This window comes from Armatimonas sp. (assembly GCF_043757465.1).
Lineage (GTDB): Bacteria > Armatimonadota > Armatimonadia > Armatimonadales > Armatimonadaceae > Armatimonas.
In genome coordinates this window covers 1-54,570 of the sequence record NZ_JAYVPL010000111.1, presented here as the reverse complement: position 1 = coordinate 54,570, position 54,570 = coordinate 1, and the positions used below count along the sequence as shown (strand labels likewise).

General features: G+C 57.8%; 48 protein-coding genes. 28 read left to right on the top strand and 20 right to left on the bottom strand.

Annotated elements, in window-relative coordinates; translation table 11 throughout:
• Nucleotides 1-71: 71 nt before the first annotated feature.
• Both ACH2ED_RS15105 and mtaB read right to left on the bottom strand, forming a co-directional pair.
• On the bottom strand, nt 72-2,060 hold the full coding sequence (locus ACH2ED_RS15105) for a prolyl oligopeptidase family serine peptidase (protein WP_395092726.1): 1,989 nt from the start codon (nt 2,058-2,060) through the stop codon (nt 72-74).
• A gap of 18 nt (nt 2,061-2,078) precedes the next feature.
• Complete coding sequence (gene mtaB / locus ACH2ED_RS15100; RefSeq protein WP_395092723.1) at nt 2,079-3,437, bottom strand: tRNA (N(6)-L-threonylcarbamoyladenosine(37)-C(2))-methylthiotransferase MtaB; 1,359 nt, start codon at nt 3,435-3,437, stop codon at nt 2,079-2,081.
• A 51-nt stretch (nt 3,438-3,488) separates the two neighbouring features.
• Here mtaB and ACH2ED_RS15095 point away from each other — a divergent pair, with 51 nt between their 5' ends.
• The 4 genes from ACH2ED_RS15095 to ACH2ED_RS15080 are packed head-to-tail and all read left to right on the top strand — an operon-like array spanning nt 3,489 to nt 6,517.
• On the top strand, nt 3,489-4,406 hold the full coding sequence (locus ACH2ED_RS15095; protein ID WP_395092720.1) for an aldo/keto reductase: 918 nt from the start codon (nt 3,489-3,491) through the stop codon (nt 4,404-4,406).
• Between the two features lie 4 nt (nt 4,407-4,410).
• Entirely contained in the window at nt 4,411-5,118 is a 708-nt protein-coding gene (locus ACH2ED_RS15090; protein WP_395092717.1) for a copper transporter, read from the top strand.
• Nucleotides 5,115-5,771: a glycosyltransferase family 2 protein gene (locus tag ACH2ED_RS15085; RefSeq protein ID WP_395092715.1), complete on the top strand. Its 657-nt coding sequence runs from the start codon at nt 5,115-5,117 to the stop codon at nt 5,769-5,771. Before ACH2ED_RS15090 ends, ACH2ED_RS15085 begins: the two co-directional genes overlap by 4 nt.
• Nucleotides 5,768-6,517 (top strand): hypothetical protein, encoded by a 750-nt coding sequence (locus tag ACH2ED_RS15080; protein ID WP_395092713.1) that lies wholly within the window; start codon nt 5,768-5,770, stop codon nt 6,515-6,517. The genes ACH2ED_RS15085 and ACH2ED_RS15080 overlap by 4 nt, the downstream gene beginning before the upstream one ends.
• Before the next feature lie 10 nt (nt 6,518-6,527).
• Here the strand turns inward: ACH2ED_RS15080 and ACH2ED_RS15075 are convergent, their stop codons facing one another.
• Nucleotides 6,528-9,818: a UTP--glucose-1-phosphate uridylyltransferase gene (locus ACH2ED_RS15075; protein ID WP_395092710.1), complete on the bottom strand. Its 3,291-nt coding sequence runs from the start codon at nt 9,816-9,818 to the stop codon at nt 6,528-6,530.
• A gap of 83 nt (nt 9,819-9,901) precedes the next feature.
• Between ACH2ED_RS15075 and ACH2ED_RS15070 the strand changes: the two genes are divergently transcribed.
• The gene (locus tag ACH2ED_RS15070; protein ID WP_395092707.1) at nt 9,902-10,144 is read left to right on the top strand and encodes a type II toxin-antitoxin system Phd/YefM family antitoxin; all 243 of its coding nucleotides are present in this window, start codon (nt 9,902-9,904) and stop codon (nt 10,142-10,144) included.
• Nucleotides 10,141-10,533: a type II toxin-antitoxin system VapC family toxin gene (locus ACH2ED_RS15065; RefSeq protein ID WP_395092704.1), complete on the top strand. Its 393-nt coding sequence runs from the start codon at nt 10,141-10,143 to the stop codon at nt 10,531-10,533. The genes ACH2ED_RS15070 and ACH2ED_RS15065 overlap by 4 nt, the downstream gene beginning before the upstream one ends.
• Here ACH2ED_RS15065 and ACH2ED_RS15060 read toward each other — a convergent pair.
• The 11 genes from ACH2ED_RS15060 to ACH2ED_RS15010 all read right to left on the bottom strand — a co-directional run bounded on the left by ACH2ED_RS15060 (nt 10,485) and on the right by ACH2ED_RS15010 (nt 26,501).
• The gene (locus ACH2ED_RS15060) at nt 10,485-11,870 is read right to left on the bottom strand and encodes an apolipoprotein N-acyltransferase (protein ID WP_395092701.1); all 1,386 of its coding nucleotides are present in this window, start codon (nt 11,868-11,870) and stop codon (nt 10,485-10,487) included. The two genes, ACH2ED_RS15065 and ACH2ED_RS15060, sit on opposite strands and share 49 nt — an antisense overlap.
• Nucleotides 11,867-12,244, bottom strand: a complete 378-nt coding sequence (locus ACH2ED_RS15055; RefSeq protein WP_395092698.1) for a DUF6398 domain-containing protein — start codon at nt 12,242-12,244, stop codon at nt 11,867-11,869. The genes ACH2ED_RS15060 and ACH2ED_RS15055 overlap by 4 nt, the downstream gene beginning before the upstream one ends.
• Before the next feature lie 15 nt (nt 12,245-12,259).
• A complete protein-coding gene (locus ACH2ED_RS15050) occupies nt 12,260-12,619 on the bottom strand; it encodes a hypothetical protein (RefSeq protein WP_395092696.1) in 360 nt (119 codons plus the stop codon).
• A gap of 75 nt (nt 12,620-12,694) precedes the next feature.
• The gene (locus ACH2ED_RS15045; protein WP_395092694.1) at nt 12,695-13,288 is read right to left on the bottom strand and encodes a DUF4276 family protein; all 594 of its coding nucleotides are present in this window, start codon (nt 13,286-13,288) and stop codon (nt 12,695-12,697) included.
• Nucleotides 13,285-14,499: an AAA family ATPase gene (locus ACH2ED_RS15040; RefSeq protein ID WP_395092691.1), complete on the bottom strand. Its 1,215-nt coding sequence runs from the start codon at nt 14,497-14,499 to the stop codon at nt 13,285-13,287. Before ACH2ED_RS15040 ends, ACH2ED_RS15045 begins: the two co-directional genes overlap by 4 nt.
• Before the next feature lie 286 nt (nt 14,500-14,785).
• A complete protein-coding gene (locus ACH2ED_RS15035; RefSeq protein WP_395092689.1) occupies nt 14,786-18,316 on the bottom strand; it encodes an Eco57I restriction-modification methylase domain-containing protein in 3,531 nt (1,176 codons plus the stop codon).
• Nucleotides 18,317-21,673 (bottom strand): helicase-related protein, encoded by a 3,357-nt coding sequence (locus ACH2ED_RS15030; RefSeq protein WP_395092686.1) that lies wholly within the window; start codon nt 21,671-21,673, stop codon nt 18,317-18,319. It abuts the gene before it with no gap.
• An 11-nt stretch (nt 21,674-21,684) separates the two neighbouring features.
• On the bottom strand, nt 21,685-23,397 hold the full coding sequence (locus ACH2ED_RS15025) for a M14 family metallopeptidase (protein WP_395092683.1): 1,713 nt from the start codon (nt 23,395-23,397) through the stop codon (nt 21,685-21,687).
• Between the two features lie 38 nt (nt 23,398-23,435).
• The gene (locus ACH2ED_RS15020; RefSeq protein ID WP_395092680.1) at nt 23,436-24,269 is read right to left on the bottom strand and encodes a sugar phosphate isomerase/epimerase family protein; all 834 of its coding nucleotides are present in this window, start codon (nt 24,267-24,269) and stop codon (nt 23,436-23,438) included.
• Nucleotides 24,270-24,297: 28 nt separating this feature from the next.
• Nucleotides 24,298-25,836 (bottom strand): hypothetical protein, encoded by a 1,539-nt coding sequence (locus tag ACH2ED_RS15015; RefSeq protein ID WP_395092679.1) that lies wholly within the window; start codon nt 25,834-25,836, stop codon nt 24,298-24,300.
• 11 nt (nt 25,837-25,847) lie between these two features.
• Nucleotides 25,848-26,501, bottom strand: coding sequence for a Uma2 family endonuclease (locus ACH2ED_RS15010; RefSeq protein WP_395092676.1), 654 nt, complete (start codon nt 26,499-26,501; stop codon nt 25,848-25,850).
• Between the two features lie 17 nt (nt 26,502-26,518).
• Here ACH2ED_RS15010 and ACH2ED_RS15005 point away from each other — a divergent pair, with 17 nt between their 5' ends.
• From ACH2ED_RS15005 to ACH2ED_RS14990, 4 genes are all read left to right on the top strand, one after another.
• Nucleotides 26,519-28,402 (top strand): DUF3857 domain-containing transglutaminase family protein, encoded by a 1,884-nt coding sequence (locus ACH2ED_RS15005; protein WP_395092674.1) that lies wholly within the window; start codon nt 26,519-26,521, stop codon nt 28,400-28,402.
• Nucleotides 28,403-28,481: 79 nt separating this feature from the next.
• Nucleotides 28,482-29,168, top strand: coding sequence for a serine O-acetyltransferase EpsC (gene epsC / locus ACH2ED_RS15000; protein WP_395092671.1), 687 nt, complete (start codon nt 28,482-28,484; stop codon nt 29,166-29,168).
• Nucleotides 29,169-29,277: 109 nt separating this feature from the next.
• Nucleotides 29,278-30,528, top strand: a complete 1,251-nt coding sequence (locus ACH2ED_RS14995; RefSeq protein ID WP_395092668.1) for a VanW family protein — start codon at nt 29,278-29,280, stop codon at nt 30,526-30,528.
• A 34-nt stretch (nt 30,529-30,562) separates the two neighbouring features.
• A complete protein-coding gene (locus ACH2ED_RS14990; RefSeq protein ID WP_395092666.1) occupies nt 30,563-31,003 on the top strand; it encodes a hypothetical protein in 441 nt (146 codons plus the stop codon).
• A gap of 4 nt (nt 31,004-31,007) precedes the next feature.
• On the opposite strand, the gene ACH2ED_RS14985 is transcribed toward ACH2ED_RS14990, so the two are convergent.
• Entirely contained in the window at nt 31,008-31,406 is a 399-nt protein-coding gene (locus tag ACH2ED_RS14985; RefSeq protein ID WP_395092663.1) for an endonuclease domain-containing protein, read from the bottom strand.
• 100 nt (nt 31,407-31,506) lie between these two features.
• Here ACH2ED_RS14985 and ACH2ED_RS14980 point away from each other — a divergent pair, with 100 nt between their 5' ends.
• Nucleotides 31,507-33,399, top strand: coding sequence for an amylo-alpha-1,6-glucosidase (locus ACH2ED_RS14980; RefSeq protein WP_395092661.1), 1,893 nt, complete (start codon nt 31,507-31,509; stop codon nt 33,397-33,399).
• Nucleotides 33,400-33,434: 35 nt separating this feature from the next.
• Here the strand turns inward: ACH2ED_RS14980 and ACH2ED_RS14975 are convergent, their stop codons facing one another.
• On the bottom strand, nt 33,435-34,058 hold the full coding sequence (locus ACH2ED_RS14975) for a superoxide dismutase (protein ID WP_395092659.1): 624 nt from the start codon (nt 34,056-34,058) through the stop codon (nt 33,435-33,437).
• Between the two features lie 124 nt (nt 34,059-34,182).
• Here ACH2ED_RS14975 and ACH2ED_RS14970 point away from each other — a divergent pair, with 124 nt between their 5' ends.
• From ACH2ED_RS14970 to ACH2ED_RS14950, 5 genes are read left to right on the top strand one after another with little or no spacing between them, the layout of a single operon-like run.
• On the top strand, nt 34,183-34,761 hold the full coding sequence (locus ACH2ED_RS14970; protein ID WP_395092732.1) for an RNA polymerase sigma factor: 579 nt from the start codon (nt 34,183-34,185) through the stop codon (nt 34,759-34,761).
• A gap of 11 nt (nt 34,762-34,772) precedes the next feature.
• Entirely contained in the window at nt 34,773-35,378 is a 606-nt protein-coding gene (locus tag ACH2ED_RS14965; protein ID WP_395092657.1) for a hypothetical protein, read from the top strand.
• Nucleotides 35,379-35,381: 3 nt separating this feature from the next.
• Nucleotides 35,382-36,608, top strand: a complete 1,227-nt coding sequence (locus tag ACH2ED_RS14960; RefSeq protein ID WP_395092654.1) for a hypothetical protein — start codon at nt 35,382-35,384, stop codon at nt 36,606-36,608.
• A 3-nt stretch (nt 36,609-36,611) separates the two neighbouring features.
• Nucleotides 36,612-37,205 (top strand): uracil-DNA glycosylase family protein, encoded by a 594-nt coding sequence (locus ACH2ED_RS14955; protein WP_395092652.1) that lies wholly within the window; start codon nt 36,612-36,614, stop codon nt 37,203-37,205.
• Nucleotides 37,195-38,214: a glycoside hydrolase family 76 protein gene (locus ACH2ED_RS14950; RefSeq protein ID WP_395092651.1), complete on the top strand. Its 1,020-nt coding sequence runs from the start codon at nt 37,195-37,197 to the stop codon at nt 38,212-38,214. Before ACH2ED_RS14955 ends, ACH2ED_RS14950 begins: the two co-directional genes overlap by 11 nt.
• Here ACH2ED_RS14950 and ACH2ED_RS14945 read toward each other — a convergent pair.
• Nucleotides 38,165-39,082, bottom strand: a complete 918-nt coding sequence (locus ACH2ED_RS14945; RefSeq protein WP_395092648.1) for a LysR substrate-binding domain-containing protein — start codon at nt 39,080-39,082, stop codon at nt 38,165-38,167. The two genes, ACH2ED_RS14950 and ACH2ED_RS14945, sit on opposite strands and share 50 nt — an antisense overlap.
• Nucleotides 39,083-39,199: 117 nt before the next feature.
• On the opposite strand from ACH2ED_RS14945, the gene acnA reads away from it, so the two are divergent.
• Both acnA and ACH2ED_RS14935 read left to right on the top strand, forming a co-directional pair.
• Nucleotides 39,200-41,887, top strand: a complete 2,688-nt coding sequence (gene acnA, locus ACH2ED_RS14940; RefSeq protein ID WP_395092646.1) for an aconitate hydratase AcnA — start codon at nt 39,200-39,202, stop codon at nt 41,885-41,887.
• Nucleotides 41,888-42,285: 398 nt separating this feature from the next.
• Nucleotides 42,286-42,513 (top strand): hypothetical protein, encoded by a 228-nt coding sequence (locus tag ACH2ED_RS14935; RefSeq protein ID WP_395092644.1) that lies wholly within the window; start codon nt 42,286-42,288, stop codon nt 42,511-42,513.
• A gap of 537 nt (nt 42,514-43,050) precedes the next feature.
• Here ACH2ED_RS14935 and ACH2ED_RS14930 read toward each other — a convergent pair.
• From ACH2ED_RS14930 to ACH2ED_RS14920, 3 genes are all read right to left on the bottom strand, one after another.
• The gene (locus tag ACH2ED_RS14930) at nt 43,051-44,595 is read right to left on the bottom strand and encodes a hypothetical protein (RefSeq protein ID WP_395092641.1); all 1,545 of its coding nucleotides are present in this window, start codon (nt 44,593-44,595) and stop codon (nt 43,051-43,053) included.
• On the bottom strand, nt 44,592-45,791 hold the full coding sequence (locus ACH2ED_RS14925; RefSeq protein WP_395092638.1) for a FixH family protein: 1,200 nt from the start codon (nt 45,789-45,791) through the stop codon (nt 44,592-44,594). Before ACH2ED_RS14925 ends, ACH2ED_RS14930 begins: the two co-directional genes overlap by 4 nt.
• A gap of 78 nt (nt 45,792-45,869) precedes the next feature.
• A complete protein-coding gene (locus ACH2ED_RS14920) occupies nt 45,870-46,301 on the bottom strand; it encodes a hypothetical protein (RefSeq protein WP_395092635.1) in 432 nt (143 codons plus the stop codon).
• A 251-nt stretch (nt 46,302-46,552) separates the two neighbouring features.
• On the opposite strand from ACH2ED_RS14920, the gene ACH2ED_RS14915 reads away from it, so the two are divergent.
• The 10 genes from ACH2ED_RS14915 to ACH2ED_RS14870 all read left to right on the top strand — a co-directional run bounded on the left by ACH2ED_RS14915 (nt 46,553) and on the right by ACH2ED_RS14870 (nt 54,485).
• Nucleotides 46,553-48,052 carry a multicopper oxidase family protein gene (locus ACH2ED_RS14915; protein WP_395092633.1) on the top strand — a complete coding sequence of 500 codons (1,500 nt, stop codon included), beginning with the start codon at nt 46,553-46,555 and terminating at the stop codon, nt 48,050-48,052.
• Nucleotides 48,053-48,170: 118 nt separating this feature from the next.
• Nucleotides 48,171-48,467, top strand: a complete 297-nt coding sequence (locus tag ACH2ED_RS14910) for a metal-sensitive transcriptional regulator (protein WP_395092630.1) — start codon at nt 48,171-48,173, stop codon at nt 48,465-48,467.
• 12 nt (nt 48,468-48,479) lie between these two features.
• The gene (locus ACH2ED_RS14905; protein ID WP_395092627.1) at nt 48,480-48,686 is read left to right on the top strand and encodes a heavy-metal-associated domain-containing protein; all 207 of its coding nucleotides are present in this window, start codon (nt 48,480-48,482) and stop codon (nt 48,684-48,686) included.
• Nucleotides 48,687-48,715: 29 nt separating this feature from the next.
• Complete coding sequence (locus ACH2ED_RS14900) at nt 48,716-50,995, top strand: heavy metal translocating P-type ATPase (protein ID WP_395092624.1); 2,280 nt, start codon at nt 48,716-48,718, stop codon at nt 50,993-50,995.
• 2 nt (nt 50,996-50,997) lie between these two features.
• The gene (locus ACH2ED_RS14895; protein WP_395092622.1) at nt 50,998-51,369 is read left to right on the top strand and encodes a cupredoxin domain-containing protein; all 372 of its coding nucleotides are present in this window, start codon (nt 50,998-51,000) and stop codon (nt 51,367-51,369) included.
• 66 nt (nt 51,370-51,435) lie between these two features.
• On the top strand, nt 51,436-52,113 hold the full coding sequence (locus ACH2ED_RS14890) for an ArsR/SmtB family transcription factor (protein WP_395092620.1): 678 nt from the start codon (nt 51,436-51,438) through the stop codon (nt 52,111-52,113).
• 18 nt (nt 52,114-52,131) lie between these two features.
• The gene (locus ACH2ED_RS14885; RefSeq protein WP_395092617.1) at nt 52,132-53,334 is read left to right on the top strand and encodes an MFS transporter; all 1,203 of its coding nucleotides are present in this window, start codon (nt 52,132-52,134) and stop codon (nt 53,332-53,334) included.
• Between the two features lie 224 nt (nt 53,335-53,558).
• Nucleotides 53,559-53,774 (top strand): hypothetical protein, encoded by a 216-nt coding sequence (locus ACH2ED_RS14880; RefSeq protein ID WP_395092614.1) that lies wholly within the window; start codon nt 53,559-53,561, stop codon nt 53,772-53,774.
• 359 nt (nt 53,775-54,133) lie between these two features.
• On the top strand, nt 54,134-54,277 hold the full coding sequence (locus tag ACH2ED_RS14875; RefSeq protein WP_395092611.1) for a hypothetical protein: 144 nt from the start codon (nt 54,134-54,136) through the stop codon (nt 54,275-54,277).
• The gene (locus tag ACH2ED_RS14870) at nt 54,267-54,485 is read left to right on the top strand and encodes an alpha-ketoglutarate-dependent dioxygenase AlkB (protein WP_395092729.1); all 219 of its coding nucleotides are present in this window, start codon (nt 54,267-54,269) and stop codon (nt 54,483-54,485) included. Before ACH2ED_RS14875 ends, ACH2ED_RS14870 begins: the two co-directional genes overlap by 11 nt.
• Nucleotides 54,486-54,570 lie beyond the last annotated feature (85 nt).

Here is a 54,570-nt window from a genome sequence, read left to right as displayed (position 1 = left end):
TAGATGGGAAAGGCATTTTCAGCATTCATAGCAAACTTGGGCAAACGCCTGAAAACTGGGAAATTCGGTCTTCAAAAAAACAAATGCGGTTCCCCTGGCAATAAGTATTTCTTCAACCAGTCGTGGAACCGTCGCTGGCGGTCTATTCGCAAGTCCGGTGGGCCGCCTCGGCTTAGTTCGTGGCTGGCTTCGGGGCCGTAACGCAAGTAAACGGTCTCGGCGGGGTTGGTGCGCTTGACGGCTCTAAAGTACTCGTCGCCCTGGCTCACTGGGCAGCGCAGGTCGCCTTCGGAGTGGACGATCATCACGGGGGTCTTGACGTTGCCCGCATACGTCAGCGGCGAGTTGCGGCGGAAGCTCTCTGTGTCGTTGGTGTGATTGGACAAAAAGAAGCTGTGATCGCGGGTGATGAAATCCGTGGTGCCGCCAAAGCTGACCAGATTATAGACCCCCCGCTCGGCGATGGCGCACTGAAAGCGCTCGGAATGTCCGATAATCCAGCCCGTGAGATAGCCGCCGTAGCTGCCGCCCATCACCGCGAGGCGCTCGGAATCGGCCCAGCCCTGCGCGAGGGCGTGGTCCACACAGGCCAGAGCATCCGCCATCGCGGGCTCGCCCCAGTTGTCGCGGATCGCCCCCGTCCATGCCTCGCCGTAGCCTTTGGAGCCGCGCGGGTTGGGATAGAGCACGACAAACCCGGCGGCGGCGAGCGCCTGAAACTCATGGAACAGATGCCAGCGCCCGTACATTAAGTGCGGCCCGCCGTGGATGTAGAGAACGGTCGGGTGTGGCCCGTCGCCCTCCGGCAAGAGCGCAAAGCACGGCACATCGCCTGCTACGAACGCCACGGGCTCGAAAAATTTCACCTCGGCGCAGAGTGCGGCATTGTGCTCACTGAGGCGCTTGCCGTCCACATAAATATCCCCGGCATCGTGGCTCGTGAGGCGCAGCGTGGCAATTTTTCCGGCGGCGGCACTCACTCCCACTTCAGAGCAGCCCTCAGGCGTGCATTTCTCCGGCACTCCCCCACCCTGGCCCACTTTATAAACCCCGACCTCACCCTTGTCCGACGCCACAAAGAAGAGGCTCTCACCGTCCCAGACCGGCCCGTTATCGCCGCGCCCATAAACCTCACCAAGCGCCGAGTCCCCCACCGTCACGTCCCAATCCGGAGTTAGATCACGGCTCTCACCTGTGGCAATATCAACAATCCACGGGTGAATGTTCCACGTCCCCCAGACCTCGTCCACATGGTCGTGGCCTGCAAAAGCGATCCAATTGCCGTCGGGTGACCATGCCAGTCCGCCCTTTGGCCCGAGCTTCCCCAGTTGCTTTGGCTCCGTTTGCTGCTTTGACTCCGTCTGCCCCAGCTCCCACACGAAAAGCCCGGTCGCCCCCGACTCCATGTCTGGATCTTTCCCGGCATTTTGGGTGTAGGCTATCTGCTGACCATCCGGCGACCAGCACAGACTGCCGTAGTCGCGCTCACTGGCCGTCCGCTTTTCCACTTCCCCCGTGGCAAGATCTAGTACGTGTAGCTGGAAAGTCCCCGCGGGCAACCACCCCAAGCCCTCTTGGCGCCACCGTGGTCGCGTGATCACACGTGGCGGCGACGATTGATTGGCTTTCTTGCGCCCCTCGGTGGCCTGCTCGCTCCACGCTTCATCGGCGGGGCGAAACGAGAACAAAATCTGCGTGCCCTTTGGGGAGAAAGCAACGTCTCCGAGACTGCCCTGCGGCAAGTCCGTGCGTTTAACGGCCTCTCCCCCACTCAGCGACAGCTGCCAAAGCTGGGATTTTTTCTCGTCGGCGCGGACAAAGGCCAGGCTCTGCGAGTCAGGTGCCCAGCGATGATTTGAGACACTCTCCCCTTGCGTGAACACACGGGGTGGCGCAGAGCCATCGCTGGGCACGAGATAGAGCCGGGTTTCGTAGCGGTTGTTCTTTTCGTGGACGGTCTTGACCAGATAGGCCACCCACTTTCCGTCGGGAGAGAGGCGCGGCTCCGAGGGCGCGGCGAAGCGCAGGAGATCATCAATTGTGGTTAAGCGTTTTTGCACAGCGCATTCTACAGCCGATTAAAACCGTTCGGTTGCCATCGCGAGGCTCTGAAACTTGGGACGCGGGGCGTGAGCGAGCATCCGTGCAAGTTCTGGGTCGGGCAGGACGAGCGTTCCTAGAGCGCTTCCGTCGTTCTCTACTGCATCCAATCGCACCGGGACGAGCGCACCATACAGGGCGACAGGGCCGGAAAAGCGCACTTTGATGTAGTTTGTGGTGAATCCCGTGAGAGTTCCCCCCTCCGGGTGCTCCACCAGCACGCTTAGTGTCTGCCCCAGATAGCGCTCAGTGAAGGCGCGGTTGCTTGCGTCCACAACGGTTTGTAGCTCGGCGTGGCGCTGCTTTTTTTCCTCATCACTCACATCGTCTTTGAGCGTTGCGCCGTAGGTCTTGTCGCGCGGCGAGTAGCGAAAGCAGTGGGTTTTCTGAAAGCCAATCTCGCGAGCAAAGGCGAGCGTGTTTTGGTGCAGCACCTCGCTCTCGCCCGGATAGCCGACGATAAGATCCGTCGTAATGGCCACATCGGGCACAGCGACGCGTAGCTTTCGCACCAGCTCTTTGTAGAACGCGGCATCGTACGGGCGATTCATGGCGCGAAGAATCGTGTCATCGCCGCTCTGGCAACTGAGATGCAGGTGTGGACACAAATTTGGGTGACTGGCAAACGCCTCGATCAGCGCGTCGCTCACTTCAATGGGCTGGATGGAGCTCAGACGAACTCTTGCGATTCCCGGCACAGCGGCGACCTTGAGCAGGAGCTGGGCGAGATCGGGTCCGCCAGACCCTGTGCCCTCATCGTACGCCCCGACGCAAACACCCGTCACAATAATCTCTCGCGTTCCGCTCTCCGCCAGCGCGTGCGTCTCCGCGACAATCTCCTCCCAGTGCCGGGAGGCTTTCACTTTTCGCGTGAAGGGAATCTGGCAGAAGCCACAAAAATGCGTGCAGCCGTCCTGGACTTTGAGCGTGGCGCGGGTGCGGCGCTCGCGGGCAGGCAGAACCGTTGCGGGCGACGATGAGTAGCTCAAGATCTCGGGCGCGTGCTCCAGCACTTTGGCAAAGATGCGCATCTTGTCCTCGTTGTCAATGAGTAGCGTCGCGCCCTCAACCCACTCACCGTGATCCAGAACCTGCTGGCTGTGGCAACCCGTCATCACCACCACGGCGTTGGGGTTTGTGCGGCTCGCTTTCCGGGCAAGATAGCGCGATTTCTTGTCCGCTGCCGCCGTCACGGAACAGGAGTTAATGATATAGACATCAGCGGGCGCATCAAAATCCGTGAGCACAAAGCCCGCAGAGGCAAAGTCCTCCGCGATTCTTTCGGTCTCGTACTGATTGACTTTACAGCCAAGGGTGGTCAGGGCAGCAACAGGCATAGCGCTTGAATTATATCGCGCGGAGATGGCAAAATCAGGTATACCGATAGCATGGAAACTCGTGGATTAGGTTCACTTCAAGCCTCCGTAGTTGGGCTGGGCTGTAATAACTTTGGGATGCGCTGTGATCTGGCGGCGACGCAGCTGGTCGTGGACGCAGCGATTGACTGCGGCATCAATTTCTTCGACACGGCGGACTGTTATGGTGGGACAAACAGCGAGGTCTTTCTGGGCCAAGCGCTGGGCAAGCGCCGCGCCGACGTGCTTATCGCCACGAAGTTCGGCATCAAGCTAGACGATGACCGGCCCGGCGGCGCACGTCCCGAGTATATTTTCCGCGCATGCGAAGACTCACTACGACGTCTGGGAACGGACACGATTGATCTCTACCAGATCCACCGCCCGGATGACAGCGTGCCTATCGAGGAGACTATGGGCGCACTGCGTACTTTGGTGGCGCAGGGCAAAGTCCGTGAGCTAGGCTGCTCCAACTTCTCCGTCGAGCAGCTCCGCGCCGCCGCTGCCACGGATCTAAGCGGCCCACAGTTTGTCAGTGTCCAGAATGAATACAGCCTGTTTGCACGCCAGCCGGAGACCGATGGCGTGCTCGCGGAGTGCACCGAAACTCGCGTCGGGCTACTCCCCTACTTCCCTCTCGCCAGCGGAATGCTCACGGGCAAGTACCGCAAGGGCCAGCCACTTCCTGAGGGGACGCGCATCAACGCCGAGTCTCGCTGGCTCACGGAACAAAACCGAGAGAGAGTCGAGGCGCTTCTCCTGTTCGCGGAGTCGCGCGGACACACACTCTTGGAGCTGGCGTTCTCCTGGCTGCTGGCAAACTCCGCCGTCGCGTCGGTGATTGCTGGAGCCACCAAACCCACGCAAATCCACGCCAATGTCGCCGCAACAGGCTGGGAGCTAACAAAGGACGAGCGGGCGGAAATTGATGCACTCTTGACGGTACAATAGCGACGTGACTTCTGATTTTCGCTACCACGTGGCCTCTCTCTCTGCGGTCTTTCTGGCGCTCGGCATTGGCATTCTTGTCGGTACGGCGTTTGTAGGCACCAAAGTGGTGGATCGCCAGACGGCGGCAGTGGATCGCCTGACGAAGGAGACGATTGAGCTTCGAAAAGAGACGCGGGAGCGGGAGCAGACGGAGCAGATGCTCTTTGACGCGGTACCTCTCCTCGTGGGGCAAGCCCTTGCCACAAAGCCCGTTATGGTGATCCAAGTAGGGACGAGCAGTGTCGCCGCGGACCAGGCCCAAAAAGCATTAGAGCTAGCGGGAGCAACCGTCAAGCGCACCACCCTCCCGGACAACGGGGAGATGTTTCTCTCCCAAAGCTTCCCTGAGCTGGTCGTCTTTGCGGGGGGGGAGACCGAGGAGCTCGCCCGAACCCGAGATAGTGCCGTTCTCAAAGCCCTTCGCGAAGGCCAGAGCCGGGTTGTCGCCGTTGAGCTGTACGAGACGCCGGTGTCGCTGGTCTCGCTCTGGAGCACACAGGCGGATGCCACAGTGGACTGTATGGATCGTGCCACAGGCTGGCTGGCTCTGATTGTTGCGCTACGTGGGGAGAGCGGCAGCTTCGGCCTGAAAATGGGGACTCACCTGGTTCCCCTCGCCGCGCTTGCCAGCCCTGCGCCCGCTCTCTCTCCTTCCCCTTCGCCCACTCCATGACTCTTTCCGTATTAATCCCCGCCTACAACGAAGCGCAGCGGATTGCCGAAACGGTTGCCGTCACCCTCGCCTTGCCCGGTGTCACAGAAGTTCTGGTAATAGACGATGGCTCAACCGACGAGACAGCAAAACGGGCCGTGCAGGCAGGAGCACACGTCGTGCGCTTGACACAAAATGGCGGCAAGGCGGCGGCGCTGACCGCTGGCTTTGATGCAGCAAAAGGCGACCTGCTCCTGCTCCTCGATGCCGATCTCGGTTCTACCGCCACCGAGGCCATCAAGCTGATTCCCCCCGTGCTCTCCGGAGAAACCGACATGACAATCGCGCTCTTTCCTGTTATCCCTGGACGCGGCGGGGGCAGGGGCCTCGTCCTGCGCTTGGCACGCTGGGGGGTTCAGCGCGCCACTGGGAGAACACTGCAAGCCCCTCTCTCTGGCCAGCGCTGCCTGAAGCGCACGGTACTGGCAGCCGCGCTGCCTCTGGCGGCAGGCTTTGGGATCGAGACGGGGCTGAATCTCTCGGCGCTCAAGGCGGGCTTTCGCATTTTAGAAGTTCCCACCACAATGGATCACCGTGTCACCCAAAACGACTGGCAGGGAAAGCTCCACCGTGCCCGGCAGCTCCGCGATGTCGCCAAGGCGCTACTCCGGTGATCGCGATCGCCGCCGTTTTGGCGCTGCTGTGCCCGCTCTTCACCCGGATGCTCTGCCCGGAGCTGACACTGGTGCGGCCTAACTTCCAGAAGAAGCCTATCCCCGCCGCCACGGGACTGAGCTTCTTGCTCCCGCTCGCCTGCTACCCACCACTCTGGCCCGCCATCGCATTTGGGGTGCTCGGCCTCGCCGATGATCTCTGGGGGGACCGCACTGTGGGGGGATTCCGTGGCCATCTAAAAAGCCTCTTCTCGGGCAAGCCGACCACGGGGGCGCTCAAGCTCTTTGGTGGCGGCGCAGTGGCGCTTACCTACGCAGGGTTTCTCTTTCCCCACAAGCCCCTCGCGGTAGCTGTCGCCGCCGGAGTGATCGCGCTCTCTGCCAACACGCTCAACTTACTGGATCTGCGCCCCGGTCGTGCATTTTTCGGCTTCAGTTTATTATGGCTTCCCGCACTTATAGTCGCCCCTCTAACGTTCACCGATCTGTGGCCACTGGTGATTGTCCTCATGATTGAGTGGTGGGCGGACGCACGGGCAAGCGCGATGCTGGGCGACACGGGCTCTAATCTACTCGGCGCACTGGCGGGAATTTTTCTGGTACAGAGCCTACCACTAATCGGGCAAGCCGTGCTCGTCGTGCTTTTACTCGCACTAAATCTCGCGGCGGAGCGCCTCTCTCTTTCGGCGGTGATTGAGAAGACGCGCTGGCTACATTGGTTAGACCGGCGGCTTGGCGTGCGGTAGGCTTTTAGCCCTACCCCCAATCACACAGGGTTTCGATGTGCGCGGCGCTGCCATCTCTTAGCCAGCCGTCGAGCTGGGCGGGGTCTTTGAGCTGCTGGCCGCGCAATCTGGGCACGGCGACGAAGCTGGCTTGCCAGTCCGGGAGCGCCGTGATGTCGCCCCAGAGTTTCTCGAACTGCGCGACGGGGAAGATGTCTTCCTGGCCCGCGCCCCAGCGTTTTTTCACGTCTTTGAGCGTGACGTAGGTCGGCATGCGGGCCGCGACTCTGCGCACGCCCTCTTGCACTTTCTCGGTATCGGTGAGCGTCTCGCGGGTGAGACCAAAGAGCGTGAGGAGCGCGTCAATGCGCACCCAAGTGGTGGCGGAGTTGTAGTAGGTCAGACCGAACTCTGCCTCCTCACGCGGCATCGCAAGCCCTTCTACCAGGCGCAGGCGACCGTCCACGCGGGCCAGGCCACCGCCTCGATCCTCTAGGCGGCGTGGGATCACCTCGACCATCACGCCATCGGTGCGCGATGCGAAGAGCCCCAACACAGTGGGGTCTACATCGGCACCCAGCGTATCAATGTTGTGGATCATTAAATATTTCAGTGCGGGACGCTCTGAGAGAAGCTTTTGGAGGAGGCCGTTTTTGAGCAAGTTTGGCACCTCGTACCAGTGGCCCACCGGGTGGAGGCACTGACCAGGAAGATTATCGGTGTAGTCCGAGCCCTCGCCCTTACTCTGCGCCCAGCCGATCAGCGCCGCGCGCACGGACTCGCGTACTTTTTGCTGCTGGACATCGAGCACTTGCTGCATGGTCTCTTCCCAGTGAAAGCGCAGATCACGCACCATCGGTACCAGGCGCAGACCGATAGACTGCCCCGGCGAGAGCGCCACTAGGCCGTCGTAGCCGTAGTTGTTCTCGCTCTTTAAGAAAGCGTCCGTGGCCGCATGGGTGAGATAGCTCGTGGTGAAGACATGCGGGATTGCAGCGCCGTACGCCCGGCTGATCTTGCGGCTCTTGGCCAGGTGAATCTCCACAAAGGTTCGGTGCTGTCCGCCCAGCAGTGCAAACGGATGCAGCGACTTCACGACGCCCGCGCCTTGTGTCCAGCGGCTCCCCACACCGGCTGCGAGCGTGATTACTGCGACTTCTCCGTTTGTAATTGCCTCGGTTCCGAGCGCCGCATGCTCGCCGAGCTCAAGCACGTCGCCGGGCTCCACATCACGGATCGTCGCGTGCACGGGCAGGCGGTTCTGCGAGAGCCCGATACGTCCATGGATGAGATCCTGCCGAATCTGCTCGTGCTCCACGGAGTCGAAGCCATTCTCCGCAAGAAGGGTAGCCAGTGAGTTCACTTTATCTTCCGCTGCTGCCGTCGGGAGGAGCTGATCAAAAAGCGTGGCCGGAAGGCTTGCGAGCTCGGGGCGGGTCTGTGCGGCCTGGCGTATGGCAAGAAGCTCGCCGCGCAGTGCGGGGGTGAGCGAGCGCGAGTCGCGGCGCACGAGGTTGGGGAGTGTCTGCTCGTAGTAAGACGCGGGAAGCGGGGCGCTCTCCCCATCAAGAAGCTCCCCCATCGTCCCCTGGTCGTTGATCGCAAAGTCATAGACCACGGGCTCCATGGCAAAGGGCAGAGCGCTCTGGAGCCTCTTTTTCTGATCGGACATGAGTGACTGTAGAAAGCTCTGCGCCTCGGTCTTGCGCTCGGGGGCGACCATAAAGCCCATACCGCCGCCCGCCATTCCCCCGAGCATCCAGAAGCCCCAGAACGCCTCGCCGAACTTCTGGCGCATTCCCTCGATCAGGCTCTCGGTGTAGAGGTTGCTTGCCCAGGGGATAATGGTCTGGATCGGGCCGTAGAAGTTCTCGGTGGTGAGCTTTCCAATGGCACGGATATTTCCCGTGCCCAGATGGCCTACAATGGCATCTAGGAACCGCTGCGCCTCAAGCCGCGCCTCCCACTCCGCCGCGCCGCGCAGCAGATACTTCTCGGTGACCATCTCTAAAATAGGCCCGACGTTCTGTGCCAGTCCGCCGTGCACCAGCACTAAAGAATCTTGCAATGCCTGGCGTGTCTCGGCGCTGGCGGGAAGCAGCGTGTGGCTGGGAAGCAAGCGCCCTCGGCTGATCCCAAACTCCGGGTCGCCCGTCTTGGCAAGCTGGCCCATGATGACTTTAATTCCCGGCCAGACTCCCCCACTATCCTGCCAGCCGCCTCCTGAGCCGCCAAGCCACTCCCCGAGAATTGCCCGCGCAGCCACCAAGCGCCGCTCCTCTTCGAGCAGCTCGCCGGTGAGCGTCCGTGTCTGGCCCGTGGCGCGCATACAGGCACTGATCAGCGCCGCCAGTAAGTTGGTCGAGACGGCGAGGCGGCTCCCCTTGGGAATCCCATTGACACTGGAGACGAGCTCAATGCCGTGCCCCGGCCCCACTAAGCGCTCCAGCAGATCCGTCAGCTTTGTCCCCGATCCCTCCATCCCTGGCGGCACGACCCCCGAGGCAATCAAGCCCGCCTTGAGCAGCCCCAGATAGTCTTTCCCAAAATTAAAGACCTCATCCAGATCCGTGATCTCCGCACTCGCGCCCAGGTCCACACTTGCGAGGCGCAAGACCGGCTCATCCAGCACGCGGAAATACGCCTCGACCGGCGGGCGTGGCGTGTCGTCGCGGCCATGCACGGCCAGATCAATCGAGACATTGAGCACCCGTGCGCCCTCGGGGTAGTCCATTCCGAGAAAGAAAATATCGCTCCAGCCCGAGTGGGTTAAGTCCATGCGCACGGGCGTGCGCTCGCGCAGAATGGGCAGTGCGCCCTCCGCTCCCGGCGTCGTGAGCTCCGGGCGGACTCGCAGCAGTAGCTCGGCGGGGTGATTGGCGCTGAACATCCACTGGTTGCCCCGGACAGAGCGCACGGAGCTGCGTACTTGGTCGGCTAAAATCTGAAACGCCACACGGTGGTAGGCCGCCGCCAGCGCACTAGAGAGCGCGTCATTGGCTCCCTGCGCCGCTTCTGCACTCCGAAACGCTGCGATGGCGTCCTCAAAGCGACGCTCTAGCAGATGCACATAGCCGGGATACGGCAGGTGCCCGCCCACGGCAAAGCCCTCGCGGGTCGGCAGGTGAAAGCGGTGGATGGCGTAGAGAAAGAAGCACGCCCGAACGCGCTGATAGAGGCTCTCGCTCTCGTGCCGAAAGCGCTCCAGGGCCACGCACTCGGCTTGCAGACCCGCTACATCCAGCGCGGCGCAGAGTGTGTCTAGGGACGTGTCCCGAATCGCGGGATCGTCGGAAGTAATCAGGGGAATAAGAAGACTCACAGGCAAGATTGTACCGCAGGGAAAGAAAATATAAACCCGCTAATACTATGGCAGACTTAGCTAATTTTCGATACCCTTAGTCTATGACTGTCAATATGCATGAAGCTAAAACGCAGCTCTCCCGTCTCGTCGCCGCAGTTCTCGCAGGTGAGGAGGTTATTCTTGCCCGTGGCGGCAAAGAGCTGGTTCGTCTTGTCGCGTTAGAGCAGCACGCTCCAAAACTGCGCCCGATGGGGATCTATGCGGATAGCACGATTGACCCTGATTTTGAGCGTCGCAGCATGGAGCCACTGAATGAGGAAGAGCTTAAAAGCTGGGGCTTATGAGTCGCTATCTTCTGGATACGCATACCCTTCTCTGGTACACAACAGAGCCTGCTCGGCTATCTTCTCACTTGGTGAATGTCATTCAGAACGAAGAGAATCTTGTCTTTGTGTCGGCAATTAGTCTCTGGGAGCTGGGCATTAAGTACAAGCTCGGAAAGCTCCCCGAGGCCGAGCCTCTCGTGACCAACTGGTTTTCAATGATTGTCCAGCTCAAGATGGACGACCTTGCCTTTTCGAGCCTTCATTCCAGGGAGGCAGCGCTTCTGGAATGGGACCACAAAGATCCCTTTGACCGTGCGCTTGCAGCACAGGCACGAATCGAGCGACTGACACTGCTCACTTACGACGCAGCATTCTCCAGCCTCTCCCGCCTGAAAACTCTGTGGTGAAGCAGAGCGACGCACAGGCTCACAAGCGCTCCCAAAAAACACAGCGGGCCAAAGAGCCAGCCCGCGAGCGAGTAGAGCGTACGATAGCTTGTACGCCCGATCGTGACTTTTAGCACTTGCGCCTCGCCGTTTTTCACGTGAGCCAGCTCTACCCCGTTGGGCGCGACCGCGCTGGTTCCCCCATCCACATCGGCGCGGGCCAGCCAGCGCCCGTTCTCCATCGCACGCATCGCAAAGAGCAAGCTGTGCTGGGCGTGCTGCACACTCCCCCACTCGTTCGGGTCCATGTTCGGCACCAGCAACACCTCCGCGCCATCCTGAACCAGCCGCCGATCCACCTCCGGGTAGTCGTTATCAAAGCAGATCGGGACACCTAGCTTGCCCAGCGCCGTCGGGATCGCCTTCGCAGTTCGGCTCGCGATGCCGTCCGTCACAAAGTGCACCGGGTGGTTCTTCGCATGAACACCGATCAGCTCGCCCTGTGGATCCAGCACAAACGCCGAGTTCTCGTACTGCTTTTCGCTATCGGTGCCCGTGGCAACATGCGCCCCAAAGATCAAGTGCGCGTTGCTTTTCTGCGCCAGCGCCTGAAGCCGCGGCCAGTAGTTCTCAAACTTCAGCTTGCCCGGCACCCGTGGGTCGGAGTGAAAGGCATGCTCCGGCCAGAGGATCACATCCAAACCCTCGTGAGGTTCAGAGAGCTTGAACAGCGCCTCCTCATCGCCGTATGCCTGCACCAGAAGCACCCGGAGTGGGCGCTCGGGCTGCGGTGGGGGCAGAGGCACCACGCACGCGACGGCCCATAGAGCGGTCGCCAGGGCAAGCGCACGGCCCTTGAGAGTTCCTAGAAAGAGTACCAGAAAGCTGATGCCATAGACGCCAAAACTCGCCGCGAGCGGCGTGAAGACAGGCCGCCCCGCCACACAGTAGCCCAGCGTGCTCCAGCCAAAATTCAGGGCAAAAAGCTCCGCGCGGTAGAACTCCAGCCCCACCCAGAGCACAGCGGCAAAAATCCCCTTCTGCATCTGTCCCCCCGCCCGGCGGGGGTTAGGGGGTAGGCACCAGAGCATGCAAAACAGAATCGGGAAGAAGGCCACAATGACGCACAGCGGGACAACCGCACTCGCGAAGAGATTTGCCAGCCAGAATAGTGTCGCCCCCGTATGGATTCCCGACGAGAGCACGCCGATGTAGAAACCCTGCCGCGGAGTCGCACCCTCCAATGCTTTCAAAAGCGCCGCAATCGCAAGCGGCAGAAAATACGGCAGGTGATACGGCGGAAACGCGGCGGCAAGCAGCACGCCCGACAGAGCGGTAAAGAGCAGTCGCCGCGTCACAGATCATCCGGCACGGCGGGAATATGACCCGCCTGCGCGAGCTCTACTTGCACTTCTCGCGGGAGGCTTCTTGCATCCACGATATAGCCATTGATCTGGATCAGCCACGACGGCAGATGATCTTTGAGACGTGAGGGCAAGCAATACTCTGATGAGAAGCGATTCACTCCCAGTGCCTCCATGATCTGACTGGCTTTATTTCCTCCCGTGCTCTTGCTTACTCCAAAGAGAGCATTCAGCTCTTCGGTTTTCATGTAGGGTGACTGTGACTTATCCGAAAGAAAATTGATGCGTCCGATAGCCTGCACAATTGCACACGCCCAGATCTTCTCCTGACCTGATGCCAGGGGTGAGGGACGCTTTCGGGTGAGCATTGTCTTTTTACTTTCTCAGGGAGTAGGCTTCTCCGCCGATTTACGAACGGGGCGCTTGCGCTCACTGCGCTTCTTACGGCCTACGGAGGCATACTCGTCGGAGCTAGAACCGTACTGCACCATGACTTCGTCCCGCGTGCCGATCCCAATCTCATGAAGTCCTGTCCCTGCGTCACGCTCCTCATCGAGAGCCGCCGCCAGCTCCGCTTTTGCCCGTAGCACGCGCTCACGGGCGTTGTCACTGCGTAGCTTGGCGGCATCACCACTGGCTACCGAAAATTGGGGGTTGCGGGGTGCGTAGTCGGGGAGTGCTTTTACAGCGCTCAGGGTGTCACGGTCAGCTTGTAGCTGTAAAGGGGTGATACGTTTCAACATGGATTTGATTCCTCTCCACGTGCTCAATGTCTGTGAGCACGGATGAATTCTTAGACGTAGAAACTTGCTTTTTGGTTACGGATTTTGTGTGACTTTTTCCCAGAAACGAGCAAAGGTCGGGCAGCGACCTTGAAGTTTGGTAAGGTCGGTGATTTCTTTTGCTAGTGGCAGTGCATCCTTAAAATCCAGGTAGCGACTTTTACCACACTGTTGAAAAAGATTACTTATGTCATCCTTTGGTCTGCGGTGTTTTTCAGGCCGTTGTATTTTCCCAGGCTGTTTCGTGCAATTTGCGTAGCGTCCGATAGCCCGCTCGTCGGCGAGGAACCAGCATTCTAGCATGCTCTCGATGGCGACAAGAGAGACACGTGCCCTCGGAACCTGTTTGGAGTCGAGCGATGCAAAGGCTTTCTCACGGTCGGCCTTGAGGCATGGGGTATCTTCTTCCCAGGAAGGGTAGAGATCCCAGACAATTACGACATGATCGCAGCCATCGGCGAGGAGGTTGCGTGCCGCTTCCCCACAGTCGTCAAGCAGACGGCGCTTATTGCTAAGGGTCTCGGTAAGTAGCTTTGTGACGGTGGGATAGTGGGTAGTGATCCAGTGGCGAAAGACTTTTTCATCGGGGCCATCGGGGCCGCACTCTAAAATAAGGCCAAGCGTGCTCATGCGTTTCTCTTCAGTTGGCCCATAGTGTAAAGCTGCCCCGGTGCAAAGTCGGCGGCCCAGCGCTTCATGGATTCATCGTCGGCGGGGCGGTAGAACTTGGGCTCCCCTGCCGCGTCGCGCTCACAGAGAATCAGGGAAGAGAGCGGAAGCAAATCAAGCAGATACGGCGAGTGGGTGGTGATGATGACCTGTATCCCTCGCCGCTGAACGGCATCGCGTATCTCTTCGACAATGAGGTGAATGGTGCGCGGATCGAGGCCGTTTTCTAGCTCCTCAATACAAATTAGCGGCGGCGGTTCAGGATGGCGCAAAACGGCAAGCAGTGCGACGATACGGAGAGTGCCTGTGGAGAGAAGCCAGCCGGGTACTTTAAAGCTGCCTTCGGTGAGTTGCAGGTAGACATTGCGTGTTAGCTCCGAGGTCATGGCCGGGGTGAGGTCGGAGGCATAAGGCAAAACATAGCGAAGGGTTTCAATGAGTGCGGTAAAGTCTTTCGGGTAGTTTTCGTAGAGGTGTAGTAAGTAATCTCCAATATTGCTTCCATCGGGTTTGAGCCGTCGAAATCCTGGTACCAAATTTGCGGCTTGCGGAATGCCCATGATTTCAGGATTAAGCCTAAAAAAATGCCACCAGGTTAAGCTACGCTCTGTGGAAAGCACAGATCGGTTTGGTGACATGACATCAAATGAATTTATACTTTCACGGCCTCTTGTTTCTGTATCTCGAACATCTTTATAAAATATCCGTGTTAATTTTTCTTGATGAAAGAATACTTCATTTTTCCCTGGCCCTGTAGTGATTTCACTTTCGGCAGTAAAACTATAAGGAGGATATATACCAACATGATCGTCTTCTACTCTTCCTTTTATATAAAACCCCATAGGGTTTATTGCGCGTTCTGTCTCTGACATTTTATCTTTTTGTATTTTATGTGAGACTGCTTTATTCCAAATGGGTTCAAAGCCTCCCCATCGGTTTAACGCGGCATTTAGTCCTTCACTTGCCAAAATCGAAATTGTCTCCATCGCTTCGATCACGCTGGATTTACCACTACCATTGTTACCAATGAAAACCGTCAATGGGGTAAATGTAATAGTCCCTGAATCTTGTATGGCTTTAAAGTTTTTAACTCTTAGGCTTCTTAATGCAGGTGCCAACTTTTGTCGCTTTGATGTACTCATAATATAAATCTTAATGATGCTAATTGACATGCCGTGACGGTAAACGTCCGGCTATGGGGCGGGCAAGCCGCCGCCTCGCTTCGCTCGGAACATTCCCCATTCCCATTTCCCGTCGAAGACATACCTTGTTGTCCCCCCGCCCGGCGGGGGTCAGGGGGCAAGAAACCAATCGCACTCAAACGAATCATATTACATCGCCGACGCATCAAATGCGCACGTCTGAGAATCCTTTCGTCATGGTAAGAAATCAAATTGCATATCACAACAAAACGAATTGTTGGTGCTGCAAAGGCAATTGCAGGCGTAATGAAAGGATTCATTCTCCTGCGTTTCCCTTCAGCGGCGGGACATACAGCCCATTTGCCACGTCGCGGAAGGCATTGCGTGCGGCGAGCTTGACGGGATCGGGCACCAGAGGGAACGTGGTGAGAACATAGGCGAACTCTTCTTCGGTGAGTCCGTAGAGGTGCGCGACAATACCGTCTATTTCAGCGCGGAGTCGGCCACGGGTGGCAAAGTCCGTGGCTCCGACGACCTTATACCCTTTCTGTTTCCGGGCGGCTTCGACTTGTCGTGTGAGATCATCGAACTCGGGAGTGGTGCAAGTGAGTTGCGCGGCGCGGTCTACGAGAGGCCAGAACCAGGGATGAAATGCGGTCAGTCGGGGAACTTGCACACTGTATACATAAAACATATTACAGTGGGCACTCACTCGATGTCGTATAAAATAGTCATAAGCAAACGAATCTAAAACAGCTAGAAAAAATAGTTTATATTCAGCCTCAGGCTGCATCTTTTCATAAATAAGTGTATTGCCAATAAAATTGCCGGGATTCAATATAGATGCAATCATTGTTCTTTCATCAGAACTACGAGCAACATCCCTAAAAACTAAACGATATTTCTGGTACTCAAGAATTTGATCTGGTAAATTGCGATTTCCTAAAATTGCATCTCTACCTTCTTTTTCATCTATCCAATATCTCGGTTTTGCAAATTCAATATTAAATTGATGAACCATTTTTCCTTCATATAGTGTCTTGAAACCAATTTTCATTTCCGATTTAAATAAGTGGCTATCATTAGTCATGTCCATCTCGCGACCTAACACGAAATTCCATGTACCTTTTATATATTCTCCGAGACGTGGAAATTGCAATGCCTTATTTGAAATTTTTGCATCAACCTCATTTTTGAATTCGGGTATGGATAAAGAATCAGGCGAAAGCGAATGAATCAGTTCAGAAGTAAATTGAACATGATCTTCATGATTTCTTAGGAAAAATTCGATATTATCTTTACTGATAGCTTCTCTTGGGTTAATGCGAAATCCGGCGGTGAAAGGTTTACTTGATAACTCTTTTGCAATAGTTAAAATACAAATTTTGAAAGCATGATGAACCCCTTCAAATAAGTATCGTTCATTTGCCAAACCAAACAGACTTTTAATTTGTGCTTTGGTAAAGAGTAAGTGACGTAGTTGTTTAGTTCCTAGGTCTGTATAAATACCACTGGGGATAACCAAACCGCATTGTCCACCCTCACGAAGCAAATGATAGCAACGCTCTACGAAAAGTTTGTAGAGGTTAATATCAGAACCCGTCTTCTTACCATTCACTTCGGAAATCTGATTGGCATACTCCGGCGACGAGCGGTAGTACAAGCTGACATGAGGAAAACTCGACAAATAGTCTAGCCAAGCTGAGCGCACCGACTTGTCTTTCATGAGCTCCGCTTTGCGTTCCTCGAACTCCTTAATCCCCGTGTTATTGATCGTAATGCCCGCGTCGTGCTGTTGCAGGAACTCTTTGCTATTGGGCTTGAAAATATCCCACGGCGGATTGGCGATGATTGCGTCGAAACCGCCTTTTTTATTGAGCACTTGGTCAAACTCATAGCCCCAATGAAATGGCTCCAGCTTACGAATGTCTTTCACGTCCAGCGGACGCTTTTGCGCCTTGCCCTCCGCGTCTTTCGCATCGTCCCAGGTCGCTTGCTCCACCCACTTAACGCCCACACTGCGGAACTCATCGAGGAGCACTTCATCCAGAGTCAGGTTCGCCGCTGCCTCTTCCTTCTGTATCGCCTCTTTTAAGCCACTCAGGTTCTCCACATAGCTTGTCAGGCTCTTGTAGTTGCCCACCATCCGGTCGCGAGTCTCTACCAGCTCGCCGTAGCGCGGTTTGAACAAGTCGCCTTGGGCATGGCGCGTATCGAACTCCTTATCATTGACCCGCATCAGGCCAATCAGCGCGTTCCCAGAGAGCAGGTTGAAATCTATATTGGGCAGCGGCTCTAGCTCTTCCACCGTCAGCGCCGACGACACGAGCGCCAGGAACAAGCGCAGCTTTGCGATCTCCAGCGCTTCGGGCATGATGTCCACGCCATAGAGATTCTCGGTGATAATCTTCTTCTTGACATGGTAGTACAGGCTCCGGTGGTCTTTGCGGGTCTGTGCCAGCCAGTCGCGAAGCTCCCTATCGCCCGTGTACTCAATCTTCCCGGTCACGCCCGTATAAATCGCGATCAGCACACGCATCGCCGCCACCAGAAACGCCCCCGAGCCGCACGCGGGATCGAGAAGGGTCAGGTTCGGAAGGACTTCGTTGAGGAGCCGCTGGCACTGCGGCGCGTCTAAACGAAACAGTAGCTCCTGCACACTCTCATAGCGCCCCCCACCCAGCGCCTCGACCCGATCAAGAACCAATCGGTGGATAGTCTGTTCGCATAAGTAGGTGGTAATTTCGGGACGCGTGTAGTAGGCACCGAACGCTTTCTGGTTGATGTACTTCTCAAAGATATACCCCAGCGTATCCGGGTTGATCTCATCGTCTTTTCCTCCCGGCGTATCGTCAAGCTGCCAGGAATAGCGCGCAAACAGCCCCTTGGGTTCGGAGTCTTGCAGCAGCTCCACAAACGCCTGGTCAGGAATACGGATACTCGGCCAGCGCTTTTCAATATCGTGCGGCAGAAACAGCCCCCCATTGAGATACGGCAAGAATCCCAGCAACGACTTTGCCGCTTCGCTGCGCTCGCTTTCGGGTTTCGCGAAGCCCTCAAAGAACAGTGTCTTAAGAAACACCTCGTAGTAGGCATAGCCTTCCGTGAAGATGCCCTCCGTACCGGATGCCAGCGGCAGAGAGTGGGCACTCTCCAGCGGCTTTTGCAGATAGCGCAGCTCGCCGTGATTTAAGAAGCCTTTCGCTTGCAAAAAGTAGACAAACATCAAGCGATTCAGGAGTACCGAGCCGTACCATTTTTTATCGCGCTCGTTCTCGATCCCCTGGATATGGTGTGTCAGAAGCCGCGCGTGCTGCTCCTGGAACTCCTTGAAGAACTTCTTGGTGGTCTTCTCAATATCCAGCGCCTGCTGAAGCCGCTCTTTAGCCTGCGTCACGGTCATATCGCCGTGCTCTTTTAGCTCCGCCAGATCAACCGCGAGTGCGGCCAGCTTGGAGAGGAATAAGTCGCCGGGCTGCCCCTTGAAGTACGAGTGCTCACGCGGCAGGCGCTTCTTGTTCTCGCGTTTCACCCAGTACCAGAGGCTCTGGCTGCGCTGCTGCGCCGTGAAGATCAGCACATGCTCGTAGTGCTGCTCAGCAACGCGTTTCTGGATCGCCGCCCGTTGCTTGGAGTCGGGCATGGTATCGGCCTCGGTGCCCACCTCAAGCGCCACCACACCACCAATTTGGGCAATCCGTGTCAGCGTGACGCTACTGCCTGCCACCGAGAGCGTAAAGGCACGCGGCGCGGGCGGCTGAAGCCAGCCGAGTTCCTCGATAAAGAGCCGTGACCAGTCAAAGTCTTGCAGGGCAGCCCGTGCGCGGCCTAAATTTAGTGTCGCCATCTAACGAAGTCCCATCGAGCAGACAATATGCGGCTCCTGCGCCTGCTCCTCTTCCAGTATCACACACAGCCGATTAGCATCGCGTAGCGCCTGCACAAACTCCAGCAAGTCCGCATCGGAAATTCCTAAACGCAAGTGGGCATTCAGTGAGTCCCGCGCCGATTCGGTCAGAGGAAACCGATAGATTTCATTCAGAAGCCGCTCCAGAGTCTCGGTAGAAACCGTCTCGTTGGCCTCAAACAGCGAGAGCGTATTTAATTTACTGCCTTGCTGGCGCTTCTGAAGGATCGCCTCCAGCCGATGAAACGTTTTATACCGCGCTCCACTCGGTCTACCAAGCTGCCCTCCGATCTGCCGCCGCTCCGAGAGCAAGCGTGTCACCCCGGAAGCCACTAAGTCATGATGATCGGTTCGGCGTGGCAGTGCCGGAGTCTCCGGCGGGCACTGCGCCGCCTTCAGAATCGCGTACTGCGACTCCGTCACGCTGCGCCCTGCCGAATTCACCCAGGCGAGCGCATCGTTGCCATCGGCGGTTTGCAGATAGACCAGTGCCCCCTCGGTTTTTTGTGCCGCCGCCTTTGTCGCAAACACTACTTCCGGCAACTGCACCACTTTTTCTTTTAGCGCAGGCTCCGCATCGGTGGCATCCTTCCAGATCTGATAGGCATACGACGCTAAATCCACATCCTCCACATCATCTAAGCCATCCAGCAGCCCGGACTTCTCCGTGTACAGCGCCTGCAGGAGCCGCTCATCAGTGGCATCGTCTTCAAAGAACGTCTCATCGGTTCCCACCACCTCCGCGTTCTCTTTCAACCGGCGGCGCAGGCGAGCACGGAGCGCAATCAGCTTCTCCACGCCCTCCGCAGGCAAGAACGACGCGCAGATAATCTCCTCCGCGCTCTGCCCAATGCGATCAATACGACCCGCGCGCTGGATCAGCCGGATAATGGCCCAGGGCAGGTCGTAGTTAATTAAAATCGCCGCGTCCTGAAGGTTCTGCCCTTCCGAGAGAACATCGGTGGAGATCAGAATACGCAATGGATTCGCCGTTTTTTGCCCGTTGCTCCCCGGCGAGAAGCGTCCCACCAGCTCCGCGATATTGCCCGAGCTGCCCTCGACACAACCAAGCTCGGTAACACCCATCGCCGTAAGCTGCTCCGCCAAGTACCGCGCCGTGTCCGCGAACTGCGTGAAGATCAGAATTTTATCGTGGGGCCGCTCCGCCGCCACAAACTTCCGAAGGGCTGAGAGCTTCTCATCACGACCCGCTTCCCACTGTACGCAGAGCGTCAGGATATTATTGAGAAGCGCATTGTCGTGCTCTAAATCCTCACGCAGCTTGTCACTAAACAGCCGCGCCGCGATCCACTGGAACCGGCTCTTGTAGGTGGTTTCGTAGCGTGCATAGATCGCCGCCGCCCGGCTCTCCGTGGCATTTTCTTCCTCCTCAACCCCTTCCACTTCTCCGTCTAAGCTCAGCGTATCCGTATCTTTATCCGTCACCCGTGCATCTAATAAATCCGCGTTCTGCGTCCCAATCGGCAGCGGCTTCTTGTGCTCCAGCGCGTAGAGAAAGACCGCGTTTCGCAGCATCTGCCGCTCCACGGAGAGCAAGAATGCCTTCCCGCTGGACTCCAGGCGCTTAAACACATTCGTGCGAGAGAACCCGATCAGCCGCTTTCCCGCTCGCCCCAGGTTCGCCAGCGCCGTCTTCTCCGAGGGAGTCACCGGCGGCAGAGGAAACGCCTCCCGATAGTTCTCCTGGCCTAAACCGTAGCGCGGCAATGCCAGCTGCTCGATCCACTCCACCACTTGCTCGGAGTAGAGAGCGGCGTACTGAGCATCTATCGGGAACTTAATCGTGCGCGGAAGGCGTGTCGGAAAGTACGAGCGTCCTCCGCCCGGAAAGACAAGATACGGTCGCTCGGTTTTTGCTTCTTGTTTGGCGTAGTGCTGGATAATAAACGAGCGGGTACGGCGCACCATGTAGCGTTTTAGCAAGTCGCGCCAGTCATCGGCAAAGTCGCTCTTTTCAAAAGCCGCGAGTGTGTTAGGTTTGCACTGATGACGCCGCTCAAACTCCGCTTCGCCGTTCGCTCCAAGGCTTCGGATGTAGGCTTCAGGCCGTGCCACCACATTGGTATCCTCCGGCAGAAAGAGCCGAAGCTGATTGGAAATATCCTGATAGGTCTTGTTGTAGGGCGTCGCCGTGAGCAGAATCACCCGCGACTCATTTTTCTCGATATAGTCTTTGATTGCCCGGTAGGTCTTCCCCTCGCGGTTGCGGAAGTTATGCGACTCATCAATAATCACAATCCGGTGGCGCGTTAAACTTCCCAGCTTTCGTGTCGCCTGACTTGTCGGAATCACTTTCGCTCGCAGCCCGTACTCCAAGCGATAGCGCTCCCACATCGGCTCCAGCGCCTTCGGGCAGAGAATCAGCGTCTCTAAGTGAAAGTCATCCTCGAAGAGCTTGGCGAGCGCCGTTGCCATCAGAGTCTTCCCCAGCCCCACCACATCGCCAATCAGCACCCCCTGACGGTGATACAAGTGCCGTGCGGCAATCTTCACCGCCGCCGCCTGGTAGTCAAAGAGCTTTTCTTGAAATACGGGAGGCAGCCGAAACTCCGCCAGCCCCGCGCGGGCCTCATACGAGAGATGATAGGCCATCTTCAAGTAGAGCAAGTACGGTGAGAGCGGCTCCTCCCGCGCCCACGACTCCTCGATAAGCGCAATCAGCTCCTCGGTAATGTCCAGGCACCAGCGATCTTCCCAGCGCTCCTCAAACCAGTGAGAAAGCTTTAGTGTCGCATCCCCATCGAGCACATCCACATTGAGTTCGCCCTGGCCTTTTAAGCCCGAGAACGTTAAATTACTGCTTCCGATATAGCCAATAATGGGATTGATCGGATCGTTCCGAAAGAGCAAGTAGAGCTTGGCATGAAGCTGATGCCGAAGAAAGAGCTTCACCACCACTTTCTGAGAACGCAGCTGCTCCGCCAGCTTTCGTAGTGCCCGCTCATCCGTGTCCGTGGGCACCCCGACCATGAGCTGCTGCCGTAGCTCTTTAGCGACACGTTGCTTCAGTCGAAGCATGCGTCCCTGATCCATCCCAACATCAGGAACCAGGCTCAGAGCCGCCCGAAGCTCCTCACGCGGTGCCTCTTGCATCCCAATGAGTAGCCGACACTGGTTTCCTTCTCCTCCCGGCCAGCTCTCAATCGCGTCCGTAAGAAAGCGCCAGCCGCGCAGGTTGAAGTACCCCACACAGAAATCAGCCCGATGACAGAGCGCCAGCCCTGTCTGGAGTGCAGGCAGGAGCGGGCGCTCGATATTGTCGTAGATCGTTGGCATGAATACCGAGTTTACTCCAAAGTCACCGTTTCTCGCACCACGCCCGCTCGCTCGTGCCGCGCCGTGACGGTGAGCTGAGTCCCCGAGGCGGCTTTGACGATCCAATCGGCCTTGGCTCTATCCTCGGTGGTGTCCGCAGAGTAGCCTCCGTTGGCGGGCGGCTTGTAGCAGAAACCCTCCAATTGCCCGATTTCCTGGCGCTCTTTCCCCGTCACTAGGCTTGCGCCCTCGGGGAGCGTGATCTCCGCAACCACGGCGCGGGCATACTTGCGCTCCAGAGCCTTTTTGGTGACATAGCTCGGGAGCCAGCCGGTGTTTTTGACGACCAGCCGGATATGCCAGGTATCTTCCCCGAGAAACGCCACATCGAGCTGGTGCAGCGCCAGACGCGGCGTGGTGAGCGCTTGCCAGAGCAGCCAGTCCGAGAACGGGGCGATTTCGCTTTCCAGAAACTGCGGCGGCGGGTTGCGGAACGCGTGGAGCATGTCCCAGCCACCGATCTCCACGGGGCCTAAGTCTGGGTGCTCGAACGGTGCCCAGTCATAGTAGCCCTTGCCATCGAGCTTTTCATCGGCCCACTTCAGGAGCTTGTGATCGTCTTCGATCTCATGGTTGCGGCCCCAAGTAGTGTACTTAAACGCCCCCTGCTTGGTCTTGTCATCGAAGCCCTCGGTAATCCCAGCCTGGCGCTGGGGGCTCCAGATCTCGGTTGTCCAGGCGAAGATCCCCAGATGCTCGTAGCACCAGTCATCAAAGACACCCGTGATCACTTCCTTGGGATGGTACTTAAAGTCATGAAACACCGAGACCGCCGGATAGCCCGTCAGCTCCGTGCCCTTCTTGCCAATGGTCTGGTAGGTCCACAGATCCTCCGCCGGAAAGCTCTCGTCGGCTTGCGTGCCATACGGTCGCAGCAACACTCCCGAGTAGGTGTGGAAAGTGACCGCGTGGCAGATATTCTTGTGCCCCGTGATAAACGCGACCAGTGCCCGCGCCTCCGGCTCGCTGGTGGGATACGGCCCCGCGCCAAACTGCTCGCTCTCCGTGCGCCAGTGGCCGGGGAAGTTGCGGTTCAGATCCAGCCCTTCTTTATTGCCCTGCACTTTGAGCGAGATGCCATCGTAGTTTTTATAGAAACCCTCAGGCAGTATCCGGTAGTACGTGCCGCCGATTTCCGTGGGGTCGCGACGCACCATCAGGCGCGGGTCGGTGGTATCTTTCTTCCAGGGGCCGTCGGCATCTTTAAAGCGCATCTGCAAGGCCAACCCGTCGCCGTTCACGTCCTCGCGCTTGATCCCCTCCAGCGCGTCTTCATCAAAGGGATAGGGCCTGGTGCTGGAGCGAATTGAGCGCCCGGTGGTGAGAAACAGCTCCGCGCCGTCGGGATTGACTCTTGGGACGAGATAGAAAGCGCGAGTATCGAGTGCACGGGTAATCTCGGCATCCGTGCCATAACCCAAAACTAGCTTCTCCAATAAATACGTCAGCGCCGTCGTCGGTGACACTTCCGTCGCGTGGATATTGGCATCGCCCCAGACCGCAGGCTTCTCGGTGTCGGGCCCGGTGGCAAAATTGGTGACGATGGCGCACCAGATATCGCGCCCCTCAAAGCTCTTGCCAATGCTCTCGATCTTCACGAGATTCGGGTACGCCGCTGCGACGGCTTGCAGGCCATTGGTTAGCTCGTCGTGCTTGATGTAGCGATCAGATGGAAAAAAACTCATTTATTCTCTCCCGCCGATTGAAATCGGCGTCTCCGGTTTTAACCGGCGGCAAACGCCGATTTTAAGAGCATGATACTCTTGGGAACGGCGGTGGAAGGGTCTTCCTTGCCCTCCATCTCGAGTGATATGTAGCCACTGTAGTTCACGGCTTTTAAGATTTGCGCAATGCGATTGTAATCCATCTCCAACGTGTACCACTCGCCGCCGCCGAAATACGTCTTGGCCTGAACGAATCGGACATACGTCGCCATTTTCTCCAAGTTTTCGTAGAGGTCTTCGCGGAAGTTTCCCGTGTCCATAAGCCCGACAAGCCACGGCGAGTTCACGGCGTCAATCACGCGCAAGACCCCCTCGGGAGTGCGCGTCAGGCCCCAGTGGTTTTCGAGCGCCAGGGTCACGCCGCACTCGGCGCACTTGTCCAGACACTTCTGGATGCTCTCGATACACCAGCCAAACGCATCGTCTTCCGTGTAGCCCTGGATCGGAGGCTCGTTGCCGCGCGCGTCCATTAAATCATCGAAGCTGGCGATGGTCTTCCAGCGCCCGGAGTTCAGGCGAATGCACGGAATGCCTAGCTTGTAGGCCAGCTCAATGCACTTCAGCGTGTGGTCAATGTGCTGTTGACGAAGCTCTGGCTCGGGGTGCACGAAGTCCTGGTGAATCGAGAGGCAGATTAAATCCAGGCCGTTGAGAAACGCACGCCGCTTCAGGCTCTGAAGGTAGCCATTGTCCTCGCTGTCCATTTGCCGGTGGAGAATCTCGACTCCCGAGACTTCCAGACGCGCTGCCTCGTCAATGACATGCTCAATCGCGATCTTTGGCTCTTTGAAGTGCCAGTACGAATACGACGAAATCCCCAGTTGGATACTCATGGAACCTATTGTACCCGCGTGGGGCTCTTTACCCCCCAGCGGGTACAGGGACGTTTTTTCGATTCAGCACAAAGACACGGCGGGGAGTGCTTGCCAGTACGGCACCGCTGGAGTCCAGGGCCTCGATCTCGATAAAATACTCCCCATCCACCAGATGCGTGGTGTCCCAGGTGATGACAAAGGGCGCGAAGTTCTTCAGCGCCTTGATATTTCCATCCACACTCAGGCGTAGAAACGAGACGCGGGTCGGGTCCGTCATGGTCGAGTTGATGGTCACCTGGCCACTGACAATGGCCACTTTATGGACGCGTGCCTCCGCAAGCCGCACCTGTCGGTAGCGGTCCTGGGTAGCTTCCACCACTTTACGAAGCTCCTCAACACTCGGCTCGGGGAGGCGAATGCGAAAGCCCGTCACTCCCTTGCTACACGTCCTGCTCTTACCCGCCGCTTTCCAGATCTCGCTCAGACCATCGGCAGTGAAGGCATCCAGGCGCACCCCGAGAATAGGCGGCATGGCCTCCCACTCCCCATCGTCTATTTGCCAGTCCACGGTGGCCCCCTCGCCAAAAAGCCCGAGATGCCCTAAAAACAAAGGAGCTGTCCCCTCCAGTTCGCGGCGGCGCTTGACAGGTTTACCGTCGTCGCCCAGCGCCCCCAGAAGCAGCATCATCGGGGCATCGTGCTCGTTGGTGCGACCATTGTGCCAGAGGGGCGAGATCTGGAAGCCACCTCGGCGCTCTTTCCCTTCCCCTTCGGGTTGCCGTGTGTCAATGGGCGCTGTGGAGACCGTGATCACACCCGTGTGCGCCGTGTTGATGCGCCCCACGCCCGTGTAGCTCGTCCCGTCGAAGCGCCCAATACCGGCCACCGGCTTCACGACATGGGTCACCACCCGGCTCTCGCCCCCCGCCAGGGCGACACTGACTTTCCCCCCAAGCTTATTCTCGATCAGCACCTCGCGCAGCCGCTTTAACGGAACACGAACGGGAATAATCAGTGTCTCACCCTGCCCGCGCGGTTTGAAGCCCTCGGGCAGTGGAATCAGCCGCCCTCCACGCGATTCGGTGTACACCCTGTTGCCGGGAAGAGGTGCCAGTTCTCGAAAGATGGAGGTGCCCGCAGGAATATCGGTCTGCATGCCCACGGAGCCCGCGCGGTGTCCCCCGTAGCCAAAATTCGCTTTGTCTCCTGAGAACTCCGTTGGGGAGATCCCCATCACAAGCGGTGCATGGAGCTGGGGATCTTCCCCCGAGATGCGAATGCGCAGCCCATGTATGGCTACCGCCGCGACGGACCCCACCGGCGCGTACTCGGCGGCGATGTAGCCCTCGCTGGCTCCGGTGCACGGCTGTGTCACGCGCCCGACGAGGGACCAGGTTGCTCCCGCATCCGTCGAAACCTGTATCGTCCCTAGCCGGCGGTTCACAATCCGCAAGCGGTGGAGCTCAAATGAGTCCCCCTCGGATGTTTCCTTGTCTGTGTCTTTGGTAGTGGGCTCCTGCGCAAAAAGCGTGTTAGAGAATATCCCGAGAGTAAAGGCCGTTAGTAAATTTTTTCGTGAGAGCATGGCAAAGGGTATTATATCGCCCCACGTAGCCGCTCAAGTTCCGCACGAAGCCGTGTGATTTCTGCCTCAGCCTCGGCGGCGCTTCGGAGCGGCTCACCCGTGAGGCTGTCCAGTAAGCGCAGCCGACGGTTTTCTTGCACAAGCACAAGTCCAAGCTGCTCCGAGTGCAGATGTCCCTGGGCATCGGGAGCAATCGGGGCGTACATGCCTAGTGGCGTCAAACGGTAGCCGCGCAGTGCGGGCTGGAGATACTCGCCTTTGGGATCGAAGAGAAAGTACTCAGGGACACGCAGGCTCTCGTAGCGCAATAGCTTCTCGCCGACATCCTCGTTGCGCGTCTTCTTACTGGTGAACTCAAAGACAACCGAAGGAAGCCTGCCGTCTTCTTCCCAGCATTTAAAACTATCGCGCGGGCGCTGCGCAGCGCCAAAGACAACGTAGCAATCTGGTGAAATCTTCGCCGTGGGATCGCCCTGCCGAAAGAACACAAAATTATTTCCGGAGACGTAGACCTCATTCGCACGCGGCAAAAAATAGGCACGGAGTGCGTCTCGGCAGTAGGCTATCAAATCAATATGCAGGTCAGTTTCAGCCATGGGTTTTCCATCCGACGTGGGGTAGACAACACGACGGGTAGGTTTCGTGGGAGTCAGAGTTACGGACATGACGGTATTATATCTCCATGTGGCTTCCTACTCCTGCACTAATCTTCGCTCAGCCCGATGTGGCGGAGCTAAAAAAGCTTCTCGCGGAGGCACCAAAAGCCGCCGAGTATCCCAACGCGGCTAAGGCGACGCTCTTAGATCTTGCGGATATTACCGTGCGGCCCGACGGCTCCGCGCGTACGGTGACGCGCCAGGCGATAAAAATTCTTAACCAGCGCGGACGAGAGCAGGAAGCGGAGATCAAAGTTCCCTACAACGGCAGCTACGAGACGGTTAAGCTCATTCGGGCGCGGACGCTGCGGCCCAATGGCCAGATCGTGGAGGTCAAGCCCACGGAGGTGCGCAATGGCGCTGCCAGCGAGGGCTACGATGATGCGAAAGTTCTCTCGTTCTCCATGCCCGCTGTCGAGCCGGGTTGCTTAATCGAGTACGAGTATGTCACGGAGCAGAAGACCTCGCCGCTGCCCGGTCACTTCTGGTTTCACTGGTACTTCCAGGGTGGCTTTGATCCCGTGCAGCTCACGCGCCTGCGGGTGACGGTTCCCAAGTCGCTCAATCTGGCACGGCAGCTTCGTAATAGCACCATTGAGCCCACGATCCGCCCGAGTGCCGACGGTAAGAGCGTGACGTATGCCTGGGAAGAAAAAAATGTCGCTCCCCTCAGCACCGAACCGCTCATGCCTCCTGTCGAGCGCCAGCTCCCCAAGCTCACCGTTTCCACCGTCCCCAACTGGCAAACCGTCGCCGACTGGTACACAAAACTCGGGCGCGATGCCCTGCAACCCGATCCCGTGGTATCGTCACTTGCTCGTGAGCTGACCAAGAGCTGCCGCACCGACGAAGAAAAGGCACGCGCGATTTTTTACTATGTCCAGGAAAAAACCCGCTACGTTGCCATCGAGCTAGGGATCTCCGCCTACCAGCCTCGTCCTGCGGGCCGGACGCTCACGGTTCAGTACGGCGACTGCAAAGACATGGCAACGCTGCTCGTGGCGCTCCTACGGGCAGTGGGCCTGAGCGCCTATCCCGTGTTGCTCCAAGCGGGGGAGCCTTTTGCCCAGCAGACCGAGCTCCCCTCCCCTCACTCCTTCAACCACGCCATCTGTCAGACAAAAATCGGGGAAAAGACCTACTGGCTCGATGCCACCGCGCAGGTCTGCCGATTTGGTGACATTCCCCAGGCAGATCGCGGGGTCGAGGCGCTGGTCATCAAAGACGGCAAGGCGGAGTTTGAGACGGTTCCCGAAGCCACTCCCGAGCAGGCAACGACAGATCAGACCGTCCGCCTCGTGCTGGATGCTGAAGGAAGCGCTAGCGGAACCGTTGCCCTCTCCGGCAACGGCGACTACGAGCTCGCTCTGCGGGCGAATCTGATCGTGAAAAGCCCCGACGAGACGAAAAAATACACTGAAGCACTGCTGGGAATCATTGGGGTCAACCCAAAAGTGGAGAGCTACCGTCTCTCGGAGCCGAGTAATCGCGACCTGCCTCTGACACTCTCGGCGAACACACGCTTCCCCACCTGGGCGAATGTGAGTGGCGAGCTTCTGCTTTTTAAGGCCCGCCCCGACCAGGCGAGCTCCCCCTTCGCCTCGCCGTTCACCGAAGACAGCCGCCTCTATCCGATCTACCAACCCGAGCCACGCCTGATGCGCTCGACACTGGAAGTCACGATCCCCGAGGGCTATAGCTATTTGTACGTTCCCAAGTCCAGCGCGGGGCAGAGCCGCTTGGGGAGTTTCACGCGAACCGTCCAGCAAGAGGGCCGCAAACTGACAATATTGATTGAAGTGCGAGACCAGCGTGTCACCGCTCCGCCCAGCGAGTACGCGCAGCTCCGTCAGTACATAGACCGCTATTTACGCATGTACAGTGAGTCCGTCATTGCCAAGAAAGACTGAACCCACCGGCGCCTTCTGGGAATCCTGCTGGCAATTGCCGCCTGATCTTTTTAGGGTCAGGTGATAAAATAGCTGCTATATGTTTGCTCGGCTCCGTGAGGACGTCGCCACAATTTTTGAGAAAGACCCCGCCGCACGAAATCTGCTGGAGGTATTTACCTACGCGGGGCTGTGGGCCGTTCTCTACCACCGGCTGGCGCATCGGCTCTGGCTCCTGAAATGGAAGACTCTGGCGCGCTGGGTTTCCCAATGGTCGCGCTTCATGACAGGGATTGAGATTCATCCGGGCGCGACTATCGGGCGGCGCTTTTTCATAGATCATGGGATGGGTGTGGTGATTGGGGAGACGGCGGTGATTGGCGACGATGTTTTGATGTACCATAATGTCACTCTTGGGGGAACCAGTCTGGAGAAAACAAAACGTCACCCTACCATTGAAGACGGCGTACTAATTGGGATGGGGGCCAAGATTTTGGGTAATATCACTGTGGGTGCAAGAGCCCGCATCGGCGCCAATGCCGTCGTGATTCGCGATGTCCCCCCCGACTCGACGGCGGTAGGAATCCCGGCACGTATTGTCGGTCAGTCCATCATGTCTCCGTCGTCGTCCGTGATGGATGCCAGCCTCAACGCACCGGACCCCAATGCGGAAGCCCTTCGTTTACTCCGCGAAGACATGCAGTTACTAGGTCAGCGCCTGAGCACACTCGAAAACAAAAAAGAGCCCGAAACTAAGATCCCTTTCCCCACGTCTAACTCTCAGTAACCCCAAATAACTCTAAGATAAAATCAGAATGACTAGCGCAGAAACGACATTAGATGCAGTAGAAACTGTAGCCGACGCTCCACGACGTTCCCGTGGCTTTATAATTGGCATGACAGCGGCTCTTTTAGGCCTTGGGGGTACAGCTAGCTTTGTTGGTCTGTCTTACTCCCGCACCCTGCCTGATAGTACGAAGATTGCGCCGGGGGTCTCCGTGGGAACGGTTCCCGTGGGCGGGCTCACCCGTGAGGAAGCTCTGGAAAAGACTCGCTCTTGGGCACGTGAGCGCCTAACAGATGCGATCACGCTCGTTGCTCCCGTCACGGAGAAAAAGTGGGCAGTGACAACTGGAGAGCTCGGTGGGCGTTTTGACTTAGACACGGCGCTGGACGCGGCCTGGCAAATCGGCAAAGACGATAACTTCTTTGAGCGGCTTTACCACGGCAACAAAGAGCGTGATTTGGTCATCACGCCGGACTTCAAGCTGGATACGACAAAGCTAGATGCCCACTTGGCCAAAATCGCCAAAGCCGTCCGCAAGCCCGCTAAGAATGCTACCGCAAAAATGGATGCCAAAGGCGCTCTAGTACTGGCGGAGCGGGAACAAAAAGGAATCGAGCTCAACCTAGAGGCGACCAAAGCAGCACTCCTGAAGAACGGGATGGGGGCGCTCGCCGATGGAGAGAAGGCGGAGCTTATCGTCAAGGAAGAGGAGCCCAAAGTCACTGGGGACGACCTAGGGAAGATGGGAAGCCTCCTCGCTGCCTTCACCACGGACTACGGCGGCTCCCCGGGGAACCGAAAGGCCAATGTGGGTCTTGCTGCCTCGAAGATCAATGGGACACTTCTGGGGCCAGGGGAGATTTTCTCCTACAACGGCTGTGTCGGGCCACGTGAGACGGAGCTGGGCTGGAAAATGGCACACCAGTACCAAGATGGCCTCGTGGTTGATGGCGTCGGGGGGGGGGTATGCCAAGTCTCCACCACACTCTACAACACGGTTCTCCTGGCGGACCTGAAGATCGTCGCGCGCTCGAATCACTCTATGCCCGTGGCCTATGTCCGCCCAGGCCGCGATGCAACAGTCGCCTACGATTCCACGGATTTTAAGTTCCAGAACTCCACGGACGGTCCTATTTTTGTGGGAGCGAAAGCCAATGGCGAAACCCTCACGTTTCGCATCTACGGAACCAAGCCCCCTGAGCGCAAGGTGCTCTCCATCTACACCGGCGAGCGGCGCTACAACGCCTCAGGGGGATCCTCGGTGACTAGCTACCGCAAAGTCCAGCTCCCCGACGGCACCACCAAGACCGAAAAGATTGATGATTCGTCGTACCGTGCCCCCGCCACGCCACGCCGTTGATTGAGTTGATTGAATGGGTTGGAAAGATACACAGATGAAACACGTGCGCTCTCTTGCTTTTGTAGCCCTAGGGTTGGTTCTCGGCCAGGTTCCCACCGTACATGCCCAGTTTGATAAGACTATTAAAGGCACGCTGATCTTGCTAGCGGTGGATCGCTATGGCAAAGATATCAATAAGTTCGTCAACGATGTGACACGCACTCAGGATATCGGTGATGAAGCCGTCACCCGTGTCGTCCCGATTTTGACGGTCGGCAATGGCACTTATGCGGGTGCTGCCCAGGTTAATGGCCCGCGCCGTTTAGTGGACACCGTGAAAGCCGTTGCGCAGATGGAGGGCGAGAAGCGCATCATCCAGCCCACGGTTCGCGTCCGTGGCCTGATCCCGGTGTCGGATCGCGCCGTCAAGAGCCTGGAGTCCCTCAAGCGCGTCCCCGGCGTCGGTGTCACCGCCACGCTGGAAGTGAAGCTGTAGCCCCCTAACCCCCGCCGGGCGGGGGGACAACAAGGTTTAGGGACGTGAGAATCTTGTTGAGAGCGGCGGGGAGCCGGTGTAGGACTTCGTGGTTGGTGAGGCGGACGATACGAAACCCACAAGCCTGTAGGTACGCATCACGCTCAGTATCTTTCTCTCTCTGAAATTCTTCATCATGATAGCTACCATCCACTTCGATAATCAGCCGATGCTCAGCGCAGTAGAAGTCAAAGATGTAGGTTTCGTAGCTGTGCTGGCGACGAAATCGCAGCCCACCCAGCCGTCTTCCCCGCAGCACCTCCCAAAGCGCCGCCTCAGCCTCCGTTGGCACATTGCGATTCTCTCTCGCCCAGTCATGAATTTCGGGCGAAGCGCCCCGCCAGTATTTAGGTTTTCGTTCCATCGCCCCTATAACGGCTGGCAACCACTCAATCTTACAGAATCACCAAAAAAAATCCCAAAAACCTTATTGTCCCCCCGCCGGGCGGGGGTTAGGGGGTAGGATGACCTTCGAAGAACTCGCCTCCAAAGAGTGGCTTCTGACCAATGGCATCGGTGGCTTCGCCTCAGGCACGCTCGCCGGATGCGCCACGCGCCGCTACCATAGCCTGCTCACCGTCGCGCTCGATCCACCCTCGGGTCGCCGAATGTCGCTGCTCGGTGGCCTCGATGAAACCGTGATCATTGACGGCACCGAGTACCCGCTCGCGACACACGTCTACGAAGACGGAACCGTCTTCCCCGATGGCTGGGAGCGCCACGCTAGCTTTGACAGGGGATACTTCGGGCCACACTGGCAGTATCGGCTACCCATTCCATCGCCTTTTGACGGACGTATCGCCCGAGTACCAGGGACGTATATTCGTAAGACGATTCGGTTTTATCCTGGCAAGAATGCGATCTGTTTCGAATGGCACCAGCTACCAAAAGGCGCAAGTGTACGAATCGCCCCCCTGATTTGCTGGAAGGATTATCATAGCGACATGCAGCGCTGGGAAGGCTTCCCCTTTCGGAGCGAGCCCTTTGAGAACGGCTGGCTCGTTCAGGCCACTCCAGATGCACCGGAGCTTCGATTTTACTGTCCATATGGGATTTGGGAACCTGCGGGCTGGTGGAACGACAGACTATTCCATCCGCACGAGGCGGAGCGCGGCTTCTCAGCAACGGAGAGCCTGTACTGTCCGGCGACGCTCACTATGGAATATAAACGGCTGATGCAGCCCTATTTAGTCGCCTCGATTGAGCCTGAACGCCCCGCCAAGCGTGATCTCCGCGATTCGGATGAGCCTAAGCCATCCCTGGAGCTTATTAAGAAGCGCAAGACCCTCGAAGGAAACCAACAGTGGCGCGAGGAGCGAGCCGCCGCAGAGTTCGTCGTTCATGCTCCCAATGGTCGAAGAACGATTCTCGCAGGCTATCCGTGGTTTACCGACTGGGGCCGCGATACGTTTATCTCGCTTCCAGGGCTCTGCCTGACGACGGGGCAGGCTGAAACAGCCCGACAAATTATCCGTGACTTTGTGCCGTGGGTGCGCGATGGCCGCATTCCCAATCGCTTCCCGGACAACAACGACGTGCCTGCCTACAACAACGTGGATGGGACACTGTGGTTCGTGCGCTGTATCGGGCTGTGCGGGCTGACCGAGGAGCTGAAAGAAACGCTGGACGAGATAATTTCAGCGCATCTCGACGGCACGGCTGGCGATGGGATTTTCTGTGATTCTGATGGATTGCTGCGGTGCGGCGACGATCACACGAATCTCACCTGGATGGACGCGAAAGTGGACGGGGTGGCGATTACGCCGCGTTTTGATCGCCCCGTAGAAGTGCAGGCGCTCTGGATCAACGCGCTGCATGTGGCGGGCGAGACGGAGCTTGCCGAGAAAGCCCAGCACGCCTTTCTGGCGCGTTTTGTACGTGCCGACGGCCTCGGGCTCTATGACTGCCTGCTCCCCGATGGCACGCCAGATTTCTCGATTCGGCCCAATCAGGTGATCGCGGCGGCGCTTCTGGATTTAGGAGATGTCGTAAACCGTGCCGTACTTTCCGTTGCCACCGAGCACTTGCTCACGCCGTATGGCCTGCGGACGCTCTCGCCCACCGACGCACGCTTTGCGCCGCGCTACGAAGGCGGCCCGCACCAGCGCGATAGTGTCTACCATCAAGGAACCGTCTGGCCGTGGCTGATCGGGAGCTTCTGCGACCTGTACCGTAAAATCCACGGAGAGAGCGCCGATGTCGGGCCGTTTCTGGAAGCACTCCAGAAACACCTCACCGATGACTACGGCCTCGGGGGAATCGCGGAAGTGTTTGATGGCGCGGCCCCGCACCGCCCCAACGGCTGCCCGTGGCAAGCCTGGAGCCTGGCGGAGGTGCTGCGGGCGAAAGCCCCCTAACCCCCGTCCGACGGGGGCTAGGGGATGGGCGGTAGCTACCGCGCTGCGTAAAGCTCGGCGACTTTGTCCCAGTTGACCACGCCCCAGATCGCCTCCAGATACTTCGGGCGGGCGTTGCGGTAGTCAATGTAGTAGGCATGCTCCCACACATCAATTCCCAGGATCGGGGTGCCCGTGCAACCGGCTACGGCGCTGCCCATGAGCGGGGTGTCCTGGTTGGCGGTGGAGACTACGGAGAGCTTGCCGTCGCCGTCGGTGACGAGCCAGGCCCAGCCGGAGCCGAAACGGGTTGCACCGGCCTTGTTGACCGCCTCTTTCAGGGCATCCAGTGAGCCAAAAGTCGCCGTGATGGCCTCAGCGAGTGCGCCCGTGGGAGCCGCCGCGCCGCCGGGAGTGAGGAGCTCCCAAAAGAGCGAGTGGTTCACGTGGCCGCCCGCATTGTTACGAACCGCACCTCGAATTCCCTCGGGCACTGCGGAAAGATTCGTGATGAGCGACTCCGCGCTCCAGTCGGCGACCTCGGTATCTTTGATCGCATTATTCAAGTTCGTGACATAGGCAGCGTGGTGCTTATCATGATGAAACTCCATGGTCTCCTGGGAGATCACGGGAGCAAGCGCATCATAGGCGTAGGGCAGTGCGGGCAGTTCAATAGACATAATTGTTTTCCTTTCAATACCCATTCCCTCGCAAGGCGGGGGCCAGGGGGTAGGTACAAAAAAATATACCCCAATTGGCAACAGAAGTTCGCGCTTTTTCGTTAAGCTATCGTCTATGTGTGTGATGACGGAAATCGAGCTGCTAAATCGAGCCCAGAATGGAGACGCCGAGGCGTTCGCACAGCTCTGTGAAGCGCACCGAGGCCGGATCTGGCGCACGGTCTCCAGCGTCGTTCGCCGCAAAGCGGATGCGGAGGATCTGGCGCAAGAGACAGTGATCAAGGCGTGGCAGGCAATGGGAAGCTACCGGGGAGAGGCATCGCTGGGCTCGTGGCTGACACGGATTGCACTGAACACGGCACATGATCATCAGAAATCGGCGTGGATGCGGCGGGTGCAGTTCTGGAAAGACGACCGCCCCGATGAGCCCGATGGAGCCTTGCCGATCCCTGAGCAAGCCGAACGCCAGGAGCAGCAGCGCCGAGTGCGCACCGCCGTCGCCCGTTTGGGAGAAAAAGAGAGAACACCGATCCACTTGATCTACTTCGAGGAGTACAGCATCGCCGAGATTGCGCGTCTTGAAGGGGTGCCAGAGAGCACCATTCGCAGTCGGGTTAAAGTGGGGCTGAAGCGGCTCTCTGGAGCCCTTTGCGAGAAAGAGATAGACAGTTGCCCCCCTCTTCAAATCGGAGAGGGGGCGTAAAAGGAGGACGTATGGAGATCGAAGAAAAACTCAAAGATGCCGCAGACTGGCGTCCGGGTTCTGAAATGCCCCTCGGACTGGAGCGGCGTGCCCTGGCCGGACGAGCGCGTCCGCCGCTGCGCCCCATCGGAATTGCGCGGCCCCGGAGTGTCTTATTCGCCACGGCAATGGCAGGGGCTGCCTGTATGCTGATCGTCGCACGGGTTGACAAGCTATTTCCTGAGGCAGAACCAACAATAAAACCGCACGTCGAACAGAAAATACAGCCAATGCCTAAGAAAACGAACAAACCGTCGGGGCTATTGCCGACAGGGGAAAAGACAATACCAGAAAAATCGGTGCAAGAGCCGAAGCATTTCGAGGAATCGTCAAGGCATTTTAAAGAAATACCGAGGAAAAAACAAGAATCTCCTCTCTTGCAGCGCTTTCCTGTGGCGGTGGAGACTCCCGGCGACTCGGTGGGTACGGGTAGCCGCGTTGCCGTCGAAGCGCCACTCTACACACCGGCCTACTATGCCCAGCCTTCCGCTGATGGGGAAAGCGTCCAGTACATGCCCGTGACGGTCGCTCTCGAAGACCCCGATGTTATCTATTCCGAATCTCAACAGGAGAACTAAACAATGAAACAACCACTTCTTTCTTTTTTGGCGCTTACCGTTGCCGTTCCCGCACTTGCTCAGGACACTGTCACCACGACCGGACAGGGAGCAGCACGTGGTACGGCGCGGGCTCAGAGTGCCACGACTAATGAGCCAGACTGGTTTAGCAAGACCATCAATATTGACTTCAAGAACGCAACTCTCGAAGATGCAATTAAGAAAATTTTGGAGGCGGCAAAAGTTAAGTTTGAGAAAATTGATGATCAGACCAAAGGCAACAAGAGCAAGCTTAGCCTAAAAATAGACGATGTTAATGCACGGGATGCGATGGCATCCATTAGCAGACTCTACGGTGCACAAGCCTTTATCCTTAACGAGGACGGCAAAACAACCGTCGAGCTTCGCAAGCGCACCACTGAGCCCACGGTACGTACCCTCGGTAGCAGCTTCGCCCCCTTCCCTAATTTTGGCGCAACGGGATTCGGCCCCGGTAGTGCCTATGTGCTAGGAACTCCGGAGCGCTACAAAGACCTCCCGACAACGAAGCTCGATATAGAGATAAAAGACGGAACGGCGCTGGATATCATCAAGCAGATCTGCGAGAAAGCGGGTCTAGAGTACGAAATTGAGGATGGCCTCAAAAGTAATGTGCAGGTCAAAATTACAATGAAGGGAATCTCCGTTGGAAATGCTCTGGACAATGCCGCGGGCTGGCTTGACTGCGGCTGGAAGGCCGAGAAAAAAGGCGACAAGATCAAGATCGCCTTCAGTAAGAAGCACCCTGGCCCTGGCTTTAACTTCCGGATGGGGACGGGTCGAACGGGGCAGGTTTTCAGTACTGCGGCTCCTAGCGTGCCCTTCTTAAATGATCTTCCCATCGTTGGAAACCTCTTTCGCTCGGCCACGCTTCCAAGCAAGCGAGTCTCCTTAGACAAGAAAAACACCGATGTGCGGGAGTGCTTCAAGGAGATCCTAAAAGATGCGGATCTGAGCTACGCTCTCGCCGATGATCTTCCCACGGATGCCAAGTCGTTCACCTTCTCCAATGTTCCGCTCTCCACGGCGCTTGACATGATCTGTGAGAGTATCGAGGTGGGCTGGGTTTCTGAGAGCGGCCCCGATGGCAAGCCGGTGATTCGGATTGGCAAGCGCTACAAAGGCCGTAGCACAACCCGCTCCAGCAGCAATCTCTCGTCGTCCACGACACCACGCCCACGGCGCATTCCGATAGATTTCTTGCTACAATAGCGCGTGACCGAGCTAGAGGTTTTGCAGCAGGAGATTCGTGCCTGCAATAAATGCGTTGGGGGTGGGTTTCTGACCGAAGCCCGCCCTCTCGTTTTGGGTCAGCCGGGCGCGAGTATCTTTCTCATCGGACAGGCTCCCTCCCGCACAGACCATGAGTCGGGTAGATTCTACGAAGGCCCAGCGGGTCGCAAGCTCCGTGGCTGGTTTTTGGAGGCAGGCTTCGACGAATCCGACTTTGGGACGCGCATCTACGCCGCCGCGATCACCAAGTGCTTTCCTGGGCGGAATCCCGGCAGCTCGAAAGACCGGGTGCCCTCGCCCGCTGAGCAAAAGCTCTGCCGAAGCTGGCTCGATGCCGAGCTAGAGACAATCCAGCCGCGTGCCGTGGTGCTCTTTGGCGGGCTTGCCATCAAGACATTTCTCTCTAAAGCCCCCCTCGAAGAGCTGATTGGGCAGGTGTTCACAAAAGACGACGGGCGGATTTACTTGCCGCTCCCCCACTCGTCCGGGGCGAGCACCTGGTTAAATTCGGCGTATAATCAGACGCTGCTGGCCCAAGCGCTCGTGCAGCTCAGAAAGCTACAAAATGCCCTCTAATCTCTGGCGCGAGCGTGCACAAGCCACCACCGACTACTGCCTTAAGAGCTTCTGGGACGAGCAGGCAAAGAAATTCCGCCCCGCGACTCCGACCGATCCCCGTGCCCTTCCCTGGGAGTTCATGTGGGGCAATGGTGTCGCCTTCTCCATGCTGGTGGGCGCGGGTGATAAAGCGCGAATGGCGACGTTCTTCGAGGGCCAGCAGGGCTACTGGGACACCCGCGCGCTGATTCCAGGCTACGATGCCTATCTCTCATCTCCTGGCAACTCCGATAAATACTACGATGACAATGCCTGGATGGTGCTCACGTTTATCGAGGCCTACGAGAAAACCGGGGAGAAAAAATACCTACTTCGTGCCACTGAGGCACTGCGCTTTGTTCTCTCCGGCTGGGACGGAAAACTCGGCGGTGGCATCTACTGGCGTGAGGATCTCAAGAGCAAGAACACCTGTTCGAATGGGCCAAGTGCGATGGCGGCACTGGCTGTCGCGCGGCACCTTAATCCTCGCTACTACATTGCCTGGGCGCAGCGTATCACCGACTGGGCAAACGGTCGTTTACAAGATGCAGACGGCTTATTCTTCGATAATTGTGATTTAGGTGGCAAAATCGAGCGTACAAAGTGGACCTACAACGCTGCGCTCATGCTTCGCACAAACCTTAGTTTGTGGAAAGTCACCGGCGAGAAGCACTATCTTATCGAAGCGAATCGGATCGCTGTCGCGAGTGAAAAAGTGTTTGTGGAGCCGAGCACTCAAGCCTTCCGCGATGAAGCCAACTTCTCGCACTTATTGGTGGAGGCCTTTCTGGAGCTGTACCAGGAAACAAAAGCTCCCTACCTCCGTGCCCGCGCTGAGGCGTGTGGCAACTTCACCTGGACACACTTGCGAGACTCTGATGGCGGCCACTGGACAAAATGGCGAATGGAGAAAGATCGCAAGCAAATGCGAAAAACGCTCATGGACAATGCGTCTGTGGCCCGACTCTACTGGTTGCTAGCGCAATAAACGCCAGCAGCGGCACGGTGACATGTTTATCCCGGCGGCGCAAGAGCACGATATGGCGCTCCGGGAGCGGGACTCCAGTGAGTGTGAGGGCTACCAGCCGCCCCGCCGCCACTTCAGAAGCCACCGCGACACGCGGAAGCAACGAGATTCCTAGCCCTGCCTCGACCATACGCTTGATCGCCTCGACCGAGTCTAGCTCCATGGTCACACTCGCCGCCACGCCCGCGTCTGCAAGGACGTGTTCGGCGTAGGTACGTAAGTTAGTCCCCTCCGCCATGGCGAGAAGTGGCTCGCCGGCAAGCTCGGAGACAGTGGCACTGGGCTGTACAGCAAGTGCATGTCCAGGTGGCACTGTAAGCACCGTCTCGTAAGCGCCCAGCGATTCAGACAGCAATGCTCCCTCTAACTGCGTCGGCTCGCCCTCCGTCGTCGCCAGCCCGATGTCCACCGCGCCGCTCTGCACCAGCTCCCGTACCCGCGCTGAGAGCCCCGTACGGAGCGATAGCTCGATCCCCGGATGCGCCTGCCGAAAGCGCGTGAGCAGGGGTGGCAGGAAATAGGTCGCTAGCGTACTGGCTGCCGCGATCGTTATGCGCCCACCACGCCCCTCGGCCACCTCCGCCAGCGCGTTTTTCGCCTCGACTGTCAAGCGCAAAATCGGCTGAACAAACCCCAGGAGTAGCTCCCCCGCCGCCGTCACTTTGACACTCTTGCCCAGCCGGTCAAAAAGCCGCACACCCAGCTCGCCCTCCAGCGCCGCAATCTGCCGCGTCACGGCGGGCTGCGTCAAACATAATTCCTCGGCGGCTCGCGTAAAGCTCGCCCGCCGCGCCACGGTCACAAACGCCTCCAGTTGTCGCAATTCCATGTTTATTTCGCATTCATTCTATGAAATCAATTCATTGGAAGCATAACATAACACCAGGTACAATACAACCAAACCAATTTGTCCCCCCGCTGGGCGGGGGTTTAGGGGGTTGTTTTCATGTTTGATGTGATTCGTGAGTTCACCTACGCTGGAGGAAAAACCGGCAAGTATTGTTCGCTGCCCGAGTTAGAGAAAATGGGGATCGGTCCTGTGTCAAAGCTGCCCGTCTCCATTCGTATCGTGCTGGAGTCTGTGCTGCGTAACTGCGATGGTGTCCGGGTTGCTGATCAGGATGTTAAGAACCTGGCGAACTGGGCCGCCAATGAGGAGCGCACGGCGGAGATTCCCTTTGTCGTTGCTCGCGTCGTGCTGCAAGACTTTACCGGCGTGCCGCTTCTGGTTGACTTAGCGGCGATGCGCGATGCCGCCGCAAAGCTGGGTAAGAACCCGAAGATCATCGAGCCGCTGGTGCCGGTTGACTTGGTTGTGGATCACTCCATTCAAGTTGATGTCAGCGAGAGCGCGGACGCACTTCAGAAGAACATGGAGATTGAGTTCGCGCGCAACGAGCAACGCTATCAGTTTCTGAAGTGGGGTATGCAGGCATTTGATACGTTTAGCGTCGTGCCGCCGGGCATCGGGATCGTGCACCAGGTGAACTTGGAGTATCTCGCCAAGGGTGTTCTGGTGGATGGTGAGGGCATCTTCTACCCAGACACGCTGGTCGGGACAGACTCCCACACCACCATGATCAACGGGCTGGGCATTGTGGGCTGGGGTGTTGGTGGGATCGAGGCCGAGGCGGGAATGCTGGGGCAGCCGGTCTACTTCCTCACGCCCGATGTGGTCGGCGTTACTCTCACTGGTGCACTCACGCCGGGCGTCACGGCGACGGACTTAGTCCTGACGCTCACCGAGATGTTGCGTGCGGCCAAAGTGGTCGGCAAGTTTGTGGAGTTCCACGGCGAGGGCGCGGCCTCTCTCAGCCTGACCGACCGTGCGACAATCGCGAACATGGCCCCTGAGTACGGCGCGACCATGGGCTTCTTCCCTGCCGACGAGGAGTCTTGCCGCTACTTAACGAACACGGGCCGTACGCAAGACCAAGTGGATGCGTTCCGCCAGTACTTCAAGGCGCAGGGCCTGTTTGGTATGCCCGCTGCTGGAGAGCTTGCCTACAGCCAGCTGCTCACGCTTGATCTCTCCACGGTTGTGCCGAGCGTCGCCGGGCCGAAGCGTCCCCAGGACCGTATCGCGCTCACCGATGTGAAAGAGAAGTTCGAGGACTTGCTCGCCGAGCAGCCCAAGCGCTTTGCGATTCTCCCGATGGCCCCCCCCGCCCCCGCAAGCGGGGGAGCTAGAAATCTGGCGGATGAGTCGCTCTCCAACGGCGATGTGGTGATCGCGGCCATCACAAGCTGCACCAACACAAGCAACCCGAGTGTCATGCTCGCCGCGGGCTTAGTTGCCAAGAAGGCTGTCGAGAAGGGCCTGACCGTTCGCGAGACCGTCAAAACCAGCCTTGGGCCAGGTTCTCGCGTCGTGACGGACTACTTAGAAAAAACAGGCCTCCAGAGCTACCTGGACACGCTGGGCTTCCAGACCGTCGGCTATGGTTGCACGACCTGTATCGGGAACTCTGGCCCGCTGGATGCCTCAATCGAGAAAACCGTGGTCGAGAACAATCTCACCGTCGCCGCCGTGCTCTCGGGGAACCGCAACTTCGAGGCGCGCGTTCATCAAAACGTGAAAGCCAACTTCCTGATGTCCCCGCCGCTGGTCGTCGCCTACGCACTTGCTGGTTCCGTCACAATTGATCTGACAACTGAAGCGCTGGGCACAGGCAGTGATGGCAATCCGGTCTATCTGAAAGACATCTGGCCGACTCCGCAAGAAGTGGCCGCGCTGATCGGTAGCGCCGAGGACCCGGCGGTCTTCCAGAAGCTCTACGCGGGCTTTGCGGAGCAGAACCCGCTCTGGCAGGAGATTAGCTCCAGCACCGGCGATCTCTACGCCTGGGACGACAACTCGACCTACATCCAACACCCACCGTACTTCGAGAACTTCGGCCCGGATGCCGGGATCGCCGCTGATGTACTCGGGGCTAAGCCTCTCGCCATTCTGGGCGACTCGGTGACAACGGATCATATCTCCCCCGCCGGGGCGATCAAGGCCAGCTCGCCCGCCGGTCGCTACTTGGTGGAGCACGGCGTCGAGGCGACAGACTTCAATAGCTACGGCTCGCGCCGGGGCAACGATAGAGTAATGGTGCGCGGGACGTTCGCCAATGTCCGCATTAAAAACCTCATGGTGCCAGGCGTCGAGGGCGGTGTCACCAAGATCAATGGTATGGGCGAGCCCGTGGCGATCTACGATGCGGCGATGGAGTACAAGGCTGCGGGCGTGCCACTGGTGATTCTGGCGGGCCAGGAGTACGGCACGGGCTCCAGCCGCGACTGGGCGGCCAAGGGCACGGCGCTCCAGGGCGTGAAGGCGGTGATCGCGCAGAGCTTCGAGCGCATCCACCGCAGCAACCTGGTGGGAATGGGCGTCCTCCCCTGCCAGTTCCCCGAGGGTGTCAGCGCCACAACGCTCGGCCTCACGGGCACGGAGACGTTTGACCTGACGGGCGTAGCAAACGGCATCACGCCGCGCATGGGCCTCACGCTGACCATCACCAAGGCCGACGGCAGCACCACCCCCCAGCCGGTCATCCTGCGAATAGACACCCCGATTGAGGTGGAATACTACCTCCACGGCGGGATTCTCCCGTACGTGCTACGGCAACTCGTCGCACGGGCGTAACATTCGGGCGGGTAAACCGGCCCGCCGGGCACCCTCTGGGTGGCGGCAAGACCCATGAATGGGCCTGTAACAAGATGAGCAGGAGGAACTTCCTCCTGCTCGTTTTCCGTGTTTGTTCTCCCCGCACGGCTGCGGCTTTGTGGCCTTTGCCCGACATCCAAAGATGCCTGGTGTTTACAACGGGTCTTGCAGATCACATCCCGCCTCTGCTGGTATTAAACTAGCAGGCGCTACTTCTTTATCCCTTGGCCAAAGTGAAGTAGGCTTGAGATTGCTCACAAGCAGAAAAAGTATATCTGAATATGCGTAGCGGTATAATTTCCTCATGACCATCACGCTCGACAAACCGACACAGCGCCGTTTGGAGGCCCTCGCGAAGAAGCAGGGCCGACCGACCGATGATTTCCGACGGACTCCCGGAGAGCTTCTGGAAGCGTAAGGCGGAGCTGGATGCGCGGGCCGATAAAGCTATTCTTACGCCCGTCGAGTACGTGGAGCGCCTAAGTCTTCTCTCGCAGATCGAGCGGTGGCAAGTGACGTGCCTGGAGGCGGTGGTGGAGCTGGCACAACTTCGGGAAGAAACGCCTGCCGTTGTGATGCAGAAGCTAGGAATCCTCCCCGTCTGACCCAAAGTGCGTGTCTCCCACTACGATTACGATGTGCGCTTCTGCCCCGGCACGAGCTACAAAATGGCCAGTGAGGAGACTATCGGGCGCTTCGCGATCCGCCCACAGAACGTGGGCGTCATAAGGCGTGCCGCCAAAAAGTCGCTCCGCGACTGCCGAGTTCACGTGGGTTTCCCAATCGCGGAGCGATTTCCTAGCCAACGGCTTCTTGACGCCCACGTTCTGTGGGCGGATAAAACAGCGGCAGACACTACTTCGAGAATCGCCAGTCGTCGTGGTCGGTGTAGGCGAAGGTTTCTTCGATCAAGGCGAAAAGTGGTAGGTCGCTGGCCTTGAGCTGATCGTGGCTCCGGGGCGTGGGAGCGCCTGCCTTGGTGGTCTATGCCTGGCAGCAAGTCATGCCAGGCATCCTCTGGCCCCTCTCTGCTTTCTGGGCAAGGGCGGACGTGGCGACGAGAGTAAGGGCCGAAAGTGCGGTAAATGCGATTCGGTTCATATGACGATACTTCGTCACAAAAGACGAGGGCGACTTCGTGCTTACATCTTCCCGAATCGCCAGCGGTAGAAGACATTGACCGAGACCGGCGCACTGCCATAAGACGTCTTGAGCGTCGACGGATAGGAGTAGAAGTCCAGCGATGCACCGATGCCCTGCTGACCCTGCTCATTTTGTTTGAGGTTATGGACGCCGCCGACAGAGAGCTTCTGAACGCGGTAGATTCCCGCAGGCACCCCGACCAGCTCGTCTTTCTGCGTGTTATCCAGACGGGCAAAGTAGGTCTGCCGTCCATGGGTGTAGGCCGTCTCCGCGAGAAGTGCCGTGGTCTTCGCGCCGGGTTTGATGTTCTGGCCAACTGCAATCATCGAGGCGAGGTTGTCTCCGTTCTCGAAGGCACGGTTGTGCATTGCAGAGACTGTCAGTCGGTGCTGGTTGATGCCCGGCTCCAGTGTCTCTGGGGATTTCAGGAAGCCATACGAGGCTTGGAAACTCAGGTCTTTCGTCGGGTTAACACTCACCCGACCTGCGTAGGAGTTGAGGTGAATCGGGTCAATGTTGTAGCGGTTCTCGTTAGGCTCGCGGCCATTGAACACCGAGCCTTCCAGCTTCCACTTGTCAGCGATAGTAATGCCCGCTGTCGCGACGCCGTAGGTAATGTGGGTTCCGTCGAGCCAGTGGTGTGAGATGGGAGCACTCGGGTTATCCCAGGCCGAGGGCCGGTGCGGAAACGCCGCCGGGCCGATGGCAGGCTCACCCGCAGGAGCGAGATAGACAAATCCGCGTGTGTTTCCGCCAAGTGGAGTACTATACGTCGCGGCGAGCTCCATGATGAGATCGTGTGGGTGTTGTCGGTCTTTAAGCGGCTGGCCGTTGTTGGTCTCGCCGGTCTGGAAGAGGTTCGGGTAGCCGTTCTTTCCATTGGTGAGGGCATCCAGCGAGAACATCCCACGCAGGCCCAGAATCCGGTTCTGCTCATCGCGCTTCTGTCCCATGAGCATGAACTGACTCGCGCTATACGCCTGGCTCTCGCCGCGCTTGCCGCCCGCATCGGTGAAGGCGGCAACGGCGGTTCCCATCTGCATGATTTGCCAGGGGCCGCGCTCACTCATCTTTCCGTACATCGGGCTGGACTCCGGGAGCCAGGTCGTCCCTGAGCCTTCGCGGCTCATGCTCCACGGGCCGAACGTCCCCTGCATCGCCATCTCCATAGCCTGCTCAAAGAGCATCTCTGGCGTGACGCCCTCATCGTACTTACCGTTGCCTGCCTTGATTCCCGCCAGGCAGGTCTTGCAGACTCCCTTCTTCTCAAAGAGGTTCGCACCGCAGCCGCAGTTTCCCTCGACCGCGCACTCGTCGCAGCCACCCTTCATGCAGCAGGAGTAGCGCCCTTCTTCGGCGAGAATCTTCTTTGCTGCCAGCATTGCCACCTCGTAGGCTTTGGTGTCGCCCTTTTTCTTAGCCGCGAGCGCTTGCTTCAAGAAGGGGGCAGCTTTTGTTGGGCCGCGCTTACCTCCCTTAGGGGGATGTGCTAGGGCAGGGCCGACAAGTGCTAGTGCCATCAACAAGAGAAAGACCCTTCTCACTTCGCGCCTCCGATACTCAGCACAAAGGGAATGGTGATGACTTTCCCGCCGCGTTGGAACTGTCCCCACGCTTTGTAGATCCCGGGTTTGGGGAAGCGGGCGTTGAAGGCGACGTTTCCTTGTTTCGATGCCGCCAGACCTGCCTCATCTTCTGCTGGGTGACTATGTACGACCGTCTGACCGTCTTGGTGAATGATCATCAGGTGCCCAAATGCCCCCAGATACGGCTCCAGATCGGTAATCGGCTTGCCTGTGGCATCATCTGTTAGCTTGAACGTCAGCACCGTGCTACGGCCCACCGGAATCGGCGCGACGGCTTTTAGATTGGCCGTGATGCCCTCCACCGTGTTCTTGGTTCCTGCCGGAACGAGCGGGGTTGCCTTCGGCACTGCCCCACTCACTTTGAGAGTCGTTCCTAGAATCTGGGAGCCTGCGCCTTTTGGGGCGACATCGGCGTAGATTCGATAGGTGCCGCCCGTGGGAAACACTTGGGAGATCGTGAAACTGCCATCGGGCTGGGGCACGGGGTGCTCGTGGGCGAACCAGGAAAGATCGCTACTTGCCATCAGCAAGTGAAAGACCTTGGTGTGAGCGATATCGAAGTCTTTCACAACTGTCTTGGTCTTTGTGTCCCGAATCGTGAAGCGCAGCTCGACAGGTTTTCTCGCACCGGCAGCACCAAGGCTCTTGACCTCGACGAAGTAGGGTTTGGGCGCGGGTTTCTTGCCGCTACGCGCTTCGGCATCCTGGACATCCACTAGAAAGCTCGCCATGATGGGCTTGGTCGCGCCGGGGGGAGTCAGGCTCAGTGCTATCTGGTACTGGCCGCCGTGAGGGAAGAAGCACTCCAGGCCGTAATCCCCGGGAACACCTTCCGTGTGGACTTTGGGACTCTGCGCGGGCATCCCGGCCATCTCTGGCATGGTGATGATAGCGCGGGTCTGGACACGGACCACGCCTGTTGCACCAGAGACCGGGTCGATCTTACTGGTATCGGTGAGCCTAAACTCGATATCAACCTGCTCGCCAGCAAACACCCCTTCGGGGGGCAAGCGTAGTGAGATGGCGTATTTACCAACCGTTTTCTGAAGCGTAGCGGGCGCAGTGGCCTGGGCGTAGACGGCTTGAGGGAAGACAAAAAGCGTTGTAAGAGCCACCAATGGCAGGGCCGCCCGTATAAATTTCCGAGTAAACATTTCCAAATTCTCCTGTTTCACAGTGCCTCAGTAGCTAAGAAGTTAAGAGCCGAGGCGGGACGACGAAAAGTAATCGTGTCAGGAAACAGGAGGCGCACGTCCGCTGTCGGGAGCGCGGGGAAGAGTTTGTAGGGTTTGGGTCTGCTGGGCGAGCGGCGACGTGCTAAACGTAGCGACCGGCGGAGTTGTGTAGAGAATGCTACCAAGGGCAGCAAAGGCTGTTACCTCTGGGGTGAGCGGCACCAAGTTGTCGCTGGTAGCATGTGCTTGAGCGGGTGTAATCTGGCAGGCGCAGGGATTGCTGACCGCGCTGAGCTGAGGGGCGTAGTTAGTTGGTGTGTGTGCATTTCCCGTAGGACAGCAGCAGCAAGTCTTCATCGGTTTGCCGCTCATCGGGCAAACGTGAGAAGAGGTTTCTGGCGCGACACAGCTCTGGGCGAGCGCTGGGCTGAGCAAGTTGCCCAGCAGCGCCACCGTAAGGAGCCAGAGTGTCGTGAATCGCCTAATCATTTTAGTGTCTTTAGAGAATACCCCCTATGGGTATCTTCTTCCTATACAGACGTACAAGCGGCGCGAAAGGTTTCCCCTCATTTTATTTTTTAGCGTTTTTATTGCCCCACAGTGATCAACGGTTTCTCAGGGAACCCCTCCACAATTCGAACATCCATAGCAGAATACGTCGTTTCGGGGAGGTACTCTCGCCTTGGCCGGGCTAGCATCCAAACGAGACCCGAGTGATGAAGTAAAGAAAGACAAGTTTCATGAGTTCCCTTCAAAACAGCTTCGTTCCAGATGTAGAGATCGCCCTCAAGGCAAGCCCGGCAAAGGTGTCGGTTCTCCCCGGTGAGCCAACACAGGTTTGGAAGTACTCCGGCACGGTACTGCGCGGCGATCCCCGCTGCCTTCAAGAGCTGCCCGGCTCCTACTTAGGCCCTACGATCCGCCTGCGAAAAGGCCAGAAGGTGCGCATCCGCTATACCAACGACCTGCCGGAATACTCCATCATCCACTGGCACGGTTTGCACGTACCAGCCGCCATGGATGGCCACCCACGCGATGTCATCGCTCCAGGAGAGAGCTTCGTCTACGAGTTCGAGGTCATTAATCGGGCGGGCACCTACTGGTACCACCCGCACTCACATAATCAGACTGGCCCTCAGGTCTACCGAGGATTGACTGGTCTACTGATCATCGAGGACGAAGAGGAGCAGCGCCTTGGTCTGCCGTCAGGGGCGTATGAACTGCCGCTTGTTCTTCAGGATCGCAAGGTGAATGAGGACAACCAGCTCGTTTATCTGGGCGGCTCGATGATGGCTGGAATGATGGAGGGGATGAACGGGTTTCTGGGGGATCGGATTCTGGTCAATGGTCGACCTAATGCGACTCTGAATGTGGCAACACGGGCCTATCGGCTACGTTTGCTGAACGGGTCTAACTCCCGCATCTACAAGCTCGCTTGGAGTGATGGCACCCCACTAACAGTGATTGGCACGGATGGTGGGCTACTCGAAAAGCCCGTGGAGCGAGGCTATGTCACGCTCGCTCCTGCCGAGCGGATCGAGATTTTCGTGGACTTCAGCAAGTATCCGCTGAGTACGCGGCTGGAGCTACGGAGCCTGGAGTTTTCCGGTGCCGCCGCTGGCACAATGAGCGGGATGGGAATGATGGGAGGCATGATGGGGGCAAGTACAAGCTTGCCCAATGGTGCTGCGTTTTCCGTCCTCAAGTTCGCGGTGACTCGGGAAGAGAAAGAGCGCTTTGTCCTGCCCGCAACGCTCACCCCAATCACACGCTATCGCCTTGGCGATGCTGTCAATGCAAAAACACGGCGGTTCGCAGTCTCGATGGGCCACATGATCTGGCTGCTCAATGGGCGCACGTTCAAGATGAACGAGGTTGCTGCCGGGGAGTCGGTTCGCCTGGACACGCTGGAGCTCTGGGAGTTCATCAATAAGCCACAAGCGGGAATGGGAGGCATGGGCATGATGGGGAATATGGCAATAGCCCATCCCCTGCACGTCCACGGCAAGCAGTTTCAGGTACTGGAGCGCCGCATGAACCCTGCTTTTGCCGCGCAGTCCAAGAGCCTGCGAGAGGGCTTCGTGGACGAGGGTTGGAAAGACACCGTGCTCGTCCTGCCGGGCGAGAGCGTCAAGCTCCTCATGCGCTTTGAAAAGTATCCGGGTCTCTTCCTCTACCACTGCCACAACCTGGAGCACGAAGACCGGGGCATGATGCGTAACTTTCAGATACGGGAGTGATCTCCCCCAAGAACATACAACGGAAGTCTTAGCGTTAAGAGTTTCCCAAAAGAGTTCACTTGCGAAATATACCCTATGGGGGTATATTGACAAGGAGCCTCTATATGACTCTGAACCTATGAATAAAACACCCGAATCTCGTAAGAAGCTCACGACCCGCCTAAATCGTATCGCGGGGCAAGTCGCTGGTATCCAGCGTATGGTGGAGGAAGACCGCTACTGTGTGGACATTCTCACTCAGATCGCTGCCGTCCGCTCCGCGCTGGATAGCCTGGGAGTGGAGCTTCTGAGCGAGCATGTTAGCTCGTGCGTCGTTGGGCATGGCACGGCGAGTGAGCACGAGTGCGCCAAGCCCATGACCCAGGAGCAGCTCGTTGAGGAAGTCAAGACCGTTCTGAGCCGATTCCTTAAATAGAAAGAAGACAAAATGATGAAAACAACTACTCTGACCGCGCTAGATATTACGTGCGGTGGGTGCGCGAGCGCCATCAAGAAGTCCGTCGGAGCCGTCGCAGGTGTGAGTGATATCCAGGTGGATATAGACACCAAGCGCGTCACCGTCGCCCATGAGGATGCCACTACGCCTGAATCCATTAAGGCAGCAATGGCAAAAGCCGGTTTCACCGCCTCATGAATTCTCTCACGAAAACACCCCTGGCTTAAATGACCACGCCTTCTGCCACTCCTGATTCTGCTGAGCAGACCGCCGACCTTTCTGTTACGGGAATGTCGTGTGCTGCTTGTGCGCGGCGCATCGAAAAGCAGCTCGGCCTCGCTTCCGGTGTGAGCGTCGCTGGTGTCAACTACGCGACCAGCCGTGCCCGTGTCACTTTCGATGCGAAGACTACTTCGATAGAGAATCTGGTTGGTGTTGTCAAAGACACCGGCTACGGCGCAGCTCTGATCCAGCGCCCCGAGGAGGCATTAGAGGCAGAGGAGAAAGCGCGTGCGGACGAAGTCAAAGACCTTACCCGGAGCTTTACGGTCTCTACGGTTCTCACAGTGCCACTCCTGACCCTTGCAATGCTACACGGTAAGATCGAGTTCGTGGGGATGAATGTAGTGCAGCTCGTATTGGCAACTCCCGTACTGTTCTATGGCGGCGCTCACTTTTTCAGTGGAGCCTGGAAAGCACTTCGGCACCGTGCAGCTGATATGAACCTACTAGTTGCTATCGGCTCGGGAGCAGCGTACGGCTACTCCGTTCTGGCAACCTTATTTCCCCATGCCTTTGCCCAAGTCAACAGTAATGGTATGGGGCACTCGGGAATGCCCGCTGTCTACTTTGAGGCCGCCGCAGCGATCATTACCTTTCTGCTGCTTGGCAAGCTCCTCGAAGCCCGTGCCAAGGGCAAGACCGGTGAGGCGATTAAGAAGCTGATGGGACTCCAGGCTAAGACTGCCCGCGTTTTGCGGGATGGCAGCGAGCTAGACATCCCCATCGAGGCAGTCGCCATCAGCGACATTGTGCTCGTGCGCCCCGGTGAGAAGATCCCTGTGGATGGCATCGTCGCGGGAGGCACCTCGTCGGTAGATGAGTCCATGCTGACGGGTGAAAGTCTGCCCGTGAGTAAAGCTATCGGTGATGAAGTCTTCGGGGCGACCATGAACGCCACCGGATCACTTCGAGTGAAGGCAACTCACGTCGGGCTGGATACGGCGCTCGCTCAGATCGTGCGGCTGGTGCAGGATGCCCAGGGCTCCCGCGCTCCGATTGCTCGCCTTGCCGACACGGTGAGCGGATACTTTACCCCGGTCGTTCTGATTATTGCCGTACTAACCTTTGTGGTTTGGTTCAGTTTCGCGCCTGCCGACCCGCGCCTGACCATGGCTTTCGTGAATGCGGTTTCGGTGCTGGTTATCGCTTGCCCTTGTGCCCTCGGGCTCGCCACACCCACCGCAATTCTGGTAGGAACCGGCAAAGGAGCGCAGTCCGGCATACTCATCAAGGGGGGAGCCGCGCTGGAGCAGGCGTACAAGATGACCGCTATTGTGCTGGACAAGACGGGCACCATCACCGAGGGCAAGCCCACCCTCACCGACTTAGTGACGTTTAGTGGAAGCGAAAGCGAGGCTCTGCGTCTGATCGCTGGCGTGGAAGCCTTGAGCGAGCACCCGCTCGCCGCCGCTATCGTGAAAGCCGCCAAGGAGAAGGGCCTGACGATTCCCGCCGCCGAGCACTTCGAGGCGATTCTAGGCCGAGGCGCAGTTGCGAAAGTGGAGAGCCGCGAGGTTCTGATTGGAAACCAGGCGTTTCTGGAGGAGCGAGGTATCGCCATTGACGCAGCCGTTCTGCAGCTAGATCAACTCGCTCTTGAAGGCAAGACTCCCATGCTGGCCGCCGCCTCAGGCAAGCTCCTCGCGATTATCGCAGTCGCTGATCCGATCAAAGCCAGCTCCAAAGAGGCAGTCGCACGGCTGAAGCGCCTTGGGCTGGAAGTCGTGATGCTCACCGGAGACAACCAAAAAACGGCACATGCTGTGGCTGCGCAGGTCGGAATCGAGAGCGTCGTGGCCGAAGTGCTTCCGCAAGATAAAGTCGCGGAGATCAAGCGACTTCAGGCGCTGGGACGAGTCGTTGGCATGGTAGGCGATGGCATCAACGATGCTCCCGCACTTGCCCAGGCTGATATCGGGATCGCGATTGGCACCGGCACCGATGTGGCGATGGAAGCCTCGGACATCACGCTCATCAAGGGTGATTTGAACGGTGTCGCCAGCGCCATTGCCCTCAGCAAAGCGACCATGACGACGATCAAGCAGAACCTCTTCTGGGCGTTTATCTACAACCTTGTTGGAATCCCCATTGCTGCCGGACTGCTCTACCCTTTCACCGGCTGGCTACTCTCCCCCGTATTTGCCAGCGCCGCCATGAGCCTCTCGTCAGTTTCGGTTGTGGTCAATAGCCTACGGCTCAAGAGCTTTAAAGTGAAGGCGGTCTAGGTATGGATACCTCCCAGATCATCGTCATCGTTGTAGGCATAGCTCTCATCGCCTTTATCCTGTGGTTCTTCTTCGGCAAGCAGGAAGGGAAGAAAGCGACGGCCAGTAGTGGTATGCAGGAAGTGGAGATCACGGTGGAGGGCGGCTACGAACCTGGGACGATCCAGCTTACAGCAGGGGTTCCTGTCCGGCTTATCTTCCACCGGATTGAGACGGCAAGCTGCTCCGAGGAGGTCGTCCTCCCTGACTTTGGCATTCGCCAGAAGCTCCCCGCCCACAAGAAGACCGCCGTGGAGTTCACGCCAGACAAACCAGGGCGCTACAGTTTTACCTGCGGCATGGGGATGCTCCGGGGAACACTGGTGGTCGCGTAACCCGACTCTCTTCTTCTCAATTATGCATTTGCATAATATTCAATTGAGTGATTGAATATGGGTATTATGGAACCCGCACAGAAACGCGACTTCAAGAACCAGCTCTACGAGCAGTTCGCCCGTATCGGTAAGGCACTCGCAAGCGGTCGTCGCATCGAGCTACTGGAGCTGCTCGCCCAGGGAGAGCGCAGCGTCGAGGCGCTCGCTTCGCAGACCGACCTCTCTATCGCAAACGCTAGCCAGCATCTTCAGATACTTCGGGCAGCGGGTCTGGTCGAGGTGCGGCGTGAGGGAACCTTCGCCTTTTATCGAATCGCTCCTGAGAGCTTCGCGCTCTGGCAGTCACTACGTCAAGTTGGTGAGGCACGGCTCTTAGAGATAGAGCGCCTGGTTTCTAGTACGCTTGGGGAGCGCTCCGCTTTGGAGCCGATTCGCCTCGATGAGCTACGCCGCCGCTTGGAGCTTGGCGAGGTGGTTCTGCTGGACGTTCGCCCCGTCGAGGAGTTCCGCGCTGCTCACATTCCCGGCGCTCGCTCCCTGCCGATCACCAGCCTGGAGCAGCAGCTAGCAACACTCCCGACAGGCACCGAGATTGTCGCCTACTGTCGGGGGCCGTACTGCGTCTTTGCGGATGAGGCTGTTGCACTTCTTAGGGGAAATGGGTTTACGGCCCATCGCCTGGAAGCTGGCCTACCGGACTGGCGAGCGGCAGGCTATCCAGTTGCTCAGGCGCTGGCAACATGAATTCAGGAGCGGAGTAACGTGCCGACGGGGCTGCGAACGAACTGGGCTCAGTTCGCGCTTCTGGTGCTTATCAACGCCTTTGTGGGAGGGATGGTCGGGCTGGAGCGCACCGTGGTTCCCCTGCTCGCCAGCCACACCTTTGGCCTTGCCTCCAGCGTTGTCGCCACGAGCTTTATTGTCAGCTTTGGCATCGTCAAAGCGCTGACCAACCTGGTCTCCGGGGCGATGGCGGATCGCTATGGACGCAAGCCGCTGCTGGTTCTGGGCTGGCTCTTCGGCCTGCCCGTTCCCTGGCTCTTGATGTACGCCCCGCGCTGGGAGTGGATCGTCGTGGCCAATATCCTGCTGGGCATTAACCAAGGATTTACTTGGTCGGTCGCGGTGGTGATGAAAATAGACCTCGCGGGCCCGAAGCAGCGCGGCCTCGCTATCGGCCTCAATGAGTTCTCGGGATACTTCGCCGTCGGAGCGACCGCCTGGCTAACGGGCTATCTGGCAACGCGCTACGGCCTTCGCCCCGTGCCCTTCTACCCCGGCGTCCTATACAGCGTTCTCGGTTTTCTACTCTCCGCGATTCTGGTACGCGATACCAAACGCTTCGTCACGACTTCCACTAACGCCACAACACTACCCTTCTGGGAGATCTTCACGAAGGCGAGCTGGCGCGACCGTGAGCTGTTCGCCGTGTCGCAGGCGGGCTTGGTCAACAATCTCAACGATGGGATGGCCTGGGGAATCTTCCCGCTTTTCTTCGCGGCCCACGGCCTCAGAATCGCACAGATCGGGCTTCTGAAGTTCGTCTACCCGGCTGTTTGGAGCGTGCTGCAAATTGCCACCGGCCCGCTCTCTGACCGAGTAGAACGAAGGCATCTCATTGCTTCTGGAATGGCGGTGCAGGCAGTTGGCATCTTCCTAGCGCTCGCGCCCGGTGGGATGCCAACCTTCCTGGCTTCGACGGTGCTACTGGGAGTCGGGACGGCGATGGTCTACCCAACCCTCATCGCTGTAGTGAGCGACGCATCGGAGCCAGCCTGGCGTGCTCGTGCGCTCGGGGTGTACCGCTTCTGGCGGGACATGGGCTACGCGGTGGGGGCGCTTCTGGCAGGCTGGCTCGCGGATCGGTTTGGGTTTACCTGGTCTATCGCCACCATAGGCGCTCTCACGCTCGCCTCGGGTGTTGTTGTGATCGTTGTGCAAAGAAAGAAAAAACTTGACTCCTAAAGACTACGATGCTCCCTCCGTTTCGGCGACATCGTGCGGCAGCTTCGGGCGCGTGGCCTTACGGCGAGGTGCCACTACTGGGCCTGCTACCATACCGATCTCTACCGCTTCATCTGGAAAGGCATCGAGATGGAAAAGGTAACACCGATGAACGAAAATGAACTCAGCTTTAGAAACGGGAACTAGCTATAATAAAGATATGTTGTATGGGGTGGGAAAGAAAAATGAAAAAAAATCAACTAAAACAACTCAGTAGCCTTTGCTTTGTCCTAGGCTTCGTATCTATCATTGGTTCTATTGCTATCTGGTTTCTGACAAGTGGTAAGTCCGCTGATACTCAAGCACATGGAGAAAGATTTGGTATTTTTGTTGGATTATGGGCACCTACATTCTTAATTTTATCAAACCGTTTTGATCGCTATGCAGAAAGTAATATTTGATGATTATAGCTCAGAGCAGGCTAGTGTGTCGTTATACTTGCGAGTTTATGGTTGGCCCCAGTCGCTGAATGGTCTGTTTTAGCCTATCCTATCAAGATAAACTATTAACCCATTTGGAGATCCTATGCAATAGGCGGTATATAGTTCTGAACAAACAGAGATATGACAACAATTACTTCATTTTGGTGCAGTAAGAATTTCACGTGCCCGGCGTGACGCTCAACTATACCTTGCCGGGGTGATGGGCACAAGAGAGTAAGAGACCAATGTCTGATCAGGATTAGACTCTTCGGTCGCCTCGTAGATCAGCCTCGCCTCACGGCGTGGTACGGCGATAGCGGTCGCGCCTGATTTTTACCATGCAGCCCGATGACTGGACGCTAGTGCTGCTCCTGATCCGGCATCGCGCAGAAGAGATGGCCGGTGTCGCTTTCAATAGCGTCCTCCTGAACCAGTACCGATCTGAGCGCGATAGTGTCTCCTGGCACAGTGATGACGAATAGTGTCTCCTGGCACAGTGATGACGAAAAGGAGCTGGGAGTGAACCCCGTCATCGCTTCTGTCAGCTTCGGTGCGACCCGGCGATTCCACCTCAAGCACAAAAGCGTACCGGAGAGAAAAGTGGCTCTTGATCTCACACATGGGAGTTTGTTGCTGATAGCAGGAACGACACAACAATTCTGGTTGCATCAGATCCCTAAGGGCTCGTAAAAAAATAATCTCCCTCCTCTGGTAAAATAGAAAATATCGAGATTTCTATGTCCAACGTAATTTCTATGTCCAACGTAATATTCAA

Bases quoted from the DNA above. Each gene is read 5' to 3' on its own strand.
- mtaB (WP_395092723.1), bottom strand. From the start codon at position 3,437: ATGCCTGTTGCTGCCCTGACCACCCTTGGCTGTAAAGTCAATCAGTAC.
- ACH2ED_RS15095 (WP_395092720.1), top strand. From the start codon at position 3,489: ATGGAAACTCGTGGATTAGGTTCACTTCAAGCCTCCGTAGTTGGGCTG.
- ACH2ED_RS15085 (WP_395092715.1), top strand. From the start codon at position 5,115: ATGACTCTTTCCGTATTAATCCCCGCCTACAACGAAGCGCAGCGGATT.
- ACH2ED_RS15070 (WP_395092707.1), top strand. From the start codon at position 9,902: ATGACTGTCAATATGCATGAAGCTAAAACGCAGCTCTCCCGTCTCGTC.
- ACH2ED_RS15065 (WP_395092704.1), top strand. From the start codon at position 10,141: ATGAGTCGCTATCTTCTGGATACGCATACCCTTCTCTGGTACACAACA.
- ACH2ED_RS15055 (WP_395092698.1), bottom strand. From the start codon at position 12,244: ATGCTCACCCGAAAGCGTCCCTCACCCCTGGCATCAGGTCAGGAGAAG.
- ACH2ED_RS15050 (WP_395092696.1), bottom strand. From the start codon at position 12,619: ATGTTGAAACGTATCACCCCTTTACAGCTACAAGCTGACCGTGACACC.
- ACH2ED_RS15045 (WP_395092694.1), bottom strand. From the start codon at position 13,288: ATGAGCACGCTTGGCCTTATTTTAGAGTGCGGCCCCGATGGCCCCGAT.
- ACH2ED_RS15040 (WP_395092691.1), bottom strand. From the start codon at position 14,499: ATGTCAATTAGCATCATTAAGATTTATATTATGAGTACATCAAAGCGA.
- ACH2ED_RS15035 (WP_395092689.1), bottom strand. From the start codon at position 18,316: ATGGCGACACTAAATTTAGGCCGCGCACGGGCTGCCCTGCAAGACTTT.
- ACH2ED_RS15030 (WP_395092686.1), bottom strand. From the start codon at position 21,673: ATGCCAACGATCTACGACAATATCGAGCGCCCGCTCCTGCCTGCACTC.
- ACH2ED_RS15025 (WP_395092683.1), bottom strand. From the start codon at position 23,397: ATGAGTTTTTTTCCATCTGATCGCTACATCAAGCACGACGAGCTAACC.
- ACH2ED_RS15020 (WP_395092680.1), bottom strand. From the start codon at position 24,269: ATGAGTATCCAACTGGGGATTTCGTCGTATTCGTACTGGCACTTCAAA.
- ACH2ED_RS15015 (WP_395092679.1), bottom strand. From the start codon at position 25,836: ATGCTCTCACGAAAAAATTTACTAACGGCCTTTACTCTCGGGATATTC.
- ACH2ED_RS15010 (WP_395092676.1), bottom strand. From the start codon at position 26,501: ATGTCCGTAACTCTGACTCCCACGAAACCTACCCGTCGTGTTGTCTAC.
- ACH2ED_RS15005 (WP_395092674.1), top strand. From the start codon at position 26,519: ATGTGGCTTCCTACTCCTGCACTAATCTTCGCTCAGCCCGATGTGGCG.
- epsC (WP_395092671.1), top strand. From the start codon at position 28,482: ATGTTTGCTCGGCTCCGTGAGGACGTCGCCACAATTTTTGAGAAAGAC.
- ACH2ED_RS14995 (WP_395092668.1), top strand. From the start codon at position 29,278: ATGACAGCGGCTCTTTTAGGCCTTGGGGGTACAGCTAGCTTTGTTGGT.
- ACH2ED_RS14990 (WP_395092666.1), top strand. From the start codon at position 30,563: ATGAAACACGTGCGCTCTCTTGCTTTTGTAGCCCTAGGGTTGGTTCTC.
- ACH2ED_RS14985 (WP_395092663.1), bottom strand. From the start codon at position 31,406: ATGGAACGAAAACCTAAATACTGGCGGGGCGCTTCGCCCGAAATTCAT.
- ACH2ED_RS14980 (WP_395092661.1), top strand. From the start codon at position 31,507: ATGACCTTCGAAGAACTCGCCTCCAAAGAGTGGCTTCTGACCAATGGC.
- ACH2ED_RS14975 (WP_395092659.1), bottom strand. From the start codon at position 34,058: ATGTCTATTGAACTGCCCGCACTGCCCTACGCCTATGATGCGCTTGCT.
- ACH2ED_RS14970 (WP_395092732.1), top strand. From the start codon at position 34,183: ATGACGGAAATCGAGCTGCTAAATCGAGCCCAGAATGGAGACGCCGAG.
- ACH2ED_RS14965 (WP_395092657.1), top strand. From the start codon at position 34,773: ATGGAGATCGAAGAAAAACTCAAAGATGCCGCAGACTGGCGTCCGGGT.
- ACH2ED_RS14960 (WP_395092654.1), top strand. From the start codon at position 35,382: ATGAAACAACCACTTCTTTCTTTTTTGGCGCTTACCGTTGCCGTTCCC.
- ACH2ED_RS14950 (WP_395092651.1), top strand. From the start codon at position 37,195: ATGCCCTCTAATCTCTGGCGCGAGCGTGCACAAGCCACCACCGACTAC.
- ACH2ED_RS14945 (WP_395092648.1), bottom strand. From the start codon at position 39,082: ATGGAATTGCGACAACTGGAGGCGTTTGTGACCGTGGCGCGGCGGGCG.
- acnA (WP_395092646.1), top strand. From the start codon at position 39,200: ATGTTTGATGTGATTCGTGAGTTCACCTACGCTGGAGGAAAAACCGGC.
- ACH2ED_RS14935 (WP_395092644.1), top strand. From the start codon at position 42,286: ATGATTTCCGACGGACTCCCGGAGAGCTTCTGGAAGCGTAAGGCGGAG.
- ACH2ED_RS14925 (WP_395092638.1), bottom strand. From the start codon at position 45,791: ATGTTTACTCGGAAATTTATACGGGCGGCCCTGCCATTGGTGGCTCTT.
- ACH2ED_RS14920 (WP_395092635.1), bottom strand. From the start codon at position 46,301: ATGATTAGGCGATTCACGACACTCTGGCTCCTTACGGTGGCGCTGCTG.
- ACH2ED_RS14915 (WP_395092633.1), top strand. From the start codon at position 46,553: ATGAGTTCCCTTCAAAACAGCTTCGTTCCAGATGTAGAGATCGCCCTC.
- ACH2ED_RS14910 (WP_395092630.1), top strand. From the start codon at position 48,171: ATGAATAAAACACCCGAATCTCGTAAGAAGCTCACGACCCGCCTAAAT.
- ACH2ED_RS14905 (WP_395092627.1), top strand. From the start codon at position 48,480: ATGATGAAAACAACTACTCTGACCGCGCTAGATATTACGTGCGGTGGG.
- ACH2ED_RS14900 (WP_395092624.1), top strand. From the start codon at position 48,716: ATGACCACGCCTTCTGCCACTCCTGATTCTGCTGAGCAGACCGCCGAC.
- ACH2ED_RS14895 (WP_395092622.1), top strand. From the start codon at position 50,998: ATGGATACCTCCCAGATCATCGTCATCGTTGTAGGCATAGCTCTCATC.
- ACH2ED_RS14890 (WP_395092620.1), top strand. From the start codon at position 51,436: ATGGAACCCGCACAGAAACGCGACTTCAAGAACCAGCTCTACGAGCAG.
- ACH2ED_RS14880 (WP_395092614.1), top strand. From the start codon at position 53,559: ATGAAAAAAAATCAACTAAAACAACTCAGTAGCCTTTGCTTTGTCCTA.
- ACH2ED_RS14875 (WP_395092611.1), top strand. From the start codon at position 54,134: ATGCAGCCCGATGACTGGACGCTAGTGCTGCTCCTGATCCGGCATCGC.
- ACH2ED_RS14870 (WP_395092729.1), top strand. From the start codon at position 54,267: ATGACGAATAGTGTCTCCTGGCACAGTGATGACGAAAAGGAGCTGGGA.